Origin of the sequence: Micromonospora sp. NPDC048868, assembly GCF_043198195.1 — a bacterium.
GTDB classification, from domain to species: Bacteria; Actinomycetota; Actinomycetes; order Mycobacteriales; family Micromonosporaceae; genus Micromonospora; species Micromonospora reichwaldensis.
Genome location: NZ_JBICUN010000012.1, coordinates 163334 through 219316, shown reverse-complemented (window position 1 = coordinate 219316; position 55983 = coordinate 163334). Strand labels below are relative to the sequence as shown.

The 55983-nt window shown below is 72.8% G+C and carries 51 protein-coding genes and 2 pseudogenes (1 of these 53 running past the window's edge); 32 read left to right on the top strand and 21 right to left on the bottom strand.

The window, feature by feature from the left end; all coding sequences use genetic code 11:
- Both ACGFNF_RS20360 and ACGFNF_RS20355 read right to left on the bottom strand, forming a co-directional pair.
- Window positions 1-385 carry the beginning of a M14 family zinc carboxypeptidase gene (locus ACGFNF_RS20360; protein WP_393169796.1) on the bottom strand. The gene continues 1736 nt to the left of window position 1, outside the view, so the window shows 385 of its 2121 coding nt (coding positions 1-385); its start codon is at window positions 383-385; its stop codon lies off the left edge, out of view.
- Between the two features lie 151 nt (window positions 386-536).
- Complete coding sequence (locus tag ACGFNF_RS20355) at window positions 537-1202, bottom strand: response regulator transcription factor (RefSeq protein WP_357577428.1); 666 nt, start codon at window positions 1200-1202, stop codon at window positions 537-539.
- 306 nt (window positions 1203-1508) lie between these two features.
- On the opposite strand from ACGFNF_RS20355, the gene glgX reads away from it, so the two are divergent.
- From glgX to treZ, 3 genes are read left to right on the top strand one after another with little or no spacing between them, the layout of a single operon-like run.
- Window positions 1509-3626 (top strand): glycogen debranching protein GlgX, encoded by a 2118-nt coding sequence (gene glgX, locus ACGFNF_RS20350; RefSeq protein WP_357577505.1) that lies wholly within the window; start codon window positions 1509-1511, stop codon window positions 3624-3626.
- Window position 3627: 1 nt separating this feature from the next.
- The gene (gene treY, locus ACGFNF_RS20345; protein ID WP_393169794.1) at window positions 3628-5949 is read left to right on the top strand and encodes a malto-oligosyltrehalose synthase; all 2322 of its coding nucleotides are present in this window, start codon (window positions 3628-3630) and stop codon (window positions 5947-5949) included.
- Complete coding sequence (treZ, locus tag ACGFNF_RS20340) at window positions 5946-7679, top strand: malto-oligosyltrehalose trehalohydrolase (protein WP_357577430.1); 1734 nt, start codon at window positions 5946-5948, stop codon at window positions 7677-7679. Before treY ends, treZ begins: the two co-directional genes overlap by 4 nt.
- Before the next feature lie 80 nt (window positions 7680-7759).
- Here treZ and ACGFNF_RS20335 read toward each other — a convergent pair whose 3' ends face one another.
- On the bottom strand, window positions 7760-8635 hold the full coding sequence (locus ACGFNF_RS20335; RefSeq protein WP_393169791.1) for an alpha/beta fold hydrolase: 876 nt from the start codon (window positions 8633-8635) through the stop codon (window positions 7760-7762).
- Window positions 8636-8734: 99 nt separating this feature from the next.
- On the opposite strand from ACGFNF_RS20335, the gene ACGFNF_RS20330 reads away from it, so the two are divergent.
- The 5 genes from ACGFNF_RS20330 (at window position 8735) to ACGFNF_RS20310 (ending at window position 13359) form a co-directional block, all read left to right on the top strand.
- The gene (locus tag ACGFNF_RS20330) at window positions 8735-9286 is read left to right on the top strand and encodes a YciI family protein (protein WP_393169789.1); all 552 of its coding nucleotides are present in this window, start codon (window positions 8735-8737) and stop codon (window positions 9284-9286) included.
- A 205-nt stretch (window positions 9287-9491) separates the two neighbouring features.
- Window positions 9492-9863, top strand: a complete 372-nt coding sequence (locus ACGFNF_RS20325; RefSeq protein WP_393169787.1) for a hypothetical protein — start codon at window positions 9492-9494, stop codon at window positions 9861-9863.
- A gap of 20 nt (window positions 9864-9883) precedes the next feature.
- Window positions 9884-11941 carry a hypothetical protein gene (locus tag ACGFNF_RS20320; RefSeq protein WP_393169785.1) on the top strand — a complete coding sequence of 686 codons (2058 nt, stop codon included), beginning with the start codon at window positions 9884-9886 and terminating at the stop codon, window positions 11939-11941.
- Window positions 11934-12596, top strand: coding sequence for an ElyC/SanA/YdcF family protein (locus ACGFNF_RS20315; RefSeq protein WP_393169783.1), 663 nt, complete (start codon window positions 11934-11936; stop codon window positions 12594-12596). The genes ACGFNF_RS20320 and ACGFNF_RS20315 overlap by 8 nt, the downstream gene beginning before the upstream one ends.
- 409 nt (window positions 12597-13005) lie before the next feature.
- The gene (locus ACGFNF_RS20310; RefSeq protein ID WP_393169782.1) at window positions 13006-13359 is read left to right on the top strand and encodes a nuclear transport factor 2 family protein; all 354 of its coding nucleotides are present in this window, start codon (window positions 13006-13008) and stop codon (window positions 13357-13359) included.
- Between the two features lie 104 nt (window positions 13360-13463).
- On the opposite strand, the pseudogene ACGFNF_RS20305 reads toward ACGFNF_RS20310, so the two are convergent.
- A pseudogene (locus ACGFNF_RS20305) lies at window positions 13464-13820 on the bottom strand (transposase family protein); the annotation flags it as partial.
- A 348-nt stretch (window positions 13821-14168) separates the two neighbouring features.
- Between ACGFNF_RS20305 and ACGFNF_RS20300 the strand changes: the two are divergent.
- Together ACGFNF_RS20300 and ACGFNF_RS20295 are read left to right on the top strand one after the other, a co-directional pair.
- The gene (locus ACGFNF_RS20300; protein ID WP_393169780.1) at window positions 14169-14339 is read left to right on the top strand and encodes a hypothetical protein; all 171 of its coding nucleotides are present in this window, start codon (window positions 14169-14171) and stop codon (window positions 14337-14339) included.
- A 312-nt stretch (window positions 14340-14651) separates the two neighbouring features.
- The gene (locus tag ACGFNF_RS20295) at window positions 14652-15863 is read left to right on the top strand and encodes a pectate lyase (protein ID WP_393169778.1); all 1212 of its coding nucleotides are present in this window, start codon (window positions 14652-14654) and stop codon (window positions 15861-15863) included.
- 67 nt (window positions 15864-15930) lie between these two features.
- Here the strand turns inward: ACGFNF_RS20295 and ACGFNF_RS20290 are convergent.
- The 3 genes and pseudogenes from ACGFNF_RS20290 to ACGFNF_RS20280 all read right to left on the bottom strand — a co-directional run.
- A pseudogene (locus ACGFNF_RS20290) lies at window positions 15931-16040 on the bottom strand (IS5/IS1182 family transposase); the annotation flags it as partial.
- A gap of 141 nt (window positions 16041-16181) precedes the next feature.
- Entirely contained in the window at window positions 16182-16667 is a 486-nt protein-coding gene (locus ACGFNF_RS20285) for an NUDIX domain-containing protein (protein ID WP_393169776.1), read from the bottom strand.
- A gap of 40 nt (window positions 16668-16707) precedes the next feature.
- The gene (locus ACGFNF_RS20280; protein ID WP_393169774.1) at window positions 16708-18066 is read right to left on the bottom strand and encodes a hypothetical protein; all 1359 of its coding nucleotides are present in this window, start codon (window positions 18064-18066) and stop codon (window positions 16708-16710) included.
- A 239-nt stretch (window positions 18067-18305) separates the two neighbouring features.
- On the opposite strand from ACGFNF_RS20280, the gene ACGFNF_RS20275 reads away from it, so the two are divergent.
- Window positions 18306-18467 (top strand): hypothetical protein, encoded by a 162-nt coding sequence (locus tag ACGFNF_RS20275; protein ID WP_393169772.1) that lies wholly within the window; start codon window positions 18306-18308, stop codon window positions 18465-18467.
- The gene (locus tag ACGFNF_RS20270) at window positions 18454-19596 is read left to right on the top strand and encodes a helix-turn-helix domain-containing protein (RefSeq protein ID WP_393169770.1); all 1143 of its coding nucleotides are present in this window, start codon (window positions 18454-18456) and stop codon (window positions 19594-19596) included. Before ACGFNF_RS20275 ends, ACGFNF_RS20270 begins: the two co-directional genes overlap by 14 nt.
- Window positions 19597-19647: 51 nt before the next feature.
- Here ACGFNF_RS20270 and ACGFNF_RS20265 read toward each other — a convergent pair whose 3' ends face one another.
- Window positions 19648-20130: a cation:proton antiporter regulatory subunit gene (locus ACGFNF_RS20265; RefSeq protein ID WP_393169768.1), complete on the bottom strand. Its 483-nt coding sequence runs from the start codon at window positions 20128-20130 to the stop codon at window positions 19648-19650.
- A gap of 441 nt (window positions 20131-20571) precedes the next feature.
- On the opposite strand from ACGFNF_RS20265, the gene ACGFNF_RS20260 reads away from it, so the two are divergent.
- Window positions 20572-21585, top strand: a complete 1014-nt coding sequence (locus tag ACGFNF_RS20260) for a trypsin-like serine peptidase (protein ID WP_393169821.1) — start codon at window positions 20572-20574, stop codon at window positions 21583-21585.
- A gap of 93 nt (window positions 21586-21678) precedes the next feature.
- Here ACGFNF_RS20260 and ACGFNF_RS20255 read toward each other — a convergent pair whose 3' ends face one another.
- Window positions 21679-22524: a CHAP domain-containing protein gene (locus tag ACGFNF_RS20255; protein WP_357577442.1), complete on the bottom strand. Its 846-nt coding sequence runs from the start codon at window positions 22522-22524 to the stop codon at window positions 21679-21681.
- A 213-nt stretch (window positions 22525-22737) separates the two neighbouring features.
- Between ACGFNF_RS20255 and ACGFNF_RS20250 the strand changes: the two genes are divergently transcribed.
- Both ACGFNF_RS20250 and ACGFNF_RS20245 read left to right on the top strand, forming a co-directional pair.
- Window positions 22738-23691, top strand: a complete 954-nt coding sequence (locus tag ACGFNF_RS20250; RefSeq protein ID WP_393169766.1) for an SRPBCC family protein — start codon at window positions 22738-22740, stop codon at window positions 23689-23691.
- A 26-nt stretch (window positions 23692-23717) separates the two neighbouring features.
- Window positions 23718-24890, top strand: a complete 1173-nt coding sequence (locus ACGFNF_RS20245) for a zinc-dependent alcohol dehydrogenase (protein ID WP_357577444.1) — start codon at window positions 23718-23720, stop codon at window positions 24888-24890.
- A gap of 71 nt (window positions 24891-24961) precedes the next feature.
- Here ACGFNF_RS20245 and ACGFNF_RS20240 read toward each other — a convergent pair whose 3' ends face one another.
- On the bottom strand, window positions 24962-25960 hold the full coding sequence (locus ACGFNF_RS20240) for a hypothetical protein (protein ID WP_357577445.1): 999 nt from the start codon (window positions 25958-25960) through the stop codon (window positions 24962-24964).
- Window positions 25961-26310: 350 nt separating this feature from the next.
- Here ACGFNF_RS20240 and ACGFNF_RS20235 point away from each other — a divergent pair, with 350 nt between their 5' ends.
- Window positions 26311-26997 (top strand): GNAT family N-acetyltransferase, encoded by a 687-nt coding sequence (locus ACGFNF_RS20235; RefSeq protein WP_393169763.1) that lies wholly within the window; start codon window positions 26311-26313, stop codon window positions 26995-26997.
- A gap of 93 nt (window positions 26998-27090) precedes the next feature.
- On the opposite strand, the gene ACGFNF_RS20230 is transcribed toward ACGFNF_RS20235, so the two are convergent.
- Window positions 27091-28569: a glutamate--cysteine ligase gene (locus ACGFNF_RS20230; RefSeq protein ID WP_393169761.1), complete on the bottom strand. Its 1479-nt coding sequence runs from the start codon at window positions 28567-28569 to the stop codon at window positions 27091-27093.
- A 183-nt stretch (window positions 28570-28752) separates the two neighbouring features.
- Between ACGFNF_RS20230 and ACGFNF_RS20225 the strand changes: the two genes are divergently transcribed.
- Window positions 28753-29091 carry a DUF3817 domain-containing protein gene (locus ACGFNF_RS20225; RefSeq protein ID WP_393169759.1) on the top strand — a complete coding sequence of 113 codons (339 nt, stop codon included), beginning with the start codon at window positions 28753-28755 and terminating at the stop codon, window positions 29089-29091.
- Window positions 29092-29095: 4 nt separating this feature from the next.
- Here the strand turns inward: ACGFNF_RS20225 and ACGFNF_RS20220 are convergent, their stop codons facing one another.
- The gene (locus tag ACGFNF_RS20220) at window positions 29096-29956 is read right to left on the bottom strand and encodes an alpha/beta fold hydrolase (RefSeq protein ID WP_393169757.1); all 861 of its coding nucleotides are present in this window, start codon (window positions 29954-29956) and stop codon (window positions 29096-29098) included.
- A 47-nt stretch (window positions 29957-30003) separates the two neighbouring features.
- Window positions 30004-30552 (bottom strand): hypothetical protein, encoded by a 549-nt coding sequence (locus tag ACGFNF_RS20215; protein ID WP_393169819.1) that lies wholly within the window; start codon window positions 30550-30552, stop codon window positions 30004-30006.
- A 142-nt stretch (window positions 30553-30694) separates the two neighbouring features.
- Between ACGFNF_RS20215 and ACGFNF_RS20210 the strand changes: the two genes are divergently transcribed.
- Genes ACGFNF_RS20210 through ACGFNF_RS20200 form a run of 3 tightly spaced genes read left to right on the top strand, consistent with a single transcriptional unit; the run spans window position 30695 to window position 34712 of the window.
- Complete coding sequence (locus ACGFNF_RS20210) at window positions 30695-31819, top strand: Vms1/Ankzf1 family peptidyl-tRNA hydrolase (RefSeq protein WP_393169755.1); 1125 nt, start codon at window positions 30695-30697, stop codon at window positions 31817-31819.
- Window positions 31812-33572: a thiamine pyrophosphate-binding protein gene (locus ACGFNF_RS20205; RefSeq protein WP_393169753.1), complete on the top strand. Its 1761-nt coding sequence runs from the start codon at window positions 31812-31814 to the stop codon at window positions 33570-33572. Before ACGFNF_RS20210 ends, ACGFNF_RS20205 begins: the two co-directional genes overlap by 8 nt.
- A gap of 51 nt (window positions 33573-33623) precedes the next feature.
- The gene (locus ACGFNF_RS20200) at window positions 33624-34712 is read left to right on the top strand and encodes an iron-containing redox enzyme family protein (protein ID WP_393169751.1); all 1089 of its coding nucleotides are present in this window, start codon (window positions 33624-33626) and stop codon (window positions 34710-34712) included.
- 48 nt (window positions 34713-34760) lie between these two features.
- Here ACGFNF_RS20200 and ACGFNF_RS20195 read toward each other — a convergent pair whose 3' ends face one another.
- Window positions 34761-34991, bottom strand: a complete 231-nt coding sequence (locus tag ACGFNF_RS20195) for a CDGSH iron-sulfur domain-containing protein (RefSeq protein ID WP_311410258.1) — start codon at window positions 34989-34991, stop codon at window positions 34761-34763.
- A 223-nt stretch (window positions 34992-35214) separates the two neighbouring features.
- Here ACGFNF_RS20195 and ACGFNF_RS20190 point away from each other — a divergent pair, with 223 nt between their 5' ends.
- Window positions 35215-36627 carry a hypothetical protein gene (locus ACGFNF_RS20190; protein WP_393169817.1) on the top strand — a complete coding sequence of 471 codons (1413 nt, stop codon included), beginning with the start codon at window positions 35215-35217 and terminating at the stop codon, window positions 36625-36627.
- Between the two features lie 228 nt (window positions 36628-36855).
- A complete protein-coding gene (locus tag ACGFNF_RS20185; protein WP_393169749.1) occupies window positions 36856-37998 on the top strand; it encodes a SigB/SigF/SigG family RNA polymerase sigma factor in 1143 nt (380 codons plus the stop codon).
- Window positions 37999-38063: 65 nt separating this feature from the next.
- On the opposite strand, the gene ctaD is transcribed toward ACGFNF_RS20185, so the two are convergent.
- The 5 genes from ctaD to ACGFNF_RS20160 all read right to left on the bottom strand — a co-directional run bounded on the left by ctaD (window position 38064) and on the right by ACGFNF_RS20160 (window position 43862).
- Window positions 38064-40064, bottom strand: a complete 2001-nt coding sequence (gene ctaD / locus ACGFNF_RS20180) for a cytochrome c oxidase subunit I (RefSeq protein ID WP_393169747.1) — start codon at window positions 40062-40064, stop codon at window positions 38064-38066.
- A gap of 105 nt (window positions 40065-40169) precedes the next feature.
- The gene (locus ACGFNF_RS20175; protein WP_393169745.1) at window positions 40170-40898 is read right to left on the bottom strand and encodes an ATP-binding protein; all 729 of its coding nucleotides are present in this window, start codon (window positions 40896-40898) and stop codon (window positions 40170-40172) included.
- 103 nt (window positions 40899-41001) lie between these two features.
- Window positions 41002-41454, bottom strand: coding sequence for a DUF4383 domain-containing protein (locus ACGFNF_RS20170; RefSeq protein WP_393169815.1), 453 nt, complete (start codon window positions 41452-41454; stop codon window positions 41002-41004).
- A 178-nt stretch (window positions 41455-41632) separates the two neighbouring features.
- Entirely contained in the window at window positions 41633-42790 is a 1158-nt protein-coding gene (locus ACGFNF_RS20165) for a glycosyltransferase (protein WP_393169743.1), read from the bottom strand.
- Window positions 42791-42863: 73 nt separating this feature from the next.
- The gene (locus ACGFNF_RS20160; protein ID WP_192581519.1) at window positions 42864-43862 is read right to left on the bottom strand and encodes a glucosyl-3-phosphoglycerate synthase; all 999 of its coding nucleotides are present in this window, start codon (window positions 43860-43862) and stop codon (window positions 42864-42866) included.
- 209 nt (window positions 43863-44071) lie between these two features.
- Between ACGFNF_RS20160 and ACGFNF_RS20155 the strand changes: the two genes are divergently transcribed.
- The 6 genes from ACGFNF_RS20155 (at window position 44072) to ACGFNF_RS20130 (ending at window position 52012) form a co-directional block, all read left to right on the top strand.
- Window positions 44072-45079 (top strand): Gfo/Idh/MocA family protein, encoded by a 1008-nt coding sequence (locus tag ACGFNF_RS20155; protein WP_393169740.1) that lies wholly within the window; start codon window positions 44072-44074, stop codon window positions 45077-45079.
- Complete coding sequence (locus ACGFNF_RS20150; RefSeq protein WP_393169738.1) at window positions 45072-46160, top strand: zinc-binding alcohol dehydrogenase; 1089 nt, start codon at window positions 45072-45074, stop codon at window positions 46158-46160. The genes ACGFNF_RS20155 and ACGFNF_RS20150 overlap by 8 nt, the downstream gene beginning before the upstream one ends.
- A 52-nt stretch (window positions 46161-46212) precedes the next feature.
- Window positions 46213-48027 (top strand): ABC transporter ATP-binding protein, encoded by a 1815-nt coding sequence (locus tag ACGFNF_RS20145; protein ID WP_393169736.1) that lies wholly within the window; start codon window positions 46213-46215, stop codon window positions 48025-48027.
- A 97-nt stretch (window positions 48028-48124) separates the two neighbouring features.
- Window positions 48125-50416 carry an accessory Sec system translocase SecA2 gene (gene secA2 / locus ACGFNF_RS20140; RefSeq protein WP_393169734.1) on the top strand — a complete coding sequence of 764 codons (2292 nt, stop codon included), beginning with the start codon at window positions 48125-48127 and terminating at the stop codon, window positions 50414-50416.
- Between the two features lie 185 nt (window positions 50417-50601).
- On the top strand, window positions 50602-51342 hold the full coding sequence (locus ACGFNF_RS20135; RefSeq protein ID WP_393169732.1) for a GAF and ANTAR domain-containing protein: 741 nt from the start codon (window positions 50602-50604) through the stop codon (window positions 51340-51342).
- 166 nt (window positions 51343-51508) lie between these two features.
- Window positions 51509-52012 carry a DUF2231 domain-containing protein gene (locus ACGFNF_RS20130; RefSeq protein ID WP_393169730.1) on the top strand — a complete coding sequence of 168 codons (504 nt, stop codon included), beginning with the start codon at window positions 51509-51511 and terminating at the stop codon, window positions 52010-52012.
- A gap of 237 nt (window positions 52013-52249) precedes the next feature.
- Here the strand turns inward: ACGFNF_RS20130 and ACGFNF_RS20125 are convergent, their stop codons facing one another.
- Both ACGFNF_RS20125 and ACGFNF_RS20120 read right to left on the bottom strand, forming a co-directional pair.
- On the bottom strand, window positions 52250-53203 hold the full coding sequence (locus ACGFNF_RS20125) for a DUF3500 domain-containing protein (protein ID WP_393169728.1): 954 nt from the start codon (window positions 53201-53203) through the stop codon (window positions 52250-52252).
- 45 nt (window positions 53204-53248) lie between these two features.
- The gene (locus tag ACGFNF_RS20120; protein WP_393169726.1) at window positions 53249-53647 is read right to left on the bottom strand and encodes an ankyrin repeat domain-containing protein; all 399 of its coding nucleotides are present in this window, start codon (window positions 53645-53647) and stop codon (window positions 53249-53251) included.
- Between the two features lie 64 nt (window positions 53648-53711).
- On the opposite strand from ACGFNF_RS20120, the gene ACGFNF_RS20115 reads away from it, so the two are divergent.
- The 4 genes from ACGFNF_RS20115 (at window position 53712) to ACGFNF_RS20100 (ending at window position 55841) form a co-directional block, all read left to right on the top strand.
- The gene (locus ACGFNF_RS20115) at window positions 53712-54128 is read left to right on the top strand and encodes a signal peptidase I (RefSeq protein WP_393169724.1); all 417 of its coding nucleotides are present in this window, start codon (window positions 53712-53714) and stop codon (window positions 54126-54128) included.
- 50 nt (window positions 54129-54178) lie between these two features.
- Window positions 54179-54634 carry a cysteine dioxygenase family protein gene (locus ACGFNF_RS20110; RefSeq protein WP_357577467.1) on the top strand — a complete coding sequence of 152 codons (456 nt, stop codon included), beginning with the start codon at window positions 54179-54181 and terminating at the stop codon, window positions 54632-54634.
- A gap of 110 nt (window positions 54635-54744) precedes the next feature.
- Window positions 54745-55239, top strand: coding sequence for a rhodanese-like domain-containing protein (locus ACGFNF_RS20105; RefSeq protein WP_393169722.1), 495 nt, complete (start codon window positions 54745-54747; stop codon window positions 55237-55239).
- Window positions 55240-55286: 47 nt separating this feature from the next.
- Entirely contained in the window at window positions 55287-55841 is a 555-nt protein-coding gene (locus ACGFNF_RS20100) for a winged helix-turn-helix domain-containing protein (protein WP_393169720.1), read from the top strand.
- Window positions 55842-55983 lie beyond the last annotated feature (142 nt).

The following is a 55983-nucleotide window of genomic DNA, read 5'->3' as shown; positions in this document are numbered from 1 at the left end:
GCTGGACCTCGGTGCCGAAGCGGGCCCGTACCCGCCACTGGAAGCCGTTGCCGGGGGCGAAGCCGGCGTCGGCGAAGGTCGGCTCGTCGTTGTTGACCTGCCGGTTCGGGCGCCACACACCGGCAATGACCGGCGTGCCGGGCGTGCCGTCCGCGGCGAGCGGGGTCCGCTCGATCTGGTAGTCGGTGGCCCCTTCCACCCGGGTCCACGCCAGCGTGGCGTACCCGTCACCCTGCACGACCGTGAGGCCCTGCACCTGGTTCGGCTCCGCCTGCTGAAGGGCAGCGCTCGGCTGCCCCTGCGCCTGCGCGGGCACCGCCGTCGCCACGAGGGCGGCGGCGAGCAGCGCGGAGAACACACCGGCCGTTGTCCGTCTGTATCTCAAAAGGATCTCCAAACAGGAGGGATGGCTGGGTGCGCCCAGCACACCCGTACTCGGCCCGCCGGTGGCGGGCAGCCTGCGATTCTTGAGGATCACCTGAGATTCCCGACGCGGTAACCGGGGCGCGGGTCGCGGTTCAGGTCACCGAGGGTCCTCATCCGGTGCGCAGCCGGTAGCCGACGCCGCGCACCGTCTCGACCAGGCCGGCGTCGTCGAGCTTGCCCCGCAGGGCCGCGACGTGCACGTCGAGGTTGTGCCGGCTGCCCCAGGTCGTCTGCCAGACGTCCAGCTGCAACCGGTCCCTGGGCACCACCGTGCCGGCCTGCCGGGCGAGCGCCACCAGCAGGTCGAACTCCTTGCGGGCGAGGTTGACCTCCCGGTCGCCCACCCAGACCTGCCGGGCGTGCACGTCGATGCGCAGCCTGCCGGCCCGCAACTCGCCCGTGCTGCGGGTGCCCCGGGTGCTGCGGGCGGTGCGCCGCATCACCGCCTCGATGCGGGCCTGCAACTCCACCATCGAGAACGGCTTGACGACGTAGTCGTCGGCGCCAGCGCGTAGGCCGGCCACCCGGTCGTACTCCTCGGCGCGGGCGCTGACCGCGATGATCGCGACGTCCTCGTCGACCTGCCGCAGCCGCCGGCAGACCTCCAGGCCATCCCGGTCGGGCAGGTTGAGGTCCAGCAGGACCAGGTCGACGGCGTCGGCCCGGATCGCCTCGGCGGCCGTCAGCGCCGACACCACCTCGTGTCCCCGGCGGCGCAGCGCCTTGGCGAGGGCAGACGCCACGCGTAGGTCGTCTTCGACCAGGAGCACCCGCACGCACGCCCCCCGGACCTCGTCCCCCGCCGGATCCTGCGAGTCTGTCCGATGATCATCGACTTGACCAGTGCGGACGCAAGATGGTGACCGCAAGCATGATCCGTTGCGGACCGACAGCGGGGCCACGGTGACCGGGGGCGTCGAAACGTCCACCCGCTACCAGTCGGGTGCATTACGGTCATCCTCCGATCGGGTGGATTGGCGGCGGAGCGCGTGGGGCAATACCCGCACGCGCGCCACCCGGCCCCGTCGTGTGGTGCGCTCATGGTGCGGTGCGCGCTCATGATCTTGCGCAAAGGGAGCGACATGCAGGTCTGGCCGGGTGAGCGGTACCCCCTGGGGGCCACCTACGACGGGATGGGCACCAACTTCGCCATCTTCTCCGAGGTGGCCGAGCGGGTCGAGCTGTGCCTGTTCGACGAGTGGGACACCGGGGCGGAGCGGCGGGTCGAGCTGCGCGAGGTCGACGCGTACGTCTGGCACGCGTACATCCCCGGCATCGAGCCGGGGCAGCGCTACGGCTACCGCGTGCACGGCCAGTACGACCCGGCGAACGGGCTGCGCTGCAACCCGGCCAAGCTGCTGCTCGACCCGTACGCCAAGGCTATCGACGGCGACGTGCGGTGGGACCCGGCCGTCTACGACTACGAGCACGGCGACCCGGAGCGGATGAACACCACCGACTCGGCGCCGTTCATGCCGAAGTCGGTGGTGGTGAACCCGTACTTCGACTGGGGCAACGACTCCCCGCCCCGCATCCCGTACCACCACTCGGTCATCTACGAGGCGCACGTGCGCGGCCTGACGATGCGCCACCCGGACATCCCCGACGAGCTGCGCGGCACGTACGCCGGCCTCGCCTCCCCGCCGATGATCGAGCACCTGACGAAGCTCGGCGTGACCGCCGTCGAGCTGATGCCGGTGCACCAGTTCGTGCACGACCACCGGCTGGCCGACATGGGGCTGCGCAACTACTGGGGCTACAACACCATCGGCTTCTTCGCCCCGCACCACGGCTACTCGGCGCTCGGGCACCTTGGCCAGCAGGTGCAGGAGTTCCGGGGCATGGTCAAGGCGCTGCACGCCGCCGGCATCGAGGTCATCCTCGACGTGGTCTACAACCACACCGCCGAGGGCAACCACCTCGGCCCGACGCTGAGCTTCAAGGGCGTCGACAACCCCAGCTACTACCGGCTCAGCGAGGAGGACCGCCGCTACTACGTCGACTACACCGGCACCGGCAACAGCCTCAACGTACGCAGCCCGCACTCGCTCCAGCTGATCATGGACTCGCTGCGGTACTGGGTGACCGAGATGCACGTCGACGGGTTCCGCTTCGACCTCGCCGCCACCCTCGCCCGCGAGTTCTACGAGGTCGACCGCCTCTCCACCTTCTTCGAGGTGGTGCAGCAGGACCCCGTGGTCAGCCAGGTCAAGCTCATCGCCGAGCCGTGGGACGTCGGGCCGGGCGGCTACCAGGTGGGCAACTTCCCGCCGGTGTGGACCGAGTGGAACGGCAAGTACCGGGACACCGTGCGCGACTTCTGGCGCGGCGAACCGGCCACCCTCGCCGAGTTCGCCTCCCGCATCTCCGGCTCCGCCGACCTCTACCAGGACGACGGGCGCCGCCCGTTCCACAGCATCAACTTCGTCACCTGCCACGACGGGTTCACGCTGCGCGACCTGGTGTCGTACAACGACAAGCACAACGAGGCCAACGGCGAGGAGAACCGCGACGGCGAGAGCCACAACCGGTCCTGGAACTGCGGCGTCGAGGGCGACACCGACGACGAGGCGGTACGCGCCCTGCGGGCCCGGCAGCGGCGCAACTTCCTGACCACCCTCGTGCTCTCCCAGGGCGTGCCGATGATCGGCCACGGCGACGAGCTGGGCCGCACCCAGCGGGGCAACAACAACGCCTACTGCCAGGACAGCGAGCTGGCCTGGGTCGACTGGGACGCCGCCGACACCGACCTGCTGGAGTTCACCCGCAAGCTTGTCGACTTCCGCCGCCGCCACCAGGTGTTCCGCCGGCGGCGCTTCTTCACCGGTCTGCCGGTGCGCTCCCGGCTGGTCGACGAGCCCCTGCCGGACCTGGCCTGGTACACCCCCGACGGGCGGGAGATGACCGGCGAGGACTGGGGCAACGACTTCGGCCGCTCGGTGGCGCTCTTCGTCAACGGCGAGGGCATCCGCGAACGCGGCCAGTACGGCCAGCGCCACGTGGACGCCTCCTTCCTGCTCTGCTTCAACGCACACGACGCCCCGCTGGACTTCACCGTGCCCGGTCCCGAGTTCGGGCCGCGCTGGGAGGTGGTGATCAGCACCGCGGAACCGGAACCGGAGAAGACCACGGTCGTCGAGGCGGGCGGCACCCTCTGCGTGCCCGACCGGTGCGTGGTGGTGCTGGAGAGGAAGGCCTGACATGTCGAGCACCCCTCGACCCGACGCGCCCCGGGTGGGCACCACCTACCGGGTGCAGGTCCGCCCCGGCTTCGACCTGGACGCCACCGCCGAGCTGGCCGACTACCTGGCCGGCCTCGGCGTCACGCACCTCTACAGCGCGCCCCTGCTCACCGCCACCCCCGGCTCGGCGCACGGCTACGACGTGGTCGACCACCGTGCCGTCAACCCCGAGCTGGGCGGCGAGGCGGCCCGGCAGCGGCTGCTGCGGGCACTGCGCGCCGCCGGGCTCGGGATGGTCGTCGACATCGTGCCCAACCATGCCGGCGTGGCCGTGCCCGCCGCGAACCCCGCCTGGTGGGACGTGCTGCGCCGGGGCCGCGACTCGGCGTACGCCGGTTGGTTCGACGTCGACTGGGACCGGGGGCGGCTGCTGCTGCCGGTGCTCGCCGACACCCCGGACGCCCTCGACGACCTCAAGCTCGCCGACGGGGAACTGCGCTACCACGAGCACCGCTTCCCGATCGCCGACGGCACCGCAGACGGCAGCCCCCGCGAGGTGCACGACCGGCAGCACTACGAGCTGGTCTCCTGGCGGCGCGGCGACACCGAACTGACGTACCGCCGGTTCTTCGCGGTCTCGGACCTGGCCGGGCTGCGGGTGGAGGACCCGGACGTCTTCGCCGCCACCCACGAGCTGGTGCTGCGGTGGGCGGCGGCCGGCGAGGTCGACGGCATCCGCGTCGACCACCCGGACGGGCTGCGCGACCCCTCGGCCTACCTGGCCCGGCTGCGCGCCGCGGCGCCCGACGCGTGGCTGGTGGTGGAGAAGATCCTGGAGTACGGCGAGGAGCTGCCGGACTGGCCCGTGGAGGGCACCACCGGCTACGACGCCCTCGCCGCCGTCTGCGGGCTCTTCGTCGACCCCGACGCGGAGGGCGACTTCACCGCCCTGGACACCCACCTCGTCGGCCGACACACCTCCTGGCAGGACCTCACCCACGACACCAAGCTCGCCGCGGCCACCCGCCTGCTGTCGGCCGAGCTGACCCGCCTCGCCGCGCTCGCCGACGACGTCGAGCACGACGCCGCCCGCGCGGCGCTGGCCGAGCTGGCCGCCGCGTTCCCGGTCTACCGGGGCTACCCGCCGCACGGCGCCCGGCACCTGGCCGCCGCCCGCGCCGAGGCCGGCCGCCGCCGCCCCGACCTGACCGCGGTGCTGGACGCGCTCACCCGCCGGCTGCGCGACCCCGACGACGAGCTGGCGAAGCGCTTCCCGCAGCTCACCGGCGCGGTCATGGCCAAGGGCGTGGAGGACACCGCCTTCTACCGGTGGAGCCGCTTCGTCGCGCTCAACGAGGTCGGCGGCAGCCCCGCGCACTTCGGCGTGCCGCCGGCCGAGTTCCACCGCTTCGCCGCCGCCCGGCAGGTGCGCTGGCCGGCGAGCATGACCACGCTCTCCACCCACGACACCAAGCGCTCCGAGGACGTCCGGGCCCGCCTCGCCGTGCTCAGCGAGCTGCCGGGACGCTGGGCCGACCTCGTCGCCAGGTGGACGGCCCGCGCGCCGCTGCCCGACCCGGCCTTCGCGCACCTGCTGTGGCAGACCGCCGTCGGCGCCTGGCCGATCGAACGGGAGCGGCTGCACGCGTACGTCGAGAAGGCCGCCCGCGAGGCGTCGGCGTCGACGAGCTGGGCCGACCCCGACCCGGTCTTCGAGCGGGCCATGCACGACGTGGTCGACGCGATGTACGACGACGCGCAGCTGCACGCCGAACTGACCGCCTTCGCCGCCGAGATCGCCCCCGTCGGCTGGTCCAACTCGCTCGGGCAGAAGCTGGTGCAGCTCGCCATGCCCGGGGTGCCCGACACCTACCAGGGCACCGAGCTGTGGGACAACTCGCTTGTCGACCCCGACAACCGCCGGCCGGTCGACTTCGCCGTACGCCGGGAGCTGCTGGCCCGCCTCGACGCCGGCCCGCCCCCGCCGGTGGACGCCGGCGGCGCGGCGAAGCTGCTCGTGGTGTCGCGGACCCTGCGGCTGCGCCGCGACCGCCCGGAGCTGTTCACCGGCTACCGGCCGGTGCCGGCCCACGGGCGCGCCGGGCGGCACGCGCTCGCCTTCGACCGGGGCGGCGCCGTCGCCGTGGCCACCCGCCTGCCACTCGGGCTGGCACGCGCCGGCGGCTGGGGCGACACGACTCTGTCACTTCCCGTTCACGAGGTGACCGACCTGTTCACGGGCCGGTCCTACAGTGGCGGGCAGACCCCGCTGGCCGACCTGCTGGCCACCTACCCCGTCGCGCTGCTGGCTCCCACCACCGAGTCCGTGGAGGCTTCATGACCGAGTTCACGGTGTGGGCGCCGCAGGCCGCCCGCGTCCGGCTGCGCCTGCCGGGCGTCGCCGACCACGAGATGCGCTCCGGCCCGGACGGCTGGTGGCGGGTCGAGGTGCCTGCCGCCGGCCCCGGCACCGACTACGCCTTCCTGCTCGACGACGACGAGCGGGCGCTGCCCGACCCCCGCTCGCCCTGGCAGCCGGAGGGCGTGCACGGGCCGAGCCGGCGCTACGACCACGCGGCGTTCGAGTGGACCGACCAGGCCTGGACCGGCCGGCAGCTGCCCGGCGCCGTCCTCTACGAGCTGCACGTCGGCACCTTCACCCCCGAGGGCACCTTCGACGCCGCCATCGGCCGCCTCGACCACCTCGTCGACCTCGGCGTCGACATGATCGAGCTGCTGCCGGTCAACGCCTTCAACGGCGAGCACAACTGGGGCTACGACGGGGTCTGCTGGTATGCCCCGCACCAGCCCTACGGCGGGCCGGACGGCCTGAAACGGCTGGTCGACGCCGCCCATGCCAAGGGCCTGGGGGTGATCCTCGACGTCGTCTACAACCATTTCGGGCCCTCCGGGGCCTACGCGCCGATGTTCGCGCCGTACCTCACCGAGCAGAGCAACACCTGGGGCCGCACCGTCAACCTCGACGGACCGCACTCCGACGGCGTGCGCCGCTACATCGTCGACAGCATCCTCATGTGGCTGCGCGACTACCACGTCGACGGCCTGCGGCTCGACGCCGTGCACGCCATGCCCGACTCCCGCGCCACTCCCTGGCTGGAGGAGGTGGCGATCGAGGTCGAGGCGCTCGCCACCCACCTCGGCCGGCCGCTGTCGCTGATCGCCGAGTCCGACCTCAACGACCCCCGGCTGATCACGCCCCGGGAGGCCGGCGGCTTCGGCCTGCACGCCCAGTGGAACGACGACGCCCACCACGCCCTGCACACCCTGCTCACCGGCGAGCGGCAGGGCTACTACGGCGACTTCGGCTCCCTGGAATGCCTCACCGACGTGCTCACCGGCGGCTTCTTCCACGCCGGCACCTGGTCCAGCTTCCGCAACCGCCACCACGGCCGGCCCGTGGACCGGCAGCGCACCCCCGGCCACCGCTTCGTCGCGTACCTCCAGAACCACGACCAGATCGGCAACCGGGCCACCGGCGACCGGATCTCCGCCACCCTCTCCCCGGGGCTGCTGCGCGTCGGCGCGACGCTGCTGTTCACCGCCCCGTTCACCCCGATGCTGTTCATGGGCGAGGAGTGGGCCGCCAGCACCCCGTGGCAGTTCTTCACCAGCCACCCCGAGCCGGAGTTGGCGACCGCCGTCGCCACCGGGCGCAAGCGGGAGTTCGCCGCGCACGGCTGGCCGGAGGGTGACGTGCCGGACCCGCAGGACCCGCAGACCTTCGTCCGCTCCCGGCTCGACTGGGCCGAGCTGGACAAACCCGAACACCGCGAGATGTACGAGTTCCACAAGCGGCTCATCGCGCTGCGCAAGAGCCGCCCCGACCTGTCCGACCCGAGGCTGCACGCCGTGGACGTACGCCCCGGCGACCAGTTCCTGGTGATGCGCCGGGGCGGGACCCTGGTGGCGGCGAACCTGGCCGCCAAACCCCAGCGGATCACGCTGCCGGGGGTGGCGCGCCGGGTGCTGCTCGCGACGGGGGAGGGGGTCACGGTGATGCGCGATCGCATCGAGCTGCCGGCGGAGACGGCGGCGATCGTGGCGCTCTGAGCGGCGCCCGATGTCACCGGCCGTCGGCAGCGCGGTGGCGGCTGCCGGCGGCGACCGGCCCGCCCCCGTCGTCGACGTGGTCAGCCGGCGTCCAGCACCTCGCGCAGCCTGGCCGCGAACTCGGCGGGCTTGCCGGCGTAGCCGAACTCGCCGTCGAGGAAGCCGCCGTGGTGACTCGGGAACACCACGGCCTCCTGGCCGAGCAGCGCCGCGGTGGCGACGGCCGTACGCGCCGTGTAGGTCCCTTCCGTCTCCTCGCCGACCGCGATCACGATCCGGGTCGGCGCCGCCGTGAGCGCCGCCACGTCGGGCCGGTAGTCGGTGACCGTCCCGGAGGCCTTCGACAGCAGCGGGTCGTCGCGGGAGCCGTCGTCCTCGGTCGGCAGGCCGAACGCCGCCGGGTCGGGCGCGGGCTGGGCGAAGTAGGCGTCGGTGAACTCGCCCTGCCAGGAGACCAACGCCATGAAGGCGGCCATGCCTGCGCCCATGCCCTTCGCCTGGTACGCCTCGTGGACGGCGGCCTGGGCGCGCTCGGCCGCCGCGGCGTCGGGGAGCACGGTGGTGATCGGCGGCTCGTGCGCGACCAGCGTCGCCACGTCCGCGGGGTGGGACGCGACCAGCTCCAGCGCGGTCACCGCCCCGCCGCTGCTGGCGAACACGTCGACCGGAGCAGCGCCGAGCGCCTCGATCAGCAGGTGCAGGTCGGCCGCCTGGTGCTGCGGCGTGTGGTCCGACCGCCCGTCGCTGCGGACGCTGCGGCCGAGCCCGCGCGGGTCGTAGGTGACGACCGTCCGGTCGGTGAAGTGGGTCGCGAGCGCGTTGAAGCCCTCCGCCGTCATCGGTTGACCGATCATGAGCAGCGTGCGGTGCCCGCCGGAGGCCGACAGTGGACTGCGCACGTCGTAGACCAGGTCGACGCCGGGCGCGGCGAGGGTGTGGGTCTCCATCGTCGTCATGCCGGCGAGCGTACGACCGACGGGTGACAGATCCGGTGCTACGCGCGGGAAACGGCCCCACCCGCCCCGGGTTTCGGCACCGGCGTCAGGATCTGCGGTATGGAGTTCTTCTGCTACCACCGCGACCGGCGCGACTCCCTGGCTCTGCGCAAGCAGCTGCGCGAGGAGCACTGGTCCTACATGGACCGGTACGCGGAGCGGATGATCGCCCGTGGGCCGACGTTCGCCCCCGACGGGGAGACGCCGACCGGCAGCGTGCACATCGTCGACCTGCCCGACCCCGCCGCCGCCCGGGCGTTCGCCTTCGACGAGCCCAACTACCAGGCCGGCGCGTACCGGGACGTGCTGCTGCGCCGGTGGCACAACACGCTGGGGCGCACCATGTGGGACTTCCCCGGCGGCCGGACGGGTGGTGACCGGTTCCTGGTGCTCGGCCTCGGGGCGGGGGAGGCCGCCGACCTGGACGTGAGCGCGGACCGGGACGAGTTGATCGCGTACGGGCCGCTGCTGTCGGACGACGGCGTCAGGTGGCTGGGCACGGCAGCGCTGGTCCGGGCGGAAAACCCGGACGAGGCGCGTGCCGTGTTGACCCCGGACCGGTACGCCGAGATCGAGGTCCACGCGTGGGCGTTCGGCGGACGACCAGCCTGACCCCGGTAGCCGAAGAACGACGATTCCTTTCATTCGCTCGTGTCGCTCCCACACCGATGGAGGGCGGCCATTCGGGCACGCGCGACAATCCGTGAGCGTCGCGAATGGGGCATCGCCGCGCTCAAGACCTGGGAGAACGATTTCTCAGTGTGACCGGAGTGCGACCTGCTGTCATAATGAAGGCCGTTCCGGTCTGCGGAGGACGGTGGTGCTCGTGTCCGGGGTCGAACTGATTGTGGCCGCGTTGGCTGCGGGAGCGGGTGCGGGAGTCAGCAACACCGCCAGTGCTGCCATCCAGGATTCGTACACCCAACTGAAGGCGGTGCTGGTCGGCCGGCTGCAAAACCGCCGGCAGGCTCGGGACGCACTGGACCAGGAACTGACCGAGCCGACGGCGTGGGAGGCCGTACTCGGCGCGGACCTGCGCGCTGCCGGCGCCGCCGATGACGAACAGGCGATCGCACTGGCCCGACGGATCCTGGAGCTGATCGATCGACAAGGGCCCCGAATCGACCTACGGCACAGCCGCGGGGTGCAGGTAGGGAACGATAACGTCCAGACCAACACCTTCCACTAGCCGACCGGCACGGATGCGTGGTGGCAGAACAGCGCGATCAGCAGGACTCCCGCCGGTTCAACATCCCTAAGGCCCGCGGGGGAGTGGCCGGTGACCACAACATCCAGGTCAACCTCTTCAGCGCGCCGCCGGAGCGGTCGGTAACCGCCCATTCGTCGGTCCCTTCCTCTCCAGGGGCGCTCGAGGTGTTGCGCGCGAGCGTCAACAAGGTCGTCTCCGAGCAGGTCAGGCTGCTCACGAACCGTGGCCTCCTCGTCGTGCCGTGGTCGCTGCAGACGAGCGGGACGGACGGGTCCGAACCGGTTGCTGGCATCTCACCCACATGCGACGACGAGCTCGGTGACTTGGTGGCGGGTGGCGGTCAGTTGATCGTCGTCGGGGATTCTCAGTCCGGCAAGACCACCCTTGCCACCCGGATGGTCAAGCTCATCGCGGACCGCACGGACAAACAGCCCGTCGTCTTCACGCTTGCCACCTGGAATCCGCGCACCACCCGCCTGAAAGCCTGGATGCTCGACGTACTGCGCTCGACTTCTCGACAGAACGGCACCAGCCAGGTCGCCGCCCTCGCGGCGGCGCTGGACGCAGGCGAGATCATCCCGGTGTTCGATGGCTTCGACGAAATCGACGAGGCGTTCTGCGGCAAGGCGTCCCAGGCGATCAACCTCTTCGTCGACGACCGACCCGCAGTGCTCACCGGCATTCCTCGGCCGTCGCATTCCCGGGCACTCTACGCCGCCCTGCCCGGAGCCGAGGTCATCGAACTGGCTCCTGTCGAAGCGAGCGAAGTGGCGCGTTACCTCCTGAACGTGCCCAAGCCCGAGCGGGCACGGTGGCGCGCCATCTCGGCGCTGGTCGAGGCCGAGCCCAGATCGACCGTAGCCGCCGCGCTGTCATCACCGCTGATTGCCTGGCTGACCAAGAGCGTCTACGCGACCGGCCCCGAGCCGGCTGCCCTCGCCACGGCACGCGACGCGACTGAATTGCTGGACGAGGACAGGTTCCCAACTCAGGCCGCCATCGAGAACCACCTCCTCGGCAGCCTCGTCACCGCCGTCTTCGGCCTCCGCGTTGCAAGTCCCGACGGGGACCTCGCCCCGGTCAACGAATTCCCGCCAGAGGACGCAAAGCGATGGCTGAGCTTTCTGAGCGAGCACGCGGTCAGACGCATCATCGCCTTCTGGGAGATCAGGTACTACGCGCCGCTGTACCGGCTGGCCCTTGCTGCGGCGGCGCTCGCGGGCGTCACGGTCGGTGTCCTCAACCGCTCTGTCCCCGTGTTCGCCGGCACCGCGACTCTGCTGTCGCTCGCCGGCCTGTGCTTCGGCTTTGGATGGGCCCGGGGATACGCGGCTGGGCGGGCCCGTGGACCGGCGGATCCTGCCCGGGCCGGATATGCCCGGGGAGGCGTAAACAAGGACGGCGACATGCGTTCCCACACGCTTCGGCTGGCGCAGGGGCTATTGTTGATCACGCTCAGCTACGCGGTTTGCCGGATCACCATGCTCGGGCTCGCTGAGCCGGCCGGCTGGTTGCTGGGCCTGTCACCTGGCCAGGCCCAGCTGGGTGCAGTCCTGGCGACCCCGGTGGCTGTCGGCGTCGGCATCCTCGGCGGCCGGATCGCCGCCGCCGTGCTGCGGGCCGCACCGTGGCTGGACGCGAAGACGGGGGCCCGGACGGCCGACCCGCTCGTGGTCATCCGCAACGACCGGCGATCCGGGATCGGCCTCTTCCTCCTCGCGTGTGTCATCCTGGCCGTCGGATACCTGGTCTACTACGTTGCAGTCATGCCACTCGGTTTCCCCAACGGGATATACCTGGCGCCCATGGGGGCGAGCGTCGCCGTGTTCTTCTGGAACGAGTGGGCTTGCTACAAGGTCGCTCACCTTTGGCTTCTGTCGCACCACCTGCTGCCCTGGCGCTTCGAGCAGTTCCTGCAGACCTGCCATGACGGCGGAATTCTCCGCAAGAACGGGAACCACTTCGAATTCCGTCACCAACGTCTGCAGGACTGCTTGGCGGAGTCGTACCCCGACCACGGTCGCACTCGGCGAAACGCGTCCGGCCACCGTGTTTGACATCGCGCCGGGCACCACCGGGCTGACCATCGAGGACATCGCCCACATCCTGATTCCCGGACGGGGCCGCAGCGTCGACGGGATCGGGCTCAGCCCGGACGGCCTGTTGCGCGTGCAGGTGGCGCGCGAGCTGTACGAGCAGGTGACCGGGCCGCGGCAGGGCCGGATCGTGTGCTCCGGGTACAAGTCGCCCGTCGACTTGAAGGGCCTGCCGTGGACACCACCGGACTCGCCCGGAGAGCGGTTCTGCGGCATGCCTGAGGCGGACATTATGAAGGCCGAGCTGCTGGCCCTGGACGTACCCGAGGACGTGATCCGCGTCGAGCGGCACTCCATCGACACGGTCACGAACTTTCTCCGTTCCGAGACGGAAGGGCATTTTGGTGACGACCGGCCAGTGGCGATCGTGGCCCAGGTAGACCATTTGCACCGGATGCTGTCTGTCATCGCACCCCGGACGCTGCGCCGCCCGTACCTGGGCGTGGTCGCGCCCGGAACAGAGACGAAGCGCGAGGGTGGGCTGGTCGGCCTGGCCAGCAGGGCGATCGTGACGGCACTTCCGAACGATGCGAGCCGGGCGGTGGCAGTCGCCACGAGGCGCGCCAGCGGCGTATGGCGTACTGTCCGCGCGTTGGGCATGCGCGAATACCACTAAGCTTTTTCCAGCGAGCCCTTCATCATCATTTGTTGCGGCTGGGTTCGTCGTGGCATAGGACGGCGATGGTCTGCCCTATTGTGGTGGTGCGGTGTGGCATCACTACAGCCTGGCTTCCGACCGGGCCATGGGATCTTGAACGGCCGCTGTCCAACCTGGCCTCGCATTTATCGATCTCCGCGCACGCCGCACTACCCTTAACTGCAAGGACAGATCGGATTGGCTCGGTCCAGGTTCGACAGGACCGATGATTCCGCGCCGCGGAGCAAGGCAGAAGACCCTCTCAGCTGGGCCGACCAGGGTCGTACCAGGTTCGGTTGTGCCGTGAACGCCCTACCGGGCTGACGTCGTCGTTCTGCCGCGAGCAAACCCGCTTGTCTTGTTGCGGCGCGCTGGGGAGGATCGGTGGATGGATCTCCTCACCGCGGAACGGCAACTCCAAGCCGCCCAGCGCGCCGCCGACGTCGAGTCCCTCGACTCGCTACTGCACCCGCAGGTCGTGGGTGCCGGACCGGACGGCACGGTCTTCACGAAGGAAGACGACTTGGAGGGCTACCGCTCCGGTGCACTGCGAATCACCAGCTTGGTGGAGGAGTCGCTCGACGTCCAGGAGGACGGTCAGACTGGGGTGACTCGCATGGTCGCTGCGGTGGATGCCGTTCAGGGCGGTGCCGCCATGTCCGCGCGGTTGCGCTACACCCGACTCTGGGTGCGTGAGGACGGCAACTGGCGGGTGTTGGCCGCCACCTTCGTTCCGGTTTAGGGGACGTCTCGTAACTGGGTGAAGGCGTGGCCCGGCATCGGGCCGGTGGTCAGCCGGCGAGGATGATGTTGTGGAGGTTGGCGACGCCGGAGCGGCGTCGGTCTGCCGGGCTGCGGGTGCCCGACGGCGATGACCAGGCGGGTGCTGGCGTCGATGGCGACCTGCAAGTTCATCGAGTACCGGTAGTTCTTGCTGCGGGCGGCCAAGCGGTGGTCGCGGGTGGGGATCAGGGTGCCCTCGACGATCGCGATCTGCTCGACCGGTCGCTTCCGCACCGGCGCCAGGGCCAGCGGTGCGAGGGTGTCGATGACCCGGTGGGCCGCGGAGTGCGACGCCCCGAACAGTGAGCCGATCTGGCGCATCGTCAGGTTCGTGCGCCAGTAGGTGGCCACCAGCAGCACCCGGTCGGCGAGGTCACGGGCCCATTGCCGGCCCGGCCGGCCGCCGGCGATGCCGTCGCCGAACCCTGACGGGCCCACCATCATCATCTGATGCAGCAAGATGACGAGATGGCCGCCGAGGACGCCACCCCAGATCGCATGACCGACGCGGAGATTCACCAACTCGCCAGGCTGCTCGCACGCTACGCGGCCCAAGAGTTGGACCAGTTCGAGCATTGGTGTGTCGAATCGCCGTATGGCCCGGTGTTTATCGACATCAGTCGACGATGCGCTCCAGGCGCCGAGGACGCGTACCACGTCCTCTGGCCACTGCCCGGCCAACCCCGCGACCCGCACTAATCTCGCTTGAACCCGCGAGACCACGGCGCCTGCACCAGACCACCGAGCGATCTCCTGCTGGAGTACTAGGTGGTGGGACACGAGGGCGGCCCGCTGGACGACCTGCTCCCGACGGTCGCCGCCCTGGCCGCACATCTCGACGACGACCTCGGCGGGCGGGCCGACGACGACCTGCAAACCCGGCTCGCCGCGCTGGCCCGGATCATCCTGAACCGCCTGACAACTAAAGATTCGGCCTAAGGCTGCGCTGCCCGGGGGCTTGGGCGACCGTCGACACGCGTGCGCCTGGTTGCCTGCTCTGCGACCCCATGCTCACAGCCCTTTTCATCCTGACCTTGCAGGTCAGGGCGGTACGCCCCGGCCACCTGCGCAACGGTGGCACCTGCACCCGCCTCGCCGCCGGATGCGCCGTCGGGGTCACCACCGCATGGCACTACGCACAGGAAGCGATTCGTCAACAAGAAGTGATCCTTGCCTCTTCATCGGCCAGTCTCTATTGTTGTCGGAAAGCGCTTTCCCGTCCCGGTGCTCATGCCTGAAAGGTGAACTCAGATGAGACGCAAAGTCGCCACGCGGTGGCTGGCCGGTGGTGCCACCGCGGTCGCAGGTGCCGTCGTCGCCCTGGCGCTGCAGGTTCCCAACGCCTCGGCCGCCACGAACCTGAGCCTCGGCGCCGGCGCTGACGGCTCCAGCAAGGCCAGTGGTACCAGCTATGGCAACGTCATCGACGGCAACCCCAGCACCTACTGGTCGCCGAGCGGCTCGACCGGCACGGTCTCGGTCAAGTGGGGCAGCGCCACGACGGTGTCCTCGGCCGTCATCGTGCAGGCCTCGGGTGGCGGCGCGATCAGCGGCTGGCAGCTCAAGAATCACGACACGGGCTCCGTCCTGGCCAGCGGCAGCAGCGCCCCGAGCACCATCAACTTCTCCTCGACGTCGCTGAAGAAGATCTCCTTTGTCATCACCAGCGCGTCCGGCACCCCACGGATCGCCGAGTTCGAGACGTACTCCAGCGGCGGGTCGACCCCGACCACCAGTCCGACCAGTGGCCCCACCAGCAGTCCGACGGCCAGCCCGACCAGCAACCCGGGTACGCCGACTGGTGCGTGGCCGTCGTCGGCCGGCTCGGTGAGCATCTCGGGCACGGTCAGCGTCTCCGGCACCTTCGACGGCGGCATGAAGACGTACTGCTGCATCGGTGACGGTGGGCAGGGCGAGTCGCAGGACCCGATGTTCAAGATCGCCAACGGTGGCACGCTGCAGAACGTCATCCTCGGTTCGCCCGCCGGTGACGGCGTGCACTGCGAGGGCACCTGCACGCTGCGCAACGTGTGGTGGAACGACATCGGTGAGGACGCCGCCACCTTCAAGCAGACCAACGGCGGTACCTCCTACGTCATCGGTGGCGGCGCGCGCAACGGCAGCGACAAGACCTTCCAGCACAACGGCAACGGCACGGTCAGCATCTCCGGCTTCTACCTCAAGGGGTCCGGCAAGCTGTACCGCGGCTGCGGCAACTGCTCCACCTCGCACACTCGCCACGTGCGTATCGACAACGTCCTCGTCGACGACATCGACATGCTCGCCGGAATCAACAGCAACTGGAACGACACCGCGACGATCACTCGCGTGGTCGTGATCGGCTCGGCCACCATCTGCGGCAAGTACAAGGGTGTGCCCAAGGGCAGCGAACCCACCTACCTCGGTGAGGGCTGGAACGACGCCAACTGCAAGGTCAACAGAAGTGACGTCACCTTCCGGTAGTCACTAGACACGTCTGTTCGCGAAGGGGCACCCGCCTGGCGGCGGGCGCCCCTTCTGTGTCCGTCGTGCGGTGCCGCTTGAACGGGGTGCGCACGCTGCCGCGGGCGCCCTGATGCCCTTGTCCGCGAAAGTCATCACGTTTGCGCTGGTCAGTGCGTCGAGGATGCCGTGGACGCGGCCGATCGGCGAGGTCGTCGAGGGTGCTGCTGGACAACGACATCGTGGACGGATAGTGAGCCTTTTCAACTGCCGTTACCGGGTCTCGAGGTTATGTCTCCTGACCAGCACCACCAGGAATGGAAAGGGCGCATTCCACTGTCAGGCTGCGACAGCGGCACCGTTGGCAAGGTACATCGGGACTTGTCGGGCCCGGGCTTGTATCGCCGCGCCGGCCCGGGGAGCTACATTTACCGGAAGCCGCTGCCCAACCTCCTCAAGCGAGAAGAAGGCGGCATCTTCCAGTTCCTGCCCCGGCAGGTCGATGCTCTCAAGGCTGCCGAGCGTCCCACAGTCGAAGGTGAAGTGGATCAGGGCGCGTGGCCGTTGCCCCGCAGCAGGTGCCCAGTCCACGACGAGGAGATCCCCTGCAGCGACAACGAGGCCCAGCTCTTCGCGGACCTCACGGGTGCAGGCCTGATGCGGATATTCGCCCTCCTCCACGTACCCGCCCGGGAAAGCCCAATGGTCGCGATACGTGGGTTTCACGAGCAGAAGGTTTCCCGCCGGATCGGTGATGAGCGCTCCTGCGGCCGCATGGAAGGCGGGCAGGTTGGCATACCAGGTGGCGGGATCCGTCCAGGTCATCTCTGTGACGCTAGCCGTCAGGTTCCGATGTTGTCTCGCGTCAGTTGTGCGCAGGTGAAGCCGGAAGAGCCACAAGGAGTTCGTTCACTTCAGACTTCGCGCGGTAAGGGCTTAGCGTGGCGGCGAGTTCGCGGACCCGGTGCGTCACGCGAGCCGAGCGGACGGCATGCACGTGCACTTGCAGCTCGCGCCCCCAGTCGCAGGCGGCGTCCACGTCCCCGGCACGGGCGTGGGTCGTCGCGATGAGCGCGGTATGAAGAGCGCGCGTCCGGGCGTTCTGCTTGGCCAGAGTCACCGCGCCAGGCGCGTGTCGCAGGGCCTGTCGGTACAGCCGCAGGTCGCTCAGGCACTTCACCGCAGTGCCCGCAAAGTGGCCCGCACTGAAGTAGGCGGCCCAGCGTGGGCCGCTGCCGGCGTCCGTTCGGTCCAGGGCACGTTCCGCCTTCGCAAGTGCCTTCTGACATGCACGTCGTTCGCCCGACCGGCCGTATGCGCCGGCGGCGGTCGTGTACAGCCGAGCACGGACTGCGGCGGGGGCGCGGCCTGCTCCGTCGATGGCGGCCTCGGCGAGTCGTGCAGCATCTTGAGCGTGCCCGAGGTAGACGGCCTGCGTGGCGAGGTTGGCCAGCAGGTGGGCACCGTACAGATGGTCGTCGGCAGCCTTGGCGAGCCGTAGGGCGACCGTCAAAAGCCGTTGGGCGGCGGGGTGGTTGCCTGCGTCGTAGGACATGAAGGCGAGCTGGCCGGAGAGTGTGGCGACCGCGCGCATGAGATTGCGTCCGGTCGCGTCCGTGTAGGCGCCACGCAGCATGGGGGAGACCTGGCGCGTAAGTAGATCGATCATGATCGCCCGGGTACGCGGCGAACCGCCCCCGTGGCGTCGATCGAGCTCGGTGAAGTGGTCTGCGAGGGCATACAGAGAGTCGACGTCAGCAGTCGTGACCGGGTGTCGGCCGCTGTTCGCCACCGTCTCGTCCGGGAGGTCGTACCGCCAGGCGAGAGCAGCCTGCAGGGCCACGTCGTTCTGGAACGCTCCGTTGGCTTGCGGGGCGAGTTGCTTGGCGAGCATTGCCCAGAGCTGCTCGGCCGTGTCGACGGCGTGATCGGGAGAATGAGGGTAGCGGGCGTTCGTGGTGACATCTGTGGCCGTGAAGCCGAGCTCTGATGCGGCAACGGGACACCCGAGCTTGCGGGCGAACGTCTTGGCCATGGCCTCTTGGACGTGTTCGGCCGGGCGACGCCCTCGGAGCCACCAATACACGCTTGCGGCGTCGTAGCGCCAAGTGCCGTGGACACGACCGGCGTAGTTGAGCTGACGCGCGAAGGCGGCGTGGGCGTTGCCGTAGCCAGCGGCGCGTAGCAGAGCCTCGAACGCCGTGTTCGTGACCGGCCGCGTCATGGATGTGCCTCCAGCTATCGAGTGGCTACCGCCAGTGATGAGCCTATGGGCTCATGCGGCACCGTGAGACCCCGCGCAACCCGGCGCAACGCCGCACCGACGGCGACGCAACCAGGCGCATGGCTCGCCATCTGGTCCGCCGCTCGACTGTCGACTTCGCTGGGCCTCAGGAGCCCACGAGCGCGGCGACAGGGGTGCTTCCGCCTGCCGCCGAGCTCCTCGATCGAGGGGAGATACGGATGCAGGGCGACGGTTCGGCGAGCCGGGGTGAGCAGGCCGAGGCCGCCGAGCGGGAGGCGGCCAAGCGACGCCTCCTGGATCAGGCCGAGGCGGAGCGCGTACCGGTGGAGGAGACCACCCGGGCGGTGCCGGACCGGCGGTGGCGGCGTGACCAGCGCTGACGAGCCGATCGGTCGCCGCGTCGCCCGCTGGCGGGCGCGGCGGCGGATGACGCAGCAGATGTTCGCCGACCGGCTCGGCAGGTCGAAGAGCTGGGTGGACAAGACCGAGCGGGGCGTACGGCCGCTCGACCGGTACCCGGTGATCCAGGAGATCGCCCGCGTGCTGCGGGTCGACCCGATGGTGCTGCTCGGCGAGCACCGCCCGCCGCCGGCCGAGGGCAGTCCGGTGGCCGGGGTCGACGGTGTCCGGGCCGCCCTCGCGCGCTACGACGACCACGGGGCGACCGCGTCCGTGGCGGAGACGGGCCGGCACGTCGCGCACGCCTGGCTGACCTACCAGCACGGGCACTACGCGCAGGTGGTGCGGCTGCTGCCGATGCTGCTGCACGCCGCGCAGGGCGCGCGGGCGCAGGAGCCGGGGTTGCTGGTGCAGGCGTACCGGATCACCTCGTCGGTGCTCGTGAAGCTCGGCGAGGCCGACCTGTCGTGGCTGGCCGCCGACCGGGCGATGGCGGTGGCCGGCGGCGATCCGGTGCTGGCGGGGGCGGCGACCGTGGCGGTCGGTCAGGCGCTGCGCGCGTTGGGCCGCGACCGGCTGGCGCTGGTGGCGACGCTGGCGGCCGCGCGTCGCGTCGCGCCCGCGTCGGAGGCGGTCCACGGGACCCTGCTGATCCAGGCCGCGCTGGCCGCCGCCGGCTGCGGCGACATTGACCGCAGCGAGGAGCTGGTCGAGCGGGCCGCCCGGGTGGCGGCGCGGGTCGCCGGTGACGACCCGCACCGGACCGGCTTCGGGCCGGGCGCCGTCGAGGCGGCCCGGGTGGTCGCGGCTCTCGAGCGGGGGGACGCCGGGGAGGCGGTGCGCCGGCACGAGCAGGCGGTACGGCAGGAGGCGTGGCGGCGGCTGCCGGCCGAGTACCGGGCCGCCTATCTGGTGGACGCCGCGCGGGCGTACCTCCAGGTCGGCGACCTGTGCGGTGCGGCCCGCGTCCTGGTCGACGCGGATGCCGTCGCGCCCGCCGAGGTCCGGTGCCGGCCGTCGGCGCGTACGGTCGTCGCCGAGGTCGCCCGGGCCCACCCGGCGCCGGCCGGCGTGGCGCGCCTGGCGACGCTGGTCGGCGTGCCCCGCTGATCCGGTGCCGCGCCGGGGCGCGCGGGGGGCGACCGGCGTGCCGCTGGCGGGTCAGCCGTTGGTGAAGAGCTCGCGGATCGCGACGAGGCTGGCGCCGTCGCCGACGGCCACCAGCGAGTCACCGGCCTGGAGGGTGAAGTCGGGACCCGGCGACGGGATCACGCGACCGTCGCGGACCACCGCGACGATCGACGCGCCGGTGCGGGTCCGCGCGCGCGTGTCACCGAGCTTGCGCCCGAGGTACGGCGACCGGGCGGGGATCGGCATGCGGACGGTCTCGACGCCCTCCAGGGGCGGGACCAGCTCCGTCAGGTTGTCCATGACCAGCGGAAGGCCGAGCAGGTCGGCGATCGTCCGCGACTCCGTGCTCTCCAGCGTCAACGTGTGCTGGGCGGTTTCGGGATCGGCGGGGTCGTAGAGCACGATGTCGCGTCGGCCGTCGAAGTGCACGATCACCGCGCCTCGCTGGCCCGTCCCCGTGACGAACGCGTACGACTCTCCGACGCCGAACAGCCGGGTCCTCTCCAGGTCCACGTTTCCACCTTCCGAGGATGAGGCGCCGCAGTCGAGCACCTTGCCGCCCAGACTAGTACTTCGGCCGGGATCGTGACGATCGCTCGGTACGGGCCTGCCGGCCGTGGGTGCGCTGCTCACGGCGTGGCTCCATCTCCGGCAGCCACCTGTCGGCGCCGGCCCCGCGGGTGGGGAATTGCATCGGGAGGCAACCGCAATTCCCGTCTGTCGACAGCGGCGAGCGTCCTGAAATCGAAAGCGCGGATTTGCGGCGATGGGATTTGCGAGTCAATTTCGAGGCTTCTGTTCGGGGTGGGGACGCTTTGTTTGCCGCCGCCTGTGGTCCTTTTCGGTCGCCAGAAAGTCAATGTCAATTACCTGTCATTCCATCACGTTGTGATCAAAGCAATTCGATCGATAGGTTTCGCTGGTCCGAGTTGGAGTACCCGAAAAAGGGGGCAACTGTTGAGATCAACCCTGCGCTGGTCCGCATCGGCCAGCCTGGCACTCGCGCTGGTCGTGACCGCTCCGGCGGTCGCCCAGGCGAAGCCGACCACGGTCGAGAGGAGCGGCAACACCACCGCCGTCGCCCGCACCAGTGACGGTCGCGCGATCACCAACGAGAAGATCGCCGAGGAGGTCGCCAGGTTCTGGACGCCGCAGCGGATGGCGAGCGCCGTCGACCTCGACATCGCGAAGTCGGCGAAGGCCACCGGATCCACGAGCCGGGCGCCGAAGCCCGACGGACCGGCGGGATCGGTCGCGCCGGTGCGACCGAGCGCCGCCAGCGGCGCCGACGTCGGCATCCAGCTCAACGAGTCGGCGGTCGTCGGCAAGGTCTACTTCACCACCCCCAACGGCGGCTCCGCCTCGTGCTCGGCGAGCGCGGTGGCCAGCGGCAAGGCGCGACTGGTCATGACCGCCGGGCACTGCGTGCACCAGGGCGCCGGCGGGCAGTGGTACAGCAACTGGCAGTTCGTGCCGCGCTACCGCGACGGCGCGCGGCCGTTCGGCACGTTCGTGGCGTACCAGCTCGCGGCCCGCACCGCGTGGATCAACAGCAGCAGCTACGACGAGGACATGGCCATCGCCATCATGCACAACGGCGGTAACTGGGGCCTGAAGGTCGTCGAGACGGTCGGCGGCCACGGCATGCGCTGGAACTGGGGCTACAACATCTCCCTGATGACCGCGCTGGGCTATCCGTCCAACCTCGGCGGCGGCGAGAGCCAGTACTTCTGCCAGAGCGGCACCTGGCACGCCGGCGGCCAGCAGATCCGGATGTGGTGCAACATGACCTACGGCTCCAGCGGCGGTCCCTGGCTGCAGGAATACAACGACCAGAATGGTCTCGGGTTCATCAACAGCGTCGTGAGTCACGGCGACAACCCGGGCAACGGTCAGTTCGACGGTCCGTACTTCGACGACGACATCAAGAGCCTCTACGACTTCGCGGAGGGTCTCTCCCCGGCGTAAGGGCACGTGAACGGCAGAGCCCCGGCCACCCGGCCGGGGCTCTGCGCGCGGTGCTCCGTCAACGGCGGGGAAGTTCCCGTCCGGGACGCGGGGTCACTTGAAGCGGATGAACTTCGAGAACTGGTTGTTGGCGGTTCCCACCGACACCGTCCGGTGGCTGTACCGGTCGGCGGAAACGTAGTTGTACTCGTCGATCTCGAAGGTGCCGTTCGCGTTCACCCTGGTCACGAACGCGACGTGACCGTAGGTGCCGCCCAGGCGTACCGCGACGTCGCCAGCCTTCGGGCTGTTGTACACCGGCACGCCGGCGCGTCCGGCGGCGGCCACCCACTCCTTGGCGTTGCCCCACCGCGCCTGGCCCTTGTACTGGTTGTGGAAGGCGACGCCGACCCGGCTGCGCACCGCCCAGGCCGCGAAGCTGGTGCACTGCCCCTTGTAGAAGTTCCACGGATCGATGCCCGAGGTCTGACCCTTGTAGGGGTAGTCGTCCTTGGCCGGGTAGCTGGCGCCGGCGGAGATCAGCTGGTGGGAGGCGTTGTTGTTCTTCAGCGTGGTGCTGAGGTTCTTCTTCGCCCCGGGCGCGAAGTCCTGGTACGCGTGGGAACCGTTGTAGCCGGTGTTGTAGTAGACGCGCACCGTCTTCCCGGTGCGGTTCCACGCCGAGGCGGCGTTGTTCTTGATGCACTGGCCCTTGCCGCTGCCGGCGCCCTTGAACTCGTAGCAGCCCGGCTGGGCGGTGCCGTAGTCGGCCAGCGAGCCGGCGTGATCGGAGATCGAGCCCGCGTGGTTGCTGTTGTAGTAGTAACAGAACTCGCCGGTGTTGCATGCTCCGTCGCGGGCCGCGGCCTGCGCGGGCGCGGCGACCGCCAGGACGCCGAGAGTCGCGCTCAGCACGCTGGCGCTGAGGGCACCGAGGACGCGAACGGTGACCGTGGGCATGATCACTTCCCTCCTGGGGGTGGGTGATGGGGGACCCACGCTACAAGGCATAGATCAACCGCCATACCCCTCAATCGCGGGCGCGCGGATGGCGCGGGGGTCTGTCGAGATTCGGGGTCCATCGGGCGATTCGTGGGCATAGCGTCAGGCGTGGTGGCTTCCCGCCGCCGGGGCTGCCCGGGGCGGGTCAGGACGATCTGACGGTGGTGCGACGTGGACGAGACCGATCCGATGATGCTGGACCAGCGGGGACGACGCGGCCAGGGCGCCGGGCTGCCCCGGTTGCTGGGCGCGGTCAGCCTCGCCCTCGGTGCCGGCAGCCTGTTCGCCCCGCGCGCGGTGGCCCGGCTGACCGGGGTGGACGACTCGCCCGCCGCCCGCGCGGTCGTCACCGCCGTGGGCGCCCGCGAACTGGCCCACGCGGCGGGCCTGCTCGCCGGCCGCAGCCCGGCCGGCTGGGCGTGGACCCGGGTGGCCGGCGACGCGCTGGACCTCACCCTGCTCGGACGGGCCTGGGCGGACCGGTGCGGCGAGCGGCGTCGGCGGGTCGGCCTCACCACCGCCGCCGTCGCCGGCATCGCGGCCGTCGACCTGATCGCCGCCGTGCGCGCCGGACGGGCCCGCGCCGCGCACCGGCGGGTGATCGACATGGAGGTCGCGGTCACCGTCAACCGGTCCCCGGCCGAGGCGTACCGCTTCTGGCGGGACCTGGAGAACCTACCCCGGTTCATGTCCCACCTGGAGTCGGTACGCGCCGACGACCTGCGCCGGTCGCACTGGACCGCGCACGGCCCGGCCGGCCGCCGGATCGAGTGGGACGCGGAGATCGTCGACGACCAGCCGAACCGGTCGCTCGCCTGGCGGTCGCTGCCCGGCACCCGCGTGCCCAACGCGGGCCGGGTCCGGTTCGTGCCCGCGCCGGGCGATCGCGGCACCGAGGTCCGGGTGCGGCTGCGCTACGCCCCGCCGGCCGGCGCGCTGGGCCGGGCCGTGGCGAAGCTCTTCGGCGAGGAGCCCGAGCAGCAGGTACGCGACGACCTGCGCCGGTTCAAGCAGGTGGTGGAGACCGGCGAGGTGGTCCGCTCCGAGGGCAGCCCCGACGGCATCTCCGTACGCCAGCAGGTCATGCAACGCCCCGCCCAGCCGCTGCCCATCGCCCGCCGCTGACCGCCCGCCACCAGAGAGGACGAACGATGAAGGCCACCGCCTGGATGGGCAAGGACAGCGTCAAGGTCGTCGACGTGCCCGACCCGACCATCATGAACGCGCGCGACGCGATCGTACGGATCACCTCGACCGCCATCTGCGGTTCGGACCTGCACCTCTACCACGGCTACATCCCCGCCATGCGCAAGGGCGACGTCCTCGGCCACGAGTTCATGGGCGAGGTGGTGGAGGTCGGCCCGCAGGTACGCAACCTGCGCCCCGGCGACCGGGTGGTGGTGCCGTTCCCGATCGCCTGCGGGCACTGTTCCTCCTGCCAGCGCGGGCTCTTCTCGGTCTGTGAGAACTCCAACCCCAACGCCGGGGTGGCCGAGAAGATCATGGGGCACTCGCCGGCCGGCATCTTCGGCTACTCCCACCTGCTCGGCGGCTACGCCGGCGGCCAGGCCGAGTACGCCCGGGTGCCGTTCGCCGACGTCGGCCCGATCAAGGTGCCCGACGAGGTCCCCGACGACCAGGCCGTGATGCTCGCCGACGTGCTGCCCACCGGCTTCATGGGCGCGGAGATGTGCGACATCAAGCCGGGCGACGTGATCGCCGTGTGGGGGGCCGGCCCGGTGGGCCTGCTCGCCGCGGCCAGCGCCCGGATGCTCGGCGCGGAGCGGGTGATCGTCATCGACCGGTACCCGTACCGGCTGCGGCTCGCCGAGGAGCACACCGGCGCGGAGACCATCAACTACGACGACACCGACGTGCTCGACGCGCTCAACGCGATGACCGCCGGGCGGGGGCCCGACGCCTGCATCGACGCCGTCGGCCTGGAGGGGCACCACGGCAACACCGCCGTCTACGCGTACGACCGGGCCAAGCAGGCCGCCCGGGTCGAGACGGAGCGCCCGTTCGCCCTGCGCCAGGCCATCCTCGCCTGCCGTAGCGGCGGCGTCGTCTCGGTGGTCGGCGCGTACGGGGGCTTCGTCGACAAGTTCCCGATGGGCGCGTTGATGAACCGGTCGTTGATCATGCGTACCGGTCAGTGTCACGTCCAGCGCTACACGCGTCCGCTGCTCAACCGCATCCAGCGCGGCGACATCGACCCCAGCTTCATCATCAGCCACCGGATGCGGCTCAAGGACGCGGCCAAGGGCTACAAGATCTTCCAGAAGAAGCAGGACGAGTGCACAAAGGTCGTCCTCAAGGTCTGAGCCCCGGTACGGGCGCCGACGGGGCCCGGGGCGGCGGAAACCGGCCGTCCCCGGGTCTCGTCGGCGGCGGGTCAGGCCCAGGGGGCCGTCGGGTACCAGGGGATGATCTCGCGGCGGGCGAGCAGCCGTACGTCCCAGTAGAGGAACGTGAAGGCGCCGGCGACGATGAACGCGACAGCGGTCAGGACGGCCAGGCGGCTCGGCCGGGCGCTGAACCAGCGTTGTAGGCGGGAACCGGCGAGCCAGGCCAGCAGCAGGAACAGCACCGCCATGATGACGATGTTGCCCAGGGACTGCAGCGTGAACGCCGCCGCGCCGTAGAGCGGGTTGCCGCTCTCGGCGGCGTCGCGGAACATCTGCCGGAACAAGGCGAAGGGCCGGCCGATCAGGAAGCCGGCGATCAGTGCGCCCATGAACACCATCGGGGCGTTGGGGAACCGGCGGGCGATCCGGGCGAACGGGTCCGGCACGACGCCCAGCGCGGCCAGACCGAGATAGATCATGATGAGCCCGATCGCGCCGAAGACGACCATGGACTGGATGCTCCTCGGGGACAGTCCGCCGGGCGCGTTGGGCGCGGTGGAGAACTGCGGCATCGACGTGCCGACGAGGCCGACGACCGCGCCGTAGGCGGCCGACACCGCGACCATGCCCACCGACATCCAGCCCAACGGCTTCAGCGGTGCGACGATCCGGCTGAACCTGCTGCCCGTGGTGCCGGTCAGCGGGGCCAGGGCGCCGAACGCGGCGATGTTGCAGGCGGTGAACGTGCCCGCGATGCCGGAGACGAAGGCGAACAGGATGCCCGCCGCGATGCCCTGGATGGGCGTCTCCTTGGCGTCGTGGCCGAGCAGCGTGTTGGCGACGTTGTCGCCGATGGTCCGGTCCACGAACTCCGCCGACCAGATGACGGTCAGCAGGAACCCGCCGAGGACGCTGAGGAGGATGATCAGCCCTCGCCGCCGGGGAAAGTGCCCGTTGACGAACGCGGACGTCCCGCTCCGCGCGGGGTCGGGGCTGAGCCGGACGGGCGCGTCGGGTCGCCGGGAAGACCTCTGGGTCTGCGTCACATGCGCTCCTCGGGGTGGGGGAGGGGCCGGTGGGAGGGGGCGTGGGTCGATGTCCGCGTTTCATCATGGGGTGGCCGCCGTCGGCTCGGTTCTTCCATCGTGCGCAATCTCCCGGGCCGTTTCGCCCGCTCCGGGTGCCGGTCAACTCCAGGACGGTCCGGCTGCCCGCCTCCGCCGCAGACGCGTGGATGAAGATCGTCGGGGGCCGGCGCCGCGAAGGACGCGGGGTGTCGTCCGCCCGTCCGGCCTATCGGCGGTCGGGCGACCGGGAAGGCGAACGTGTGACCCTTGTTGCCAATACTTTGCAATAAGCTGGCGGGCGGACGACGACTGCCGCGAGAGGACCAGCCATGCCGGACGCACCCGCCCGGGCCGCCGTGGACGGTCCGCCACACACCCAGGCTGAGCTGGTGATGGCCTGGGGGCGCGGCTGGGCGGTCTCCAGGGACACGCCCACCCCCGTCGCGGTCCCCGGCGGCTTCCGGATCGACGTGGGCCGGCCCGGCCACCGCGTACGCCACGTGCTGCACACCTACGACGCCGACTCGCTCGGGCGGCTCGGCCGGGAGCTGACGGAGCCGGGCACCTGGATCAAGGTCAGCGGGGACCGCGCCGGCCTCCGCGCCGCCCTGCCCGACGCCTGGACGCTGGACATCGCCGGACACCTCATGAGCGCGCCGCTGACCCCGGGCGCGGCCGAGCCGCCCGCACCGTACGCGACGCGGGTCGTCGCCGAGGGCGGGGTCGTCGTCGCGACGGTCCTCGACGCGTACGGGCACAGGGCGGCCATCGGGCGGCTGGCCGCCGCCGGGGAGTTCGGCATCGTCGACCAGGTCGAGACGGAGCCCGCCCATCGGCGGCGCGGGCTGGGCAGCGTCGTCATGCGGGCGCTCTGCGACCACGCGGCGAGGCTCGGCATGCGCACCGGGATCCTCGTCGCCACCGACGAGGGACGCGCCCTGTACCGCGCGCTCGGCTGGACGGCGCGCTCGGACCTGTCGGGGGCGTACCTCAGCGAGGACCCGGGCCCGGCCTGACGTGCTGGACGACGGGCGGAGCCGACCGGTGGACGGCGGCTACGCCGGAACGGCGCTGGGGCACGGCGGTGGCGGGCGGGCGCGGCGGCCCGGTCAGGGGATGGGCCACTCGTGGACCGGCCGGTTGGTGTGCATCAGCGTCACGTAGTGCCGCACCACCTCCCGCAGCGCCTCCGGCCGGTCGAGATGGTCGGCGGACTCCAGCCGGTGCAGGGTCTCCACCTGCCAGCTCGCCCCGTTGCGGCCGGTCAGGCACCGTTGCTCGATGACGCCGAGCAGCCGGTCCCGCTCGACCGGGTCGAGGCCCCATCGGTCCAGCCCGTGGTGGGCCAGCGGCAGCAGCCGGCGCAGCACCAGCTCGGTGACCGGGAGATAGCCGAGGCCGGGCCAGAAGACCTGGGCGTCGATGCCGTAGCGGGCGCAGGCGTTGAAGTTCTCCTCGGCCGCGCTGAACGACATCTGCGACCACAGCGGCCGGTCGGCCTCGGCGAGCGCCCGGACGAGACCGAAGTAGAAGGCGCCGTTGGCCACGGTGTCGAGCACCGTCGGCCCGGCCGGCAGCACCCGGTTCTCCACCCGCAGGTGCGGACGGCCCTTCAGCACGTCGTACACGGGGCGGTTCCAGCGGTAGACGGTGCCGTTGTGCAGCCGCAGCTCGGCGAGCCTCGGCACGTCCCCCCGGGCCAGGGCCTCGGCCGGGTCCTCCGCGTCGCAGACGGGCAGCAGCGCCGGGAAGTAGCGCACGTTCTCCTCGAACAGGTCGAACACCGTGGTGATCCAGCGCTCGCCGAACCACACCCGGGGGCGTACGCCCTGGGCCTTGATTTCCTCCGGCCGGGTGTCGGTGGCCTGCTGGAACAGCGGGATGCGGGTCTCCCGCCACAGCTCCCGGCCGAAGAGCAGCGGCGAGTTCGCCCCCAGGGCCACCTGGATGCCGGCGACCACCTGCGCGGCGTTCCAGTAGTCGGCGAACTGGGCGGGGCTGACCTGGAGGTGGAACTGGGTGCTCGTGCAGGCCGCCTCCGGGGTGATGGTGTCGGCGGTGACCGCGAGCCGTTCCACGCCGTTGATCGCGATCCGCAGGTCCTCGCCGCGGGCGGCGAAGATCTGCTCGTTGAGCAGCGCGTAGCGCGGGTTGGCCGACAGCGTCTCGGCGGTCAGGTGCTCTGGTCGCAGCGTCGGCAGGACGCCGATCATCACCATGTGCGCGCCCACGTCCCGCGCCTTGGTCTCGGCGGCGTTGAGGCTGGCCCGCACGGCCTCCTCGAACTCGCGGGTGCCGGTGCCGGCCAGCCGGCGCGGCGCCACGTTGATCTCGACGTTGAACTGGCCCAGCTCCGTCTGGAAGTCCGGGTCCGCGATGGCGGCCAGCACGTCGGCGTTGCGCATGGTCGGCATCGCGTCGTCGTCGACCAGGTTCAGCTCGATTTCCAGCCCGGTCATCGGCCGTTCGACGTCGAACCGGGACTCCCGGAGCATCTCGGCGAAGACGTCCAGGCACCGCCGTACCTTCTCGCGATAGCGGGCCCGGTCCTCGCGACTGAAGGTCCGTACGCCGACGTCCTCGCCCATGGTCACCGCCCTGTCACCGTTGGTTCCCCTAACCTCGCACGCCCAGGGCGGGCCGGGGAAGACCCGAAGCTTCTTGTACGTACCCAGCCCGGGCCCGCGTGATCCCTGTCGCCTCCGCCCGTCGTGCCGTCGGCGCGGCCGGCGGGGTGGTTAGCATGTGCGGCAACCGGTGGGGGAGTGACGATGCGCGAGAAGATCACCAGGCTCTTCGTGGCGGCGGCGATCGCCGAGGCCTGCTCCTGGCTGGCCCTGCTGATCGGCATGGCCGTCAAGTACGGCCCCCCGGGCAACGAGATCGGCGTGCAGATCTTCGGCCCGATCCACGGCGCGCTCTTCGTCGCGTACGGCCTGCTGGTCCTCGCGATGGCCCGGCTGCACCGGTGGCGGCCCTGGCCCACCCTCGTGGCCCTGGCCTGCGCGGTACCGCCGTTCGCCACCCTGATCTTCGAGCGCTGGGCCGCCCGGCGGGGGATGCTGCGCACCGCGGGCGAGCCGGACCGGCCGCTGACCCACGTCGGCTGACCGGTCAGCCGGCGAGGAAGTCGGCCAGCGCGGCGGCGAGCTGCTCCGGGGCCTCCTCGGCCATGTGGTGGCCCGAGTCGATCGAAGCCACCCGCACGTCGTCGGCCCAGTCCCGCCAGATCGCCGCCGGGTCGCCGTACAGGTCGACCATGTCGTCCCGCTGCGACCAGCAGAACAGCACCGGGCAGGCGATCCGCCGCCCGGCGGCCCGGTCGGCGTCGTCGGCCGCCCGGTCCGGGCCGAGCCCGGCCCGGTAGTCCTCGCACATCGCGTGCACCGTCGCCGGGTCGTGGATGGCCCGGCGGTAGTCGGCGTACGCCTCCTCGCCCATGGCCGCCGGCGACCCGCCGTACCAGGCGTCCGGGTCGGCGGTGATCACCCGCTCCGCCGGCTTGTCCGACTGGCCGAGGAAGAACCAGTGCCACCAGCGGGCCGCGAACCGGGCGTCGGCGCGCGCCAGGGCCTCGCCGATCGGCACCCCGTCGAGCACGCCCAGCCGGCTGACCCGCTCGGGGTGGTCCAGCGCCGTGCGCGTCGCCACGTAGCAGCCCCGGTCGTGCCCGATCACCGCCGCGCGGTCGTGGCCGAGCGCGTCGAGCAGGCCGACCACGTCGCGGGCCATCGCCCGCTTGGCGTACGTGGTGTGCCCCGGGTCGCTCGGCGGCTTCGACGAGGCGCCGTAACCGCGCAGGTCCGGGCAGATGACGGTGTGCTCGCGGGCGAGCAGCGGCGCGACCCGGTGCCAGGTCGCGTGGGTGCGCGGATGGCCGTGCAGCAGCACCACGGGTGGCCCCGAGCCGCCGTGGCGGACCCGCAGTTGGACGTCGCCGACGTCGATCCGCTCCAGCGTGAATCCCTCGAACATGTCCGCCACGGTGCCCGCGGGCGTGCCGCCGGAAACCGCGCCGGCCGTCAGGTCAGCGCGGACCAGGCCAGCACGGCGGCGACCAGCAGCCCGCCCAGCACCGCCTGGAGCAGCAGCGGCGGCCCGAGGTGCGACCACAGGGTGGCGGTACGCGGGGTGAGCAGCTGGCCCGTCGTCAGGTTCACGATCCGCTCGATCTTCGGCGGCAGGTCCGGGTCGCCCTGCGGGCGCAACGTGAGCTGCACGTGGTCCGCCGGGTGCAGGGCGCTCTGCGGCAGGTGCCCGTGCAGCTCGACCTCGCAGAGCCGCCCGGCGGCGTCGCGCAGCCGCACCGGGGTGACCAGGTATTCCGGGCCCTTCTTCAGGTCCTTGAAGCTTCGACGGGCGGCGCCGGAGCCGGCGGAGAACAGGGAGCGGGCCAGCGCCATCAGCAGGCCGGCGATCCCGGCCGCCACGAGCACCGCGACCAGCACCGGCTGGCCGATGCGCACCTCGCGCGGGTAGCCGTCCATCAGCCGGACGATCCGCCCCGTGACGATCCGGCCGGTCGGATGGACGATCCGCCGGATGTGCAGGTCGCTGTCCATCTCCACCACCCAGAGTCCGGTTGAGTTCACTCATGGTATCGGTCGTCCGGGTTGAACGACATGAATGAAATGCGGTCACGCGCTCGCGGCGGCCAGGTGACAACCGCAGCGGCACGGGTAAGCGGGGGGCCGAGCTGGAAAGGGGTCGAGCATGCAGCTGTCCTTCCTGCGCCCGCTCTACGACCGGCCGGGGCCGTGGGTCTCGGTGTACCTGGACGCGTCCGCCAACGTCGAGGACGCCCACGCGGCGCTCGATCTGCGCTGGCGCGGCCTGCGTGACCAACTTCAACAGCAGCGCGCCGACGTGGACACCATCGACGCCGTCGAACGCGTCGTGCGGGGCCACGATCCGATGCCCGGCGGCTACGGGCTGGCGGTCTTCGGCGCCCGGGGCCGGGTGGTGCTGTCGGAGTACCTCTCCGCCCCGCCGCTGCGGGACCTCGCCGCGTACACCTCGTTGCCGCACGTGATGCCCATGCTGGCGCAACGCGGCGAGCAGGTGGCCTGGGTGCGCGTGCTGGCCGACCGGACCGGCGCCGACGCCATGGCGATCAGCGCCGGCGGCGTGCCGCGCCGGGCCCACGTGAGCGGCCGGGAGGACTTCCAGCTGCGCCGGGTGCAGCCCGGCGGCTGGTCGCAGTCGCACCACCAGCGGGCCGCCATGGAGGCCTGGCACCACAACGCGGGCGACGTCACCGCCGCCACGGTGGAGCTGGCCGAGAAGGTCGGCGCGGAGGTCGTGGTGGTCGCCGGCGACGTGCGCGCCACCGGCGTGATCGCCGCCCAGATGCCGGAACGCTGGCAGGACCTGATGGTGCGCACCGACGCCGGGTCCCGGGGCGGCGGCGCCGACCAGAGCCTGCTCGACGACCTCACCGTGCAGACCATCGCCGAGGTGGCCGACCAGCGGATCACCGCCGTGCTGGACCGGTTCGGCATGCAGGAGGACGTCGGCGCCGGGCTGGACGCCGTGGTGTCCGCCCTGCAACGCAACCAGGTCGAGACGATGCTCATCGTCGACGACCCGTCCGCCACCGGGGAACTCTGGATCGGGCCGGACCCGACCGAGATCGCCACCGACCCGGGGCAGCTCGCCGCCATGTCCGTACGCGACCCGGAGAAGGTCCGCGCCGACGCCGCCCTCGTGCGCGCGCTGGTCGGCACCGACGCCGAGCTGACCGTGCTGGGCCCGGACGAGGCGCCGGAGCTGACCGACGGCGTCGGCGCGGTGCTGCGCTACGTCGACACCGGCACGCCGGGGCGTGGCGATGGCTGAGCGTACGGTGGCCGACCTGGTGGTCGAGCGACTGCGCGCCTGGCGGGTGCCCCGCGTCTTCGGCTACCCCGGGGAGGCCATCGCCCCGGTGCTCGAGGCGCTGGACGCCTCGGGCGGTGACCCGGCGTTCGTGCCGGCCCGCCACGAGGAGACCGCCTCCTACATGGCCACCGGGCACGCCAAGTTCACCGGCGGGATCGGCGTCTGCCTGGCCACCCAGGGGCCCAGCGCCGTCCAGCTTCTCAACGGCCTCTACGACGCCAAGCTGGACAGCAAGCCGGTGGTGGCGATCGTCGGCGAGGACGTCTCCGGCCCGCTCGGCGGCGCCCACCAGGAGATCGGGCTGAGCCGGCTGTTCGCCGACGTGTGCAACCAGTTCGTCCGTTACGGCCGGGTCCCCGACGGGGTGCCGGCCCTGCTCGACCAGGCGTTCCGCACCGCCGCCGCCACCCGCAGCCCGGTGTGCGTGGTGCTGCCGCGGCAGTTGCAGGAGGCCACCGTGCCCGACCTGCAGTCTTACGCGGCCGGGGTGCTCTCGGCGACGCCGGGCGAGCCGCTGGCCCGGGTCCTGCCGCACGACGCCGACCTGGACGCGGCCGCCCAACTGCTCGCCAACGGCCAGCGGAGCGCGATCCTGGTCGGCCAGGGCGGCCGGGGCGCGGCCGGAGAGATCGTCGCCCTCGCCGACCGGCTCGGCGCCGGGGTGGCGACCTCGCTGCTGGGCAAGCCGGTGCTCGACGAGCGGCTGCCCTTCCACGCCGGCGTGCTCGGCGAGGTCGGCACCCCGGCCGCCGCCGAGCTGATGGGCGGCTGCGACACGCTGCTGCTCATCGGCACGAACGATCCGTGGACGGACTACTTCCCGATGCCGGGGCAGGCCCGCACGGTGCAGATCGACATCGACGGCCGCCGGATCGGCACCCGCTACCCGGTGGACGTGCCGCTCGTGGGCGACGCCCAGGAGACGCTGCGGGCGTTGCTGGCCCGGGTGCCCGACCGGCCGAACGCCCGGTGGCGGGAGACCGTCGAGGGCTCGGTCGACCGGTGGCGGGCCGAGCGGGCCGACCGCGCCACCGCCCCCGCCGAGCCGGTGAACCCGCAGCTCGTGCTGCACGAACTCTCCACCCGGGTCCCGCCGCGCGGGGCGGTGGCGGTGGACGTCGGATCGGTCATGTACTGGTACGCCCGGCACCTGGAGCTGCCGCCGGGCGTCAACGCGCAGCTCTGCGGCACGCTCGGCACGGTGGGCTGTGCCCTGCCGTACGCCGTGGCGGCCAAGCTCGCCGCCCCGGACCAGCCGGTGCTCGCCCTGCTCGGCGACGGCGCGATGCAGCTCAACGGGCTGGCCGAGCTGATCACCGTGGCACACCACTGGCGGGAGTGGCGTGATCCCCGCCTGGTGGTGCTGGTGCTGAACAACCGGGACCTGTCCGGCATGGGCGGTGGCCGTACGCCGACCGACCCGACGCGCCGCCTGCCCGACGTGCCGTACGCCGGCTGGGCGCGGCTGCTCGGCCTGCACGGGGTGCGGGTCGACCGGCCCGAGCTGGTGGGGGCGGCCTGGGACGAGGCGCTGGCGGCCGACCGGCCCTGCGTACTGGAGGCGGTGGTCGACCCGGCGGTGCGGCTGGCGCCGCCCGAGCCCGCGTTCGCGGACCTGCGCGAGGTGTTCGCCGAGGGCGACGCCGCCCGGCGGGTACGCGACCGGATGCTCGCCGCCGGGGTGGCGGTGGAGGTCGACGACCTCGTTTAACGCTCTGGTCGAGGGGCACTGAGGACGGGCAGTACGACGCTGGAGGTCACCTTGTCAGAGTCCCCGGACCGCCGGTACGGCCCCGCGCCCCTGCCGCAGCCCCGTGGGCCGGTGTCGGCGGCGCTGCTGGACGCGCTGCGGCGGGCGCCGCACGACCTCCCGGCGGGGCTCGGCGCCGGGCTCGCCCCCGCCGACGCCCTCACCGACGAGGACCTCCAGCTCACCCTCTTCTGCTGCTACGAGCTGCACTACCGGGGCTGGCAGGGCATCGACGAGGACTGGGAGTGGCAGCCGTCCCTGCTCGCGCTGCGCGCGTACGCCGAACGGCACTTCGAGGCGGCGGTGCGCGCGCTGGTGGGACCCCTGCCGGCGGCGCTGCCCGGCGGCGTGCCGGCGGCCCTGGCCGACGTGGTCGCCGCCGACGACGGGCCGTCGCTCGCCGGGCACCTGCAACGCCGGGCGTCGCTGGCCCAGTTCCGGGAGTTCGTCACGCACCGCTCGATCTACCACCTGCGCGAGGCCGACCCGCACAGCTGGGCCCTGCCGCGCCTCGGCGGGCCGGCGAAGGCCGCCCTGGTGGAGATCCAGATGGACGAGTACGGCAACGGGCGGCTGGACCGGATGCACGCCGAGCTGTTCCGGGTCACCCTGGCCGAGCTGGGGCTGGACACCGGCTACGCCGCCCACCTGGACGCCGTGCCGGCGGTCACCCTGGCCACCAACAACCTCATGTCGCTGTTCGGGCTGCACCGGCGGCTGCGCGGGGCGCTGCTGGGGCACCTCGCCGCGTACGAGATGACCTCCTCGCTGCCGAACCGCCGGTACGGCAACGGGCTGCGCCGCCTGGGCCTGGGCGAGGCGGCCACGCGCTTCTACGACGAGCACGTCGAGGCCGACGCGGTGCACGAGCAGATCGCCGCGTACGACCTGTGCGGCGGGCTGGTCCGGGTGGAGCCGGCGCTCGCCCCGGACGTCCTCTTCGGCGCCGCCGCCGCGCTGGCGGTGGACCGGCTCTTCGCCGCGCACCTGCTGGACGCCTGGGCCGCCGGCCGCACCTCCCTGCGCGCCACCGCCGCCCCGATCCGCATCGACCTGCGCGACCGCCCGCGCCCCGGCGGCCGACCCGCCGCCGTAGCCTGACCCACCCGGCTTCACCCCACCCCACCCCGCCCGGCAGGGCAGGGCGGGTCAGGGGGTTTCGCGGGTGGGGGCGGCGCGGAAGTTGACGGCCTTGTGGGTGCCGTCGCAGAACGGCTTGAGCGCCGACTTCCCGCAGCGGCACAGGGCCACCGTGCCCCGCCGCGCGTCGATGGTCTCCCCGTCGGGGGTGACCAGGGCGAAGTCGCCCCGGACCAGCAGCGGCCCGTCCTGGTAGGGGGTGATGGTGGCCGCCGCGGGAGTGTCGTCGTCGGTGCGCATGGGCGCTGAAGTGCCCCTTGCTCCGGCACTGAAACCCCTGCTCACCGGCGTGCCGTCGCGGTGCGTGACCGGCGTCGTCACCCGGTTCGGCGGTTCGGCGGTCACCCGCCCGGGATCTTCTGATTGCTCCCGCCCGGTGGGGGATGCCCCGTTTGAACCCCATCGGGACGGGAAGCCGGGCCGCGTGGTGAGCGAACGAGGCAAGGTGGAGCCGGGGCACAAGGTGCGCAAGGGGCTCACGGCCGAGGGTGCCGGGCTGGCGGGCGACCGGGTGGTGGCCGCCGGCAGCGCCGCGCGGGTCCTGGTGGCCGCCACCGCCCGGGCGCTGCGCGGCACCGACTGCGCCGACCTCGGACACCCGGGACACCCGGGGCCGCTGTCGCGGTTCGTCGGCGCGCCCGAACCGGTGCGGCGGGCGGCGGTGATCCGGGCGGCCGGCCGGGTGGCGCTCACCCCCGGCCAGACCGCCGAGGTCGACGCGGGTCGGGTCGCCCGCTGGTTCGCCGAGCAGTACCCGCGCCGCCGCTACCCGGGCGTCCTGATCGGCTCCCCGCACGGCGCGGCCGCGCACCTGGCGATGGCGCTCGGCGTGCCCTGGCTGCCGGCCGGGTTCGAGATGACCGTGCACTGGGCGCAGGGCGCCGTCGACCGGCCGCAGGCCGCCCTGGACCACGGTGCCGCGCTCACCGCCCGTCTCCTCGGCGGCAACGCCGACCTGCACGTCCGCCAGGTGCACTGCCCCGCGAGCCGGGGCGCGCTGGCCGGCGCCACGGTGTCGCTGGCGGCCCGGTGGCGGTCCCTGCCGGCCGCGTACGCGCGGTTCCTGGCCGACCGGCTGGAGCCCGGCGCCCCGGTGCTGCTGCTGCGCGACGCCCGCACCTGGCCGGTCTTCGACTCCGCCCCGGGGCACAGCTTCCAGGTCGGCTGCCCGGGCAGCGGCCTCGACCCGGTCGACTTCCACCCGGACAGCCACGCCCTGCGCCAGGTGCTCCGCTCGGCCGGCGGGGACGGCGCGCACTGGGAGCCGCCGGAGGTGGCCTCGCCGCCCGAGCCGGCGGAACACGGCGTGGAGTCCGGTTTCGAGGCCGGCGTCCAGGAGTGGACCGGCGGGCACGGGCATCCGCTGCACCGGGTCCTCGTGCCGCGGCCGGAGGCGCTCAGCGCCGCGACCGCCGACCTGTACCGGCGCTGGCTGCGCGCCGCCGGCAAGACCGGCGACCGGCTGGTGGTGGAGTGCGGCCGGCTGCTCGACCCGTGGCAGGTGGTGCGGGCCGGGATGGTGCCGTACTGGTGCGAGAACGCCACCCGGCGCAGCGTGGAGGCGGCGGAGTGGTGGCTCGCCGGGAGCGAGCCGTTCAGCTCGGTGGACGTGCTGCCCGAGCCGCCCGGACTGCGGTCGCCAGCGCTGGCCGGGCTGCCGCAGTGGTTGGCCGTCGCCGGCTTCGGGCGCCGCCGGCGGGCGCTGGACCGCACCTCGGCGCGCGGCTACCCGGTCACCTCGGTGCCCACGCGCCGGGCGACGGAGGTGCTGCGGGCGCAGCCGTACGACCTGCCGACGCCGCCGCCGATGACCGTCCCCGAGGCCCTCGCGGCGCTGCGCGACGGCGGCTCCTACCAGGGGTTACTCGTCTGTTGAGTCGGCCCTTTCGAAACATCCTCGCGAACCCCGGGTCCCGTGATTGAGTACCTACGGAGCGGGAACACCGCTGGCTGCGACGGCCTGATCACGCCGTCCGGCGTGGCGCCGTCGCCCGCTGACATCCCAGTCATGTGACCCATTTTCCGGCCCGGGCGTGGTGCGACCACGCGCGCGCACGACCGGTTTCCTGAATCCGGGCGGGGGACCTTCCTGAGGGAGGCGCGGATGTTCGGACAGACCACCACGACCACACCACCTCCGACCGATCGGGGCCTGGAGGACCTCGACGCGGCCGCACTGGCGTACGCGGCGCGGATCGAGGGGCTACCGCCCGAACGACGCCACGAGGCACGTGACGACCTCGTCCGGTTCGCCCTGCCGTTCGCGGGCCGGCTGGCCCGCCGCTACCGGGGGCGGGGCGAGCCGTTGGAGGACCTGGAGCAGGTCGCCCGGCTCGGCCTGGTCAACGCCGTCGACCGGTACGACCCGGAGCGGGGCTCCTTCACCGCGTACGCGGCCATCACCATCGTCGGCGAGATCAAGCGGCACTTCCGCGACCGCACCTGGGGCGTGCACGTGCCGCGCCGGCTGCGCGACCTGATCCTGGAGGTCGGGCAGGCCACCTCCGCGCTGACCAGCGAGCTGTCCCGGGCCCCGACGGTCGCCGAGCTGGCGGAACGGCTGGAGACCCCGCAGGAGGAGATCCTGGCCGCGCTGGAGTCGGCCGCCGGCTACAGCCCGGCCTCGCTGAACGCCCCCGTCGGCGGGGAGAGCTCGGCGGAGTTCGGCGACCTGGTCGGCGAGTCCGACAACGCGCTGGAGTCCGTCGACGACCGGGTGACGGTGAGCGGGCTGCTGCACCGGCTGCCCTGGCGGGAGCGGCGCATCCTGGCCATGCGCTTCTACGGCAACCAGACCCAGGCGGAGATCGCCGCCCGCTTCGGCATCTCCCAGATGCACGTCTCCCGGCTGCTGTCGCGGGCGCTGACCTGGCTGCGCCAGGCGATGCTGGCCGACGCCCCGCCGCCGTGGCAGAACGGGACCGCCGAGTCGGCCGAGCCGGCGAAGACCAGGATCTCGGTGCGGCACAACGGCGACCGGGTGGTCGTGGAGGTCGGCGGGGAGGTCGACCGGGACGGCGCGGACCAGCTCCGCCGGGCGATGCTGGAGGCGGTGACCGGGCAGCCCGCCGAGGTGGTGGTCGACCTGGTGGGCGCCGGTGGCTTCGACGCCGGCGGCATCGCCGCGCTGATGGCGGGCCGCGAGGCCGCCGCCCGCACCGGGGTACCGCTGCGGCTGACCCGCGTCCAGCCGGCCGTGCGCCGCTCGCTCACGGCGGCGGGCCTGGCGGCGGCCCGCGAGGGCTGAGACCACGTACGCGGAAGGGCCGGCACCCCCCGGGGTGCCGGCCCTCTCTCTCGCGTAACGCCCGCTCAGCGCTCGGGCGTGTCGCCAGGCCCGCGCGGATGCCGCCAGCGCTCCCTGGCCGGCGGCTCCCGGTCGGCGCCGGGGCGGGTCTCCTCCGGCTCCTCGGTCTGCTCGAAGCTGGGCCGACGGATCTCGTCCGGCTCGGGGACGTCCACGGGCCGGGCCCCGGACTGCGCCGCGGGCTGGTACGCGGCGGCCTCCCGCGCGCCGTGCGCCCCCTCGGCGGCCGGCGCCTCGGGCACGTGCCTCTCGCGGTGCAGCTCGTCGCGGAGTTCCTGCGGCGGCTTGGTGCTGCGCTGGGGCAGGTCCCGACCGAGGTCGGCGACGAGCGGGCCGTACTTGGCGTCGAAGGCGGGCCGCTCCGAGCGGATGCGGGGCATCCGGTCGAAGTTGCGCAGCGGCGGCGGGCAGGTGGTGGCCCACTCCAGCGAGTTGCCGAAGCCCCACGGGTCGTCGACGTTCACCATCGCCCCGTAGCGCCAGGACTTCCAGGCGTTCCAGATGAAGAAGAGCGTGGACGCGCCGAGCACGAACGCGGAGATGCTGGAGAAGGTGTTCAGGGCGGTGAACCCGTCGCTGGGCAGGTAGTCGGCGTACCGGCGGGGCATGCCCTCGTTGCCCAGCCAGTGCTGGACGAGGAAGGTGCCGTGGAAGCCGAGGAACATGGTCCAGAAGTGGGCCTTGCCGAGCCGCTCGTCGAGCAGCCGCCCGGTCATCTTCGGCCACCAGAAGTAGAAGCCGCCGAAGAGCGCGAAGACCACGGTGCCGAACAGCACGTAGTGGAAGTGCCCGACGACGAAGTACGTGTCGTGGGTGTGCCAGTCCGCCGGCGGGCTGGCCAGCAGCACCCCGGTGAGGCCGCCGAAGAGGAACGTGACCAGGAAGCCGATCGCGAAGAGCATCGGCGTCTCGAAGGTGATCTGCCCCTTCCACATGGTGCCGATCCAGTTGAAGAACTTCACCCCGGTGGGCACCGCGATCAGGTAGCTCAGGATGCTGAAGAACGGCAGCAGCACCTGGCCGGTGGCGAACATGTGGTGGGCCCACACGGTCATCGACAGCACGGTGATCGCGATGGTGGCCAGCACGAGGCCGGTGTATCCGAAGATCGGCTTGCGGGAGAAGACCGGGATGATCTCGGTGATGATGCCGAAGAACGGGATCGCGATGATGTAGACCTCGGGATGGCCGAAGAACCAGAACAGGTGCTGGTAGAGCATCGGGCCGGCGGTCCCCGGGTCGTACACGTGGGCGTTGAGCAGCCGGTCCGCCGCGAGCGCCAGCAGCGCGGCGGCGAGCAGCGGGAACACCAGGATCACCAGCACGCTGGTGAAGAGCATGTTCCAGGTGAAGATCGGCATCCGGAACATGGTCATGCCGGGCGCGCGCAGGGTGAGGATCGTGGTGATCAGGTTGACGGCGCCGAGGATGGTGCCCAGCCCCGAGATCACCAGGCCGATCACCCACATGTTGGCGCCGACGCCGGGGGAGTGCTCCTGGCTGCTCAGCGGCGAGTACGCGGTCCAGCCGAAGTCGGCGGAGCCGCCCGGGGTGAGGAAGCCCCCGAGCACCATCAGGCCGCCGAACAGGTAGAGCCAGTACGCGAGGGCGTTGAGCCGGGGGAACGACACGTCGGGGGCGCCGATCTGGATCGGCACGATGTAGTTGGCGAACCCGAACGCCGCGGGGGTGGCGAACAGCAGCAGCATGACCGCGCCGTGCGAGGTGAAGAGCTGGTTGTACTGCTCGGCGGAGAGGAACTGCAAGTTGGGCCGGGCCAGTTCGGCGCGCATCAGCATCGCCTGGATCCCGGCGACCAGGAAGAAGCCGAACGAGGTCAGCAGGTAGAGCAGGCCGATCTGCTTGTGGTCGGTGGTGGCCAGGAAACGGGTCAGTTTGCCGCCGGGAAGCGCCTTGCGCAGTGGCCCGGGGTAGCCACCGAAGCGTGCCGGCGCCAGGATCGCCGGTCCCCGGTCGCGTGGTTCCGTGGTTACCCGCTTGGGCATGTGACTCTCACCCCGCCAGACGACAGATAGGACGGCGCGGCTACCCGCCCCTCATCCCATGAAACCAGGCGACAGGGGTTATTCAGGCGAGAGTGGTAAATTCTGTCAATTCGCGGGCAGTATGGCCCAGACGACCTTTCCGTCGCCGGCCGGCGCGCTGCCCCACCGCTGGGCCGTCTCGCGCACGAGCATCAGCCCTCGGCCGCCCTCGGCCCGCAGGTCGCCGGCGCCGACCCGGACCGAGGTCCGGCTGCCGTCCGCGACGGCCAGGTGCAGGTACGGCCGGCGCAGGGTCAGCGTCACCTGCATCGGCGTGCCGGCGTGCCGGACCACGTTGCCGACCAGCTCGCTGAGCACCAGCGACGCCGGCCCGACGGCCTCCGGCAGGTTCCAGCGGGCGCACGCGTCGGTGACCAGCTCCCGCGCCCGCCGGCAGGCCTCGGCCACCGGTTCGAGCCGGGCGCGCAGCCGGGGCGCCGCCGCCGCGTTCGCCACCCGGGTCGCCTCGTCGCAGTCGCGCCGCACGGGCACCACCCGGCAGGCGGTCGACTGGGCCAGCCAGGTCGCCGCCTCGGGCGGCGGGGCGCACAGCACGACGGGCACCGCCGGCCAGTCGGCCGCCCGACGGGCGGTCGCGGCGAAGACCGAGAGGGCGAGCCGGTCACGGACGGTGACGTCGGTGAGGTCGACCACGAGGGCGTCGGGCTGGCTGGCGAGGCAGTCGTCCAGCACGTCCCGCACCGTGCGCATGGTGTCGACGCCGAGGTCGCCATGGAGGCGTACGACGGTCACTGGCGACTCGTCGTGCACCTCGCAGGTGATCCGGCTCGGCATCGTGCCCTCGTTTCGCATCGTCGGGGATCTGCGAACTACCCGACCACGCGGAGGGTCAAACCGGACCGGCCTGGGCGCCGCCGCCCCGGCCGGTCACGATGCGTCACCGGCGGGTCCGGTCCCGCGTGGTCAGGATGCCGAGCGCGATCATGCCCAGGCCCAGGAACAGGTGCAGCCAGTTGTCGGCGTTGTTGACCGGGATGAAGTTGGCCGCGCTGTCGTGGTCGATCACCAGGCCGTAGAGCCAGAGCACCAGGTAGATCGCGCCGCCGCCGACCAGGAACGTCCGCGCGCCCGTGACGGTGCGGGCCAGCAGCAGCCCGGCCACCCCGAAGAGCAGGTGGACGATGTTGTGCAGCACCGAGACCTGGAACAGGCCGAGCAGCTTGGATTCGGAGTCGTGCCCGGCGAAGCGCAGGTCGCCGAAGTTGCTGGTGATGCCCGGCACGAAGCCGAGCACGCCGACCAGGAGGAAGACCACCGCCACGGCGGTGGCGGCCCGCCGGACGGGAGCCCTGCCGTCGGCCGGGTTGTGCCGGGCGCGGGAGCGCGCCATGGGACCGGTCACCGCCGTCTCCTCACTGTGCGAGAACGCTGAGTGGATCGCGCCTTCCCGCTGCTCCAGCCGTCAAACCCCGCCCCCCCCGGGGGAGCGCCCCGACCCGCGCGCTCCGGCACGCGACCGGGGCCGGCCCACCGTGACGGCGGGCCGGCCCCGGGGTGCGGATCGCCGGTCAGGCCGGTTGCAGGCGCGGTGCCGCGGCGAGCTGGCGGACCCGCTCGTAGAGGCCCACGTACTTCTCGGCCATCACCGCGGGGGTGAAGCGGACGGCGGCCTCGCGCCGGCACTCGTCCGGATCCAGCAGGCCGGCGGCCAGCAGCAGGTCGCCCAGCTCCTCCTCGTCGGTGGTGAGCAGGCCGGTGCGGCCGTGCTCGATCAGCTCGGGCAGGCAGCCCCGGGCGGTGGCCACCACCGGCGTGCCCAGGGCCAGCGACTCGACCACCGCCGTGCCGCCCGGCTCCTCCCAGCGCAGCGGGAACAGCGAGGCCCGGGCGCCGGCCAGCAGGTCGTCGCGTTCCTGCCCGGCCACGGTGCCCACCCAGCGGACCAGGTCACCGTCGACGTGCGGCGCCACCTCGTCGTAGAAGAACCGGACGTCCGGGTTCTGCCGGGCCTCGTCCCCGGCGGCGGCCAGGTCCTCCGGCCGGTGGTACGGGCCGACCGGCCCGGCGAGCACCAGCGGCACCCCCACCCGCCGGGCGAGGCGCGCGCCCACGTCCTGGCCCTTGCCCGGGTTGATCCGGCCCAGGATGATCAGGTAGTCGCCCTTCTCCGCCCGGGGCCGACGGTCCGCGTCGACGGCGAGCGGGGTGGACAGGTGCACGTGGCCCACCGAGTGCTCCCGCAACGCCCGGGGCGCGCGGGCCAGCTGCGAGGCGGAGACCCCGTTGACCCGGACCCGGTCGCCGCCGTCGACGTTGCCGTAGAGCTCCGGGTGCTTGGCCAGGTCCCAGTGCAGCGTGTGCAGGGCCGGCGGGGCGTCCGGGCCCATCGCGGCGAGCGTCGCCAGGCCGACCGCCTCCACGTGGTCGTGCACCAGGTCGATGTCGTCGCGCGAGTGCAACGCGCGCACCACCCCGTTCAGGTGCGCCTGCGAGATGCCGCAGACCTGGTTGTACGGCCGTTGCAGGGCGTGGAACTGCCCGTCGGGGAAGACGGAGAACTTCTCGTCGACCGGCAGCGTGCTGCTGTCGACCGACGCGAGCACCACCCGTACGCCGAGGCGGCGCAGCTCCGGCACCAGCGTCGCGATCACGTTCTCGATGCCGCCGTAGCCGGGCGGCGGCACGGACAGCCACGGACCGGCGTTCATCAGGACGGTGAGGCTCATGCGGGATTCCTTCCCTCGGCGGGGGCCTGGGCCGTCCGTGCCCGGTCGTTCGCGGTCACGGGGGGTCGCCTGTTCACGCCGCGGCGACCCGTCGGCGGGGGATCCGGTGCCGCAGCTCGGCCAGGGGCGGCCGTTCCTCGACGGAGACGTCGCTGACGACGATCTCCCGGTCCAGGTTCGGCAGGGCGTCGGAGCCGCCGCGCCGGAACTGGGTCAGCAGCGCGGCGGGCATCGCGCCCGGTGCCGCCCAGCCGCGCCGCTGCAGCCGCGACCAGGCGGTCAGCATGATCTGGGCCGACATCCGGCCCAGCGCGGCGGTGTCCTGGTGGCGGTGCTTGCGCTCGCCCAGGTCCACCTGGGCCAGCGCGTCCAAGCCGACCAGCTCGAGCAGGTCGATGAGCATCGCCGTCTCGACCCCGTAGCCGGAGACGAACGGCACCCGCTCCAGCACCTCCCGGCGGCCGGCGTACTCACCGGCGAGGGGCTGCACGAAGCCCGCCAGCTCGGGCCAGAACAGATTCAGCATCGGCCGGGCCATCAGCTCCGTCACCCGCCCGCCGCCGTCGGCCTCCACGCTCGACGCCCCGACCAGCGGGCGGTGGTAGAAGCCCTTCACGAAGTCCACCGAGGGATCGGTCAGCAGGGGACCGATCAGCCCGGTCACGAAGTGCGGGCGGAACTCGCGCAGGTCGGCGTCGATGAACGCCACCACGTCGCCCTCGGCCGCGGCCAGCCCCGCCCAGAGCGCGTCGCCCTTGCCGGTCAGCCGGGGCAGGCCCCGGGTCATCGCGTCCTGGCTGACCACCTCCGCGCCGGCGGCGCGGGCCACGCTGGCGGTGCGGTCGGTGGACCGGGAGTCCACCACGATCAGCTCGTCTACCAGGGCCACCCGCTCCATCAGGTGCTCGCGGATCGTCGACACGATCGCGCCGACCGTGGCCTCCTCGTTGCGGGCCGGCAGGACCACGCTGACCCTGCTGTCCCCCTTGGCGCGGATCAGCCGCCGCGCCGGCCAGTCACCCGCCGACGTGGTGCGGTAGGTGGCCCACGCCTCCACCACCGGTGACACCATCGTTTCCGTATTCCGCACAGGCACCCCCAGATCGTGGCGGAAAAACCTTCCCTGTTTTTCCCACTACCGCACTCGCGCTAACCCGCAGCATGCCTAACAGCTTGATCACGGCAGTGACGTGACCGGGTTCCGCCCTGGTGAACGTTTGGTTGCGGGCACGCGGGGGGAGTGCAGTCGCGAACGCGAAACTGTGGCGAAGGGGCTCTTACATGCGCACGTGCCGGGTGGGACTGGTTGGGGCCGGCGGGGTGGCGCAACGCCACGCCCGGGTGTTGGGCGGCTTCGCGGACGTGGAACTGCTCGGGGTGACCGACGTGGTGCCGGAGGCAGCGGCGGAACTGGCGGACGCGCACGGCGCCCGGACCTTCGGCGACGTCGGGGAACTGCTGGCCGCCGGCCCGGACGCGGTCTACGTCTGCGTGCCGCCGTTCGCCCACGGGCCGGCCGAGGAGGCGGTCGTCGCGGCCGGGGTGCCGATGTTCGTCGAGAAGCCGGTCGCCGTCGACCTGGTGACCGCCGAGCGGATCGCCGACCTGGTGGCCGGGCGGGGGCTGCTCACCGGCGTCGGGCACCACTGGCGGTACCTGCCGGTGGTGCAGCAGGCCCGGGAACTGCTCGGCGACCGTCCGGTGCGGATGGTCAGCGGCGCGTGGTGGGACAAGGTGCCCCCGGTGGCCTGGTGGTCGCGGCGGGACCGCTCCGGCGGCCCCGTGGTCGAGCAGGCCGCCCACGTGCTGGACCTCGTCCGGTGCCTGGTCGGCGAGGCCACCGAGGTCACCGCGTACGGCAACGGCACCCCGCCGCCCGTCGACGGCGCCGACATCGACTCGGTGACCACCGCGACGCTGCGCTTCGCCGGCGGCGCGGTCGGCACGCTCACCGCCGCCTGCGTGCTCGGCTGGAAGCACCGCGCCGGACTGGAGATCCTCGCCGACGGGCTGGCCCTCTCGCTCAGCGAGGACGGCCTGGTCGTGCGCGACGCCGACGGGGAACGCCGCTTCGACGCCGACCCCGAGGCCGCCCGGGTGGCTGTGGACCGGGCCTTCGTCGACGCGGTCCGGGGCGTCGGCGACGACGTCCGCGTCCCGTACGCCGAGGCCCTCGGCACCCAGCGGCTCGCCCTCGCGGTCGCCGACTCCGCCCGCACCGGCCGGCCCGTACGGCTGGACACGCCCGTCGCCGCGCCGCTCGCCGCGGGGGTGACCGTCGATGCGTGACCACGTCGTGGTGGTCAGCGGCCCGGGCCGGGTGGAGCTGGTCGAGCAGGACGCCGCCGAGCTGACCGACGGCACGTTCCGGGTCGAGACGCTGTTCAGCGGCGTCTCCGCGGGCACCGAACTCAGCTACGTCAAGGGCACCAACCCCTACCTCAACGTCACCTGGAACGCCGACCTCGGGCTCTTCCAGCCGGGTGCGGCCAGCACCCCTTACCCGGTGACCCGGCTGGGCTACATGCAGGTCGGCCGGGTGGTGGAGAGCCGTACGCCCGCCGTCGCCGTGGGCACCGTCGGCGCGATGACGTACGGCCACCGCACCGGCTGGGTCGCCGACCCGGTCGCCGAGCGGTTCGTGCCGCTGCCCGAGGACCTCGACCCGCTGCTCGGCGTCTACGTCGCGCACATGGGGCCGATCTGCGCCAACGGGGTGCTGCACGCCGCCGCCGACCTGCACGGCGCCGACGTGCGGTCGCTGGGCGACGGGGTGCGGGGCCGCCGGGTCGCGGTCGTCGGCAGCGGGGTGGTGGCCCTGCTGACCGCCCTGTTCGCCAAGCGGCATGGCGCCGCCTCGGTGGTGGTGCTCGACCCGACCCCGCAGCGGCGGGCCGTCGCCGAGGCGCTGGGCCTGGAGACCCTCGACCCGGAGGCCGACGACCCGGCGGTGGTGCTCAAGACCCGCTGGGCGCACGGACCCGGCGACCGGGGCGCCGACGTGGTGTTCCAGTGCCGGGGGCAGGCGTGGGCGTTGCAGCTCGCGCTGCGCCTGCTGCGCCCCCAGGGCACGGTCGTCGACCTGGCCTTCTACCAGGCCGGCGCGGACGCGGTCCGGTTCGGCGAGGAGTTCCACCACAACGGACTGTCGCTGCGGTGCGCGCAGATCGGCCGGGTACCGCGCGGGCTCGCCCCCACCTGGGACCGGGAGCGCCTCTCCGCCGAGACGATCGACCTGCTGCGCGCGTACGGGGACGTGATCCGCAAGCACCTCGTCTCGGCGGTGGTGCCGTTCGAGCAGGCCCCGGCCCTGCTGACCGATCTCGCCGAGCGGCGCCGCCAGGAGCTCCAGGTGGTGCTGACCGTCTGAGGTCCCCGCGTCGCCCCCCGGCCGGGTGGCGCGGCCCGATACCGTGCCAGCCATGACCGCCGCCGCTCCCGTGACGACCGCCGACGACCCCGCGCCGACCGCCGCCGGCGCCCCGGACGGGAGCGTGGACGACCGGCGGGTCGGCCTGGCCGCCCTGCTGCCGTACCTGCGCGCCCACCGCGGCACCCTCGCCGTGGTGGGCGCGCTGTCGCTGGCCGGCGCGGCGGCGTCACTGGCACAGCCGCTGCTCACCCGCTCGGTGCTGGACGGGCTCGCCGGCAGCCGATCGGTGGGCGGCCTGGTCGCGGCGCTGGTCGCCCTGGTGCTGGTGGCCGCGGCGATCGGCGGGGTGCGGGACTACCTGCTGCAACGCACCGCGGAGGGGGTCGTGCTGGGCACCCGGCGGCGGCTGGCCGGCCACCTGCTGCGGCTGCCGATCGCCGAGTACGACCGCCGCCGCACCGGCGACCTGCTCTCCCGCGTCGGCTCGGACACCACCCTGCTGCGCGCGGTGGTCACCTCCGGCCTGTTCGAGGTCGTCACCGGCGCCGTGATGGTGCTCGGCGCGGCGGGCGCGATGGTCCTGCTCGACCCGGTGCTGTTCGGGGTGACCCTGCTCGGGGTGGCCGCCGGCATCGCCATCGCCGTCGCCTTCGCCCACCGGGTGCGGGGCCTGGCCCGCGCCGCCCAGGAACGCGTCGGCGAGATGACCTCGGCGGTGGAGCGCGCCATCTCCGCCGCCCGGACGATCCGCGCGGCGCGGGCGGAGCGGCGCGAGGCCGACGCGATCGGCGTCAGCGCGGCGCAGGCGTACGCGGCGGGCCTGCGGGTGGCCCGGGTGCAGGCGTTCGTCGGCCCGGCCAGCAGCGTCACCATCCAGGGGGCGTTCCTGCTGGTCCTCGGGGTGGGCGGGGCGCGAGTGGCGGCGGGCGCGATCACCGTCGGCGACCTGGTCGCCTTCATCATGTTCCTGTTCTTCCTGGTCCTTCCGCTCGGGCAGGCGGTGCACGCCTACACCCAGTTGCAGACCGGGCTGGGCGCGCTCCAGCGCATCGAGGAGATGCTCGCCGTGCCGGTCGAGGGGGCCGCCGACCGGCCCGCGCCCGTCCCGGCCCGGGCGCTGCCCGGCGGGGCCCCGGCGTCCGTCGAGTTCGACCGGGTGGGCTTCGGCTATCCCGGCGGCCCGCCGGTGCTGCACGAGGTGAGCTTCACCGTGCCGGCCGGCACCCGCACCGCCCTGGTCGGCCCGTCGGGCGCCGGGAAGTCGACGCTGCTGGCGCTGGTCGAGCGCTTCTACGAGGTCACCGGGGGCGCGCTGCGCATCGACGGGGTCGACGTGCGGGACCTGCCCCGCGACGCGCTGCGCGCCCGGATCGGCTACGTCGAGCAGTCCGCGCCCGTGCTGGCCGGCACGCTGCGGGAGAACCTCCTGATCAGCGCGCCGGAGGCCACCGAGGCCCGGCTGCGCGCGGTGCTCGACGAGGTCAACCTCGGCCACCTCGCCGAGCGCGCCCCCGAAGGGCTGGACGTGCAGGTGGGCGAGGGCGGGGTGCTGCTCTCCGGCGGCGAGCGGCAGCGGCTGGCGATCGCCCGCGCCCTGCTGGCCGGACCGCCGGTGCTGCTGCTCGACGAGCCGACCAGCAACCTCGACGCCCGCAACGAGGCCGCGCTGCGCCGGGCCATCGACGCGGTGGCCGCCCGGCGCACCCTGCTGATCGTGGCGCACCGCCTCTCCACCGTCGTCGACGCCGACCAGATCGTGGTGCTCGACGGCGGCCGGGTGGCGGCCACCGGCACCCACGACGAGCTGACCGGGACCAGCCCGCTCTACCGTGAGCTGGCCACGCACCAGCTCCTGGTGAGCTGAGCGGTCCGGGCCCGCGACCCGCCCGGCGACGACACCCGCGCGGCGGCGCGCCGGGCGGGCCGCCAACACCGGCTCCGGTCGCGTACCGTTGCCGCTCATGGGTGTGTCGCAACGCTTGAAGACCAGGTTCCGCCGGTTCCTCCAGCGCCCGGGGACGACGGTCGACCTGGGGCCGCTGGAGAAGCTGCTGCCGGCCGTCGAGGCGCGCGAGGACGAGCTGTCGGCGCTCGACGACGCCGAGCTGACCGAGGCCGCCGGCAAGGCCACGGGCTACGAGGAGATCTGCGCGATCGGCCGCGAGGCCGCCCGCCGCGGCCTCGACCAGCGGCCGTACGACGTGCAGCTGCTGGGCGCCATGGCGCTGCTCTCGGGCAAGGTCGCCGAGATGGCCACCGGTGAGGGCAAGACGCTCACCGCGACAATCGCCGCCTACGGGCACGTCCGGCTGGGCAACGGCCCGGTGCACGTGCTCACCGTCAACGACTACCTGGCCCGGCGCGACGCCCTCTGGATGGAGCCGGTCTACAAGCTGCTCGGCCTGAGCGTCGGCTGGGTCAACGAGGCGTCCACCCCGCAGGAGCGGCGCGACGCGTACGCCTGCGACGTCACCTACGTCTCGGTAAGCGAGGCCGGCTTCGACTACCTGCGCGACCAGCTCGTCACCGACGTGGAGGACCGGGTGCAGCCGCCGCTGCGCACGGCGATCGTCGACGAGGCCGACTCGATCCTCATCGACGAGGCCCGGGTGCCGATGGTCCTCGCCGGCTCGGTCGCCGGCGAGCAGGACCCGGTGCACGCCGCCGCCGCGCAGGTGCGGGGCCTGCGCAAGGGCAAGCACTACACGGTGGCCGAGGACGGCCGCAGCGTCGCCTTCACCGCCGCCGGCCTGGCCGCCGTCGAGGCCAAGCTCGGCATCGACCTGTACGACGAGGAGCACGTCGCGCAGCTCTCCGCCGTGAACGTGGCGCTGCACGCGCACGCCCTGCTGCACCGCGACGTCGACTACATCGTCCGCGACGGCTCCGTCGAGCTGATCGACGAGATGCGGGGCCGGGTCGCCCAGCGTCGCCGCTGGCCGGACGGGCTCCAGGCGGCCGTGGAGGCCAAGGAGGGCCTCGACGCCACCGCCGAGGGCGAGGTGCTCGGCACCATCGCCGTGCAGGCGTACATCGCGCTCTACCCCAAGGTGTGCGGCATGACGGCGACCGCGGTGCTGGTCGGCGACCAGCTCCGCGAGTTCTTCGGCCTCGAGGTGGCGGTGATCCCGCCGAACACCCCGTGCGTGCGCGAGGACGAGACGGACCGCATCTACGCCACCCGGGCCGAGAAGGAGGAGGCGCTGGTCGACGAGATCAAGCGCCACCACGAGCGCGGGCGGCCGGTGCTGGTCGGCACCCTGGACGTGAAGGAGTCCGAGGGGCTGGCGGCCGGCCTGAACGCCATCGGGGTGCCCTGCGTGGTGCTCAACGCGAAGAACGACGACGAGGAGGCGACGATCATCGCCGAGGCCGGCGCGTACGGCGCGGTGACCGTCTCCACCCAGATGGCCGGCCGGGGCGTCGACATCCGCCTCGGCGGCAGCGACCAGGCCGACCGGGACCGGGTCGCCGAGCTGGGCGGCCTCTACGTCATCGGCAGCGGCCGGCACGACAGCCGGCGCGTCGACGACCAGCTGCGCGGCCGGGCCGGGCGGCAGGGCGACCCGGGCGGCTCGGTCTTCTTCGTCAGCCTGGAGGACGACCTGGTCGCCCGGCACGCCGGCGACGCCGTCCCCGCCTCGCCCCGGATGAACGCCGACGGCCTGGTCACCGACGACCAGGTCGAGTACGCCGTCGAGCACGCCCAGCGGGTCGCCGAGGGCGTCAACCATGAGATCCACCGCAACACCTGGCGCTACAGCGTCGTCATCGAGCAGCAGCGCAAGGCCCTCGCGGAGCGCCGGGAAAGGCTGCTGACCAGCGACGTGGCGGCGCTGATGCTGCTGGACCGGGTGCCGGAGAAGGCCGGCGAGATGGACGAGGACCTGCTCGCCCGGGTCGCCCGCTCGATCGCCCTCTACCACCTCGACCGGCTCTGGACGGACCACCTCGCGGAGCTCTCCGAGGTACGCGAGGGCGTGCACCTGCGCGCCCTGGGTCGGCTCGACCCGCTGGACGAGTTCCACCGGGCGGCGGTGCCGGCGTTCAACAACCTGATCCCGGAGATCGAGCGGCGGACGATCGAGACCTTCGAGGAGACCGAGTTCACCGACGACTGGGAGCCGGACGAGGCGAAGCTGGTGCGGCCGAGCGCGACCTGGACGTACCTCGTGCACGACAACCCGTTCGGCTCGGAGCTGGACCGGTTGATCGCCTCGGTGGGGCGGCGGCTCAGCTCCGCGTCGCGCTGACGCTCCGGGGCCCCTTCCGGCGCCTTCGGGTGCCGGAAGGGGCCCCCTTTTGCGCCGTTTCGATCCCGGTTTGCGAGGGTAGTAGGCCGGGTCCGAGGAGTCGGGAGAGACCAGACGATGGAACACGTGACGGCGCCGGTCGGCCGTGCGGGAGCACGCGCCGGGACGGTGAGGGCTGTGGAGCGGTGAACCTGGAGATGTGGGACCCGACGGTGGAGCGGCTCGGTGTCCTGGAGACCGCCGCCCTGCTGCGCGAGCTGACGGCCGCCCTGATCGCGGTCGAGGACTTCGACGAGGCGCTGGACGCGCTGGTGCGCACCGCCCGCGGGGCGGTGGCCGGCGTGAGCTGGTGCGGCTTCACCGCGCTGCGCGCCGGCGAACCGGCCGGGGTCGCGGCCTCCGACGCGCGCCTGGCGGGGCTGGACGACCTGCGGCACGGCCCCGACTCGCCGGCGATGGACGCGATCCGGCGGCGGGAGATGGTCCTCTCCGACCGGCTGGATCGCGAGGAGCGCTGGCCGTCCTGGACGCCGCGGGCCCGGGAGTTGGGCGTGCACGGGGTGATCTCCGCACCGGTCGACGTCGACGAACAGGTGATCGGGGCGATCAACCTGTACGCCGGCGCCGCCGACCTGCTCACCCCGGGGCACCAGCTCACCGCGATGCTGCTCGCCGAGCACGCCGGGCTGCTCCTCGCGGCGGTTCGCGACCGGGCGCGCAAGGCGGCCGAGGCCGGGGAACTGGACCCCTCGGTGCTCGGCGACGGGGTGATCGGGCAGGCGATCGGCGTGATCATGACCCAGCGCGGCTGCCCGGCCGGCGAGGCGCTCGACGTGCTGCGCAGCGCGGCGTCGTCGCTGGACATCCCCCTGCGGGAGGTGGCCGACCGGCTGGTCGCCACCGTGTCGCGCCCCCGGGACAACTGAACGCTCCGGCCGTCCCGGGCCGGGGTGGCGCCGTGGGCCGTTCGTGGCCGGTGTGACGACCGGGACCTGCGGGACGGCGGTGACCCGCGGGCCGCGTGTCGTTTCGGCGTACGGGCGCCCGGGTAGCACCCTGGACTGGTGACGTGTGCCTACCTGGGGAGGAACCATGCAGAGCCGGCTGCGGGTGCAGGGGCACCCGATCCAACCGATGCTGGTGACGTTCCCGTTCGGGCTCTTCGTGAGCGCGACCGTGTTCGACCTGACCGACGTGCTCGGCGGGCCGGCCTTCCTCGGTGAGGTGGGCTACTGGACGTCTGTGGCCGCGCTGGTCGCCGCCGCGCTGACCGCAGTGGCCGGCATGATCGACCTGTGGGACGTGCCGGTCGACCGGACCCGGCGCACGGCGGTCACCTTCAACCTGGTGAACGTGGCGATGGCCGCGCTGTTCCTGATCTCCTGCCTCGTCCGCGCGGACGCGCCGCAGCGGGGCGCCTCCGTCGTGCTGCTGCTCACCGAGGTGGTGGCCCTGGGCATCGGCGCGGTCGGCGTCGCGCTGGGCGCCCGGCTGGTCCGCCGCTTCGACGCCGGACGCCGGGCCGAGCCCACCACCTTCGACGCGTTCTCCAGCGCCTCCGACTCCACCGTCGACCTGGCCCACCACCGCCCCTGACCGCCCGCCCCGCCCGCCCACCCCGACCGCCCGCCCCGCCCCAGCGGCGCTGCCCCGCCCCGCGGCGTCGATCATGCAGTAGTGGTGGCCGGTAGAGGCCTGTTCGCCCCTTTCGCGTGGCACCACCACTGCATGATCGACGAGGCCGGGGGCGGCTAGCGAGGCCGCGGGGCTGAGGTCGGCTAGCGGAGCTGCGGGCGGGGCCGGGCTGGGGGCGGCTAGCGAGGCTGCCGGCGGCTAGTGGGGGTGGGACTCGGCGTGGTGGGCGGCGAGGACGTCCGCGCCGAAGTCGCTGGCCGGGCGGCGCAGGACGGTGTGCGCGTGGTTGCCGTCGTCGGTGGTGTTGTCGTACTCGATGAGCAGGTCGTCGCCCTGGACGCGGTAGTAGTGGCGCCGACCGGGCACCGTCGGGCCGGCCCAGGCGAAGTGCAGCTGCCCGGACTCCAGCCGACGCGCCTCCCGGACCGCCAGCTCGGGTGGGAGCCGGTCCAGGTAGAGCGCCACGAGCTGGTCCAGCAGGGCCCGCCCGGTGGGCCCGAGCCGGTCGGCGGGCACCCCGAGCGGCTCCAGCGGCCCGTCCACCCGGGCGCGGGTGGCGCTGATGATGTCCCCGGGCGCCTCGTCGGCGACGATCGCCGCCGCCCGGCCCGCCGGGCCCATCGCGTCGAGCAGGGCGCGGGCCAGGTCCTCCTCCACGCCCAGCGGCCGGGAGACCGGGCGGCCGGCGTACCGGACGGTGGCCGGGTTGGCGCCGAGGAAGATCGGGGCGGGGGAGACCTGGTCGGCCACCACGGTCATGCTCACCGAGAGGTGGTGCCCCTCCAGGCGCCATGCCCAGGCGTCGTCGCGGGCCGGGTCGCCGAAGACGGCCACCCAGTAGTCGCCGCTGTGCCGGCCCCGACGCCATCCCTCCGCCCGGTCCAGCACCTCCTCCAGCGCGACGATGGCCATCGCCTGGGCGTACGCCGGTGGGCTCAGCGCGGTGGCCAGCAGCCGGTGCGCGGCCTTGCGCCCGGCGCGGTCCAGGTCGGCCAGGCAGACCCCGGGCCGGGGTCGCGGCCGGTACTCGAGCCAGCGGCGGGCCGCCTCGTCGTCGAACCGGTGGGCGGCCTGGGCGCGGGCGGGTTCGTCCAGCGCGGCGAGCAGCGCCGTGGCGGCGGTGCGCATCTGTTCGGGCAGCGGATCCTCCACCGACCCTGTATACCGGGCGCGGACCGGATGCGCCGGGCGTCGGCGTCAGCCGGTCGGCGCGGCCAGCAGCGCGAGCATCTCGGGCAGGTCGAAGAAGCGGGCGGTCTCCACCGCCGACGGGTTGCCGTGGTGCGGGTCGGCCCCGGCGGCGAGCAGCGCCCGGACGGCCTCGGAGCTGCTGCGGAAGGTGGCGGCGGCCAACGCCGTCTGGCCCCGGTCGTTGGTCCGGGAGTGGTCGGCGCCGCGGGCGAGCAGCGCGGCGACGGTCTCGGCGTGGGCGTGGTACGCCGCGAGGATCAGCAGGGTGTCGCCCTTGTCGTTGGTCAGGTCGATTGGCAGCCCCGCGTCGACGTAGTCGGCCAGTTCGGCGGTGGCCCCGTCGCGGGCCAGGTCGAACATCCGGTGCGCGAACGCCAGCGTCTCCGCGTCGAGTTCCTCACTCACCGGTCCAGGTTAGTCGGACGCTCCCCTGGTACGTTGCTCGGCCGGCGTACCGGGGGAGCGTGCGATGGACGACAGGGTGTACGTGGGCAACGCGGGCGTGGACGGGGCGACGAACGCCGGCTGGCTGCTCGGCCACTTCATGCCGCCGGGCGACGCCCGGCAGAGCGTCGACGTCGAGGTGAAGTGGGGAGTCCATCCGGCGGGGGAGGCGCGCTCCCGGTGGGCCACGCAGGAGCGGCGTACGGCCCTGCTGGTGCTGGTCAGCGGCCGGTTCCGGGTCGAGTTGCCGGACCGCACGGTGGTGCTCGGCGAGCCCGGCGACTACGTGGTGTGGGGGCGGGGCGTGGACCACTCCTGGTACGCCGAGCGCGAGTCGGTCGTGTTGACGGTGCGCTGGCCGTCGATCCCCGGCTACCGGGTGGAACCGCCGGTTCGCCGCTCAACGCGTCCCAGCCTCTGGGAATGCCTACTAAACCAATAGGGTTTGCAGCCTATGCTTGGTCGACGCACCGCCGAACCGCGAGGACCGCCATGCCCGACCGACGCCCACCCGACCTGCTCGCCACCGCCCGGCGGTGGGCCACCGACCCCGCCCGCTGGCCGGTGCCGCTGCGCTTCGACCCGGTCTCCCGCTGGTACGCCCGGCTCGCCCACGAGACCGACCACGAGGTGTGGGCGTTGAGCTGGCTGCCCGGCCAGGGCACCGACCTGCACGACCACGGTGGCTGCGGCGGCGCGTTCCTGGTCGTCTCCGGGGTCCTGACCGAGGAGACGGTCGGCGGGGGCGTGCTCCGCCCGCACCGGCTGCCGGCCGGGTCCGGGCGTCGCTTCGGCCCGCGGCACGTGCACCTGGTGTCCAACCGGGACGACGAGCCGGCGGTGAGCGTCCACGTCTACCGGCCCGCGCTGCGCCGGATGACCAGCTACCGGCTCACCGACGGCCGGCTGCGCGTCGCCGAGGTGGCCGAGGCCGGGGTGGCCTGGTGAGCGCGACGCCGTCGCGCCCGGGTCGCCCGCGACCCCCTGCGCGCCGCCCGCCCCGCGCCGGCGGCCCGCCGTCGTACGTGCACCGTCAGCAACCAGTGGAGGGAACGACCATGCCGCAGAACGACGACCCGCACGCGTGTCCGGCCCCGGTGGCGCCGCCGGGCTCCCGGGGCATCGACGAGATCCTGGCCGCCGCCCGGGCGCGGCTGGACCGGCTGGACCCGGAGCGCGCACACCTGGCGCACCGGCGCGGGGCCCTGCTGGTGGACATCCGCGCGGCCGCCCAGCGGGCCGCCCACGGCACCGTGCCCGGCTCGCTGGTGATCGAGCGCAACGTGCTGGAGTGGCGGTTCGACCCCCGCTGTCCGGCCCGGCTGCCGCAGGCCGTCGGCTACGACCTGCGGGTGATGGTCATCTGCCAGGAGGGCTACACCTCCTCGCTGGCCGCCGCCGCCCTCCAGGATCTCGGGCTGCGCCACGCCACGGACGTCGTCGGCGGCTTCGTCGCCTGGCGGCTCGCCGGCCTGCCCCTGCTCGGCCCCACCCCGCCGCAGCCCACGCCCACCCCCGCGCCCCCGGTGACCGCCGGTCGGGCGCCGTCCTGACCGTCACGCTCCACCGGGCGTGGCGGCACCGCCGCCCAGGAGGCTCCATGTCCGTCGTCGCCATCCCCACCCGACACCACTCGTCCGCGCGCCCCGAGCGGATCGGAGCGGTCCGACCGCGCTCCGCCCCGACCGTCACCATTACCCTCGACCTCGTCCCGGGGTCGGTGAGCCCCCGCCTGGCCCGGCTGCTGGAGCTGATCGGCGAACTCGCCGAGTCGGGGGAGGGGCGGTTGGGTCCCGGCGTCGCCGAGGACCGGCCGGCGGCGCCCCGGCCGGTGCCGGCCGTCGTGGACCCCCAGGCGATCCGGATCGCCACCGGCTCGCGGGTGGTCCACCAGGGCACCCGCGTCATCCCGCTGACCCGCATCGAGTACGACCTGCTGCTGTTCCTGGCGGAGCAGCCCCGCCGGGTGTTCACGCGGCTCCAGCTGCTGAGCCGGGTGTGGGGCTACGAGCACGCGGTGGCGCGCACCGTCGACGTGCACGTCCGCCGACTGCGCGCCAAGCTCGACCCGGACATGCCCGTGGTGACCACCGTCTACGGCGTGGGCTACCGCCTCGCCGACGAGGCCCGGATCGAGATCGAGCACAGTCGCTGACGGCGCCACCCCGCGCGGCGGGGCCCCACCCCGGGCCCCCCCCGCCCCCGGGGCCGGGGCCCCGGGCCCCCCCCGCCGGCGCCCCCCCCGCCCCCCCCGGCCCCGCCCCCCCCCCCCCCCCCGGGCCGCCCCCGCCACCCCC

Excerpts from the sequence above, each read along its gene's own strand:
- glgX (WP_357577505.1), top strand. The coding sequence starts at position 1,509 with ATGCAGGTCTGGCCGGGTGAGCGGTACCCCCTGGGGGCCACCTACGAC.
- treY (WP_393169794.1), top strand. The coding sequence starts at position 3,628 with ATGTCGAGCACCCCTCGACCCGACGCGCCCCGGGTGGGCACCACCTAC.
- treZ (WP_357577430.1), top strand. The coding sequence starts at position 5,946 with ATGACCGAGTTCACGGTGTGGGCGCCGCAGGCCGCCCGCGTCCGGCTG.
- ACGFNF_RS20335 (WP_393169791.1), bottom strand. The coding sequence starts at position 8,635 with ATGACGACGATGGAGACCCACACCCTCGCCGCGCCCGGCGTCGACCTG.
- ACGFNF_RS20330 (WP_393169789.1), top strand. The coding sequence starts at position 8,735 with ATGGAGTTCTTCTGCTACCACCGCGACCGGCGCGACTCCCTGGCTCTG.
- ACGFNF_RS20310 (WP_393169782.1), top strand. The coding sequence starts at position 13,006 with ATGGATCTCCTCACCGCGGAACGGCAACTCCAAGCCGCCCAGCGCGCC.
- ACGFNF_RS20295 (WP_393169778.1), top strand. The coding sequence starts at position 14,652 with ATGAGACGCAAAGTCGCCACGCGGTGGCTGGCCGGTGGTGCCACCGCG.
- ACGFNF_RS20285 (WP_393169776.1), bottom strand. The coding sequence starts at position 16,667 with ATGACCTGGACGGATCCCGCCACCTGGTATGCCAACCTGCCCGCCTTC.
- ACGFNF_RS20280 (WP_393169774.1), bottom strand. The coding sequence starts at position 18,066 with ATGACGCGGCCGGTCACGAACACGGCGTTCGAGGCTCTGCTACGCGCC.
- ACGFNF_RS20275 (WP_393169772.1), top strand. The coding sequence starts at position 18,306 with ATGCAGGGCGACGGTTCGGCGAGCCGGGGTGAGCAGGCCGAGGCCGCC.
- ACGFNF_RS20255 (WP_357577442.1), bottom strand. The coding sequence starts at position 22,524 with ATGCCCACGGTCACCGTTCGCGTCCTCGGTGCCCTCAGCGCCAGCGTG.
- ACGFNF_RS20245 (WP_357577444.1), top strand. The coding sequence starts at position 23,718 with ATGAAGGCCACCGCCTGGATGGGCAAGGACAGCGTCAAGGTCGTCGAC.
- ACGFNF_RS20235 (WP_393169763.1), top strand. The coding sequence starts at position 26,311 with ATGCCGGACGCACCCGCCCGGGCCGCCGTGGACGGTCCGCCACACACC.
- ACGFNF_RS20230 (WP_393169761.1), bottom strand. The coding sequence starts at position 28,569 with ATGGGCGAGGACGTCGGCGTACGGACCTTCAGTCGCGAGGACCGGGCC.
- ACGFNF_RS20225 (WP_393169759.1), top strand. The coding sequence starts at position 28,753 with ATGCGCGAGAAGATCACCAGGCTCTTCGTGGCGGCGGCGATCGCCGAG.
- ACGFNF_RS20220 (WP_393169757.1), bottom strand. The coding sequence starts at position 29,956 with ATGTTCGAGGGATTCACGCTGGAGCGGATCGACGTCGGCGACGTCCAA.
- ACGFNF_RS20210 (WP_393169755.1), top strand. The coding sequence starts at position 30,695 with ATGCAGCTGTCCTTCCTGCGCCCGCTCTACGACCGGCCGGGGCCGTGG.
- ACGFNF_RS20205 (WP_393169753.1), top strand. The coding sequence starts at position 31,812 with ATGGCTGAGCGTACGGTGGCCGACCTGGTGGTCGAGCGACTGCGCGCC.
- ACGFNF_RS20195 (WP_311410258.1), bottom strand. The coding sequence starts at position 34,991 with ATGCGCACCGACGACGACACTCCCGCGGCGGCCACCATCACCCCCTAC.
- ACGFNF_RS20185 (WP_393169749.1), top strand. The coding sequence starts at position 36,856 with ATGTTCGGACAGACCACCACGACCACACCACCTCCGACCGATCGGGGC.
- ctaD (WP_393169747.1), bottom strand. The coding sequence starts at position 40,064 with ATGCCCAAGCGGGTAACCACGGAACCACGCGACCGGGGACCGGCGATC.
- ACGFNF_RS20175 (WP_393169745.1), bottom strand. The coding sequence starts at position 40,898 with ATGCCGAGCCGGATCACCTGCGAGGTGCACGACGAGTCGCCAGTGACC.
- ACGFNF_RS20170 (WP_393169815.1), bottom strand. The coding sequence starts at position 41,454 with ATGGCGCGCTCCCGCGCCCGGCACAACCCGGCCGACGGCAGGGCTCCC.
- ACGFNF_RS20165 (WP_393169743.1), bottom strand. The coding sequence starts at position 42,790 with ATGAGCCTCACCGTCCTGATGAACGCCGGTCCGTGGCTGTCCGTGCCG.
- ACGFNF_RS20160 (WP_192581519.1), bottom strand. The coding sequence starts at position 43,862 with ATGGTGTCACCGGTGGTGGAGGCGTGGGCCACCTACCGCACCACGTCG.
- ACGFNF_RS20155 (WP_393169740.1), top strand. The coding sequence starts at position 44,072 with ATGCGCACGTGCCGGGTGGGACTGGTTGGGGCCGGCGGGGTGGCGCAA.
- ACGFNF_RS20150 (WP_393169738.1), top strand. The coding sequence starts at position 45,072 with ATGCGTGACCACGTCGTGGTGGTCAGCGGCCCGGGCCGGGTGGAGCTG.
- ACGFNF_RS20145 (WP_393169736.1), top strand. The coding sequence starts at position 46,213 with ATGACCGCCGCCGCTCCCGTGACGACCGCCGACGACCCCGCGCCGACC.
- secA2 (WP_393169734.1), top strand. The coding sequence starts at position 48,125 with ATGGGTGTGTCGCAACGCTTGAAGACCAGGTTCCGCCGGTTCCTCCAG.
- ACGFNF_RS20130 (WP_393169730.1), top strand. The coding sequence starts at position 51,509 with ATGCAGAGCCGGCTGCGGGTGCAGGGGCACCCGATCCAACCGATGCTG.
- ACGFNF_RS20115 (WP_393169724.1), top strand. The coding sequence starts at position 53,712 with ATGGACGACAGGGTGTACGTGGGCAACGCGGGCGTGGACGGGGCGACG.
- ACGFNF_RS20110 (WP_357577467.1), top strand. The coding sequence starts at position 54,179 with ATGCCCGACCGACGCCCACCCGACCTGCTCGCCACCGCCCGGCGGTGG.
- ACGFNF_RS20105 (WP_393169722.1), top strand. The coding sequence starts at position 54,745 with ATGCCGCAGAACGACGACCCGCACGCGTGTCCGGCCCCGGTGGCGCCG.
- ACGFNF_RS20100 (WP_393169720.1), top strand. The coding sequence starts at position 55,287 with ATGTCCGTCGTCGCCATCCCCACCCGACACCACTCGTCCGCGCGCCCC.